General features: G+C 41.1%; 56 protein-coding genes, 1 riboswitch and 1 other annotated feature (2 of these 58 running past the window's edge). Of the genes, 5 read left to right on the top strand and 51 right to left on the bottom strand.

Annotated features, from left to right (window positions below):
- From ACESR9_RS03095 to ACESR9_RS03045, 11 genes are all read right to left on the bottom strand, one after another.
- A protein-coding gene (locus ACESR9_RS03095) for an LCP family protein (protein WP_070465744.1) crosses the window boundary here: on the bottom strand, window positions 1-864 show its 5' portion. 453 nt of this gene lie to the left of the window's left edge; the window shows 864 of its 1317 coding nt (coding positions 1-864); it begins with the start codon at window positions 862-864; the stop codon falls past the left edge of the window.
- On the bottom strand, window positions 861-1715 hold the full coding sequence (gene pheA / locus ACESR9_RS03090) for a prephenate dehydratase (RefSeq protein ID WP_373105508.1): 855 nt from the start codon (window positions 1713-1715) through the stop codon (window positions 861-863). The genes ACESR9_RS03095 and pheA overlap by 4 nt, the downstream gene beginning before the upstream one ends.
- Entirely contained in the window at window positions 1706-2191 is a 486-nt protein-coding gene (locus ACESR9_RS03085) for a shikimate kinase (protein WP_302693020.1), read from the bottom strand. The genes pheA and ACESR9_RS03085 overlap by 10 nt, the downstream gene beginning before the upstream one ends.
- Window positions 2184-3467 carry a 3-phosphoshikimate 1-carboxyvinyltransferase gene (aroA, locus tag ACESR9_RS03080; RefSeq protein ID WP_373105506.1) on the bottom strand — a complete coding sequence of 428 codons (1284 nt, stop codon included), beginning with the start codon at window positions 3465-3467 and terminating at the stop codon, window positions 2184-2186. The genes ACESR9_RS03085 and aroA overlap by 8 nt, the downstream gene beginning before the upstream one ends.
- Before the next feature lie 170 nt (window positions 3468-3637).
- Window positions 3638-3976, bottom strand: a complete 339-nt coding sequence (locus tag ACESR9_RS03075; protein WP_003014453.1) for a YlbF/YmcA family competence regulator — start codon at window positions 3974-3976, stop codon at window positions 3638-3640.
- Window positions 3977-4076: 100 nt separating this feature from the next.
- The gene (locus ACESR9_RS03070) at window positions 4077-5183 is read right to left on the bottom strand and encodes a prephenate dehydrogenase (protein ID WP_373105504.1); all 1107 of its coding nucleotides are present in this window, start codon (window positions 5181-5183) and stop codon (window positions 4077-4079) included.
- Between the two features lie 16 nt (window positions 5184-5199).
- Window positions 5200-6366 carry a chorismate synthase gene (gene aroC / locus ACESR9_RS03065; protein ID WP_277838978.1) on the bottom strand — a complete coding sequence of 389 codons (1167 nt, stop codon included), beginning with the start codon at window positions 6364-6366 and terminating at the stop codon, window positions 5200-5202.
- A gap of 6 nt (window positions 6367-6372) precedes the next feature.
- Complete coding sequence (aroB, locus tag ACESR9_RS03060) at window positions 6373-7446, bottom strand: 3-dehydroquinate synthase (protein WP_373105502.1); 1074 nt, start codon at window positions 7444-7446, stop codon at window positions 6373-6375.
- Between the two features lie 162 nt (window positions 7447-7608).
- Window positions 7609-8481 carry a shikimate dehydrogenase gene (aroE, locus tag ACESR9_RS03055; protein WP_373105499.1) on the bottom strand — a complete coding sequence of 291 codons (873 nt, stop codon included), beginning with the start codon at window positions 8479-8481 and terminating at the stop codon, window positions 7609-7611.
- The gene (aroD, locus tag ACESR9_RS03050; protein ID WP_003014374.1) at window positions 8471-9148 is read right to left on the bottom strand and encodes a type I 3-dehydroquinate dehydratase; all 678 of its coding nucleotides are present in this window, start codon (window positions 9146-9148) and stop codon (window positions 8471-8473) included. Before aroD ends, aroE begins: the two co-directional genes overlap by 11 nt.
- Window positions 9145-10308, bottom strand: coding sequence for a class I SAM-dependent rRNA methyltransferase (locus tag ACESR9_RS03045; RefSeq protein ID WP_003014386.1), 1164 nt, complete (start codon window positions 10306-10308; stop codon window positions 9145-9147). Before ACESR9_RS03045 ends, aroD begins: the two co-directional genes overlap by 4 nt.
- A gap of 230 nt (window positions 10309-10538) precedes the next feature.
- Between ACESR9_RS03045 and ACESR9_RS03040 the strand changes: the two genes are divergently transcribed.
- A complete protein-coding gene (locus ACESR9_RS03040; protein ID WP_049497311.1) occupies window positions 10539-12698 on the top strand; it encodes an LTA synthase family protein in 2160 nt (719 codons plus the stop codon).
- Window positions 12699-12752: 54 nt separating this feature from the next.
- On the opposite strand, the gene pulA is transcribed toward ACESR9_RS03040, so the two are convergent.
- The 4 genes from pulA to ACESR9_RS03020 all read right to left on the bottom strand — a co-directional run bounded on the left by pulA (window position 12753) and on the right by ACESR9_RS03020 (window position 18812).
- Entirely contained in the window at window positions 12753-15050 is a 2298-nt protein-coding gene (gene pulA / locus ACESR9_RS03035; protein ID WP_373105496.1) for a type I pullulanase, read from the bottom strand.
- A gap of 78 nt (window positions 15051-15128) precedes the next feature.
- On the bottom strand, window positions 15129-16091 hold the full coding sequence (locus ACESR9_RS03030) for a diacylglycerol kinase family lipid kinase (RefSeq protein WP_003006748.1): 963 nt from the start codon (window positions 16089-16091) through the stop codon (window positions 15129-15131).
- A 9-nt stretch (window positions 16092-16100) separates the two neighbouring features.
- Window positions 16101-18059, bottom strand: coding sequence for an NAD-dependent DNA ligase LigA (ligA, locus tag ACESR9_RS03025; protein ID WP_373105494.1), 1959 nt, complete (start codon window positions 18057-18059; stop codon window positions 16101-16103).
- Window positions 18060-18302: 243 nt separating this feature from the next.
- Window positions 18303-18812, bottom strand: coding sequence for a QueT transporter family protein (locus tag ACESR9_RS03020; RefSeq protein WP_373105493.1), 510 nt, complete (start codon window positions 18810-18812; stop codon window positions 18303-18305).
- Window positions 18810-18916, bottom strand: a riboswitch (PreQ1 riboswitch). It overlaps the preceding gene by 3 nt.
- Window positions 18917-18944: 28 nt before the next feature.
- Between ACESR9_RS03020 and ACESR9_RS03015 the strand changes: the two genes are divergently transcribed.
- Entirely contained in the window at window positions 18945-19388 is a 444-nt protein-coding gene (locus tag ACESR9_RS03015) for a GtrA family protein (protein WP_023917838.1), read from the top strand.
- Between the two features lie 24 nt (window positions 19389-19412).
- Here ACESR9_RS03015 and ACESR9_RS03010 read toward each other — a convergent pair whose 3' ends face one another.
- The 17 genes from ACESR9_RS03010 to ACESR9_RS02930 form a co-directional block, all read right to left on the bottom strand.
- Window positions 19413-20120 (bottom strand): B3/B4 domain-containing protein, encoded by a 708-nt coding sequence (locus ACESR9_RS03010; protein WP_373105491.1) that lies wholly within the window; start codon window positions 20118-20120, stop codon window positions 19413-19415.
- Entirely contained in the window at window positions 20117-20581 is a 465-nt protein-coding gene (locus ACESR9_RS03005) for a MarR family winged helix-turn-helix transcriptional regulator (protein ID WP_195423049.1), read from the bottom strand. Before ACESR9_RS03005 ends, ACESR9_RS03010 begins: the two co-directional genes overlap by 4 nt.
- A 252-nt stretch (window positions 20582-20833) precedes the next feature.
- A complete protein-coding gene (locus ACESR9_RS03000; RefSeq protein WP_195423047.1) occupies window positions 20834-21805 on the bottom strand; it encodes a YihY/virulence factor BrkB family protein in 972 nt (323 codons plus the stop codon).
- An 82-nt stretch (window positions 21806-21887) separates the two neighbouring features.
- Window positions 21888-22748, bottom strand: a complete 861-nt coding sequence (locus ACESR9_RS02995) for a methionyl aminopeptidase (RefSeq protein ID WP_003003694.1) — start codon at window positions 22746-22748, stop codon at window positions 21888-21890.
- Window positions 22749-22768: 20 nt separating this feature from the next.
- On the bottom strand, window positions 22769-24046 hold the full coding sequence (gene spxR / locus ACESR9_RS02990; RefSeq protein ID WP_373105488.1) for a CBS-HotDog domain-containing transcription factor SpxR: 1278 nt from the start codon (window positions 24044-24046) through the stop codon (window positions 22769-22771).
- The gene (locus ACESR9_RS02985) at window positions 24039-24590 is read right to left on the bottom strand and encodes a GNAT family N-acetyltransferase (RefSeq protein ID WP_195423043.1); all 552 of its coding nucleotides are present in this window, start codon (window positions 24588-24590) and stop codon (window positions 24039-24041) included. The genes spxR and ACESR9_RS02985 overlap by 8 nt, the downstream gene beginning before the upstream one ends.
- Window positions 24591-24646: 56 nt before the next feature.
- Complete coding sequence (gene murA / locus ACESR9_RS02980; protein ID WP_373105486.1) at window positions 24647-25906, bottom strand: UDP-N-acetylglucosamine 1-carboxyvinyltransferase; 1260 nt, start codon at window positions 25904-25906, stop codon at window positions 24647-24649.
- 192 nt (window positions 25907-26098) lie between these two features.
- A complete protein-coding gene (metK, locus tag ACESR9_RS02975; protein WP_061590804.1) occupies window positions 26099-27289 on the bottom strand; it encodes a methionine adenosyltransferase in 1191 nt (396 codons plus the stop codon).
- 400 nt (window positions 27290-27689) lie between these two features.
- A complete protein-coding gene (locus ACESR9_RS02970) occupies window positions 27690-28916 on the bottom strand; it encodes an ABC transporter permease (RefSeq protein WP_373105483.1) in 1227 nt (408 codons plus the stop codon).
- A gap of 139 nt (window positions 28917-29055) precedes the next feature.
- Window positions 29056-29259 carry a hypothetical protein gene (locus ACESR9_RS02965; RefSeq protein ID WP_373105480.1) on the bottom strand — a complete coding sequence of 68 codons (204 nt, stop codon included), beginning with the start codon at window positions 29257-29259 and terminating at the stop codon, window positions 29056-29058.
- Between the two features lie 362 nt (window positions 29260-29621).
- Window positions 29622-30062 carry a hypothetical protein gene (locus ACESR9_RS02960; protein ID WP_373105478.1) on the bottom strand — a complete coding sequence of 147 codons (441 nt, stop codon included), beginning with the start codon at window positions 30060-30062 and terminating at the stop codon, window positions 29622-29624.
- A gap of 171 nt (window positions 30063-30233) precedes the next feature.
- Window positions 30234-30701: a deoxycytidylate deaminase gene (locus ACESR9_RS02955; protein ID WP_049490930.1), complete on the bottom strand. Its 468-nt coding sequence runs from the start codon at window positions 30699-30701 to the stop codon at window positions 30234-30236.
- 329 nt (window positions 30702-31030) lie between these two features.
- Window positions 31031-31390: a 50S ribosomal protein L20 gene (rplT, locus tag ACESR9_RS02950; RefSeq protein ID WP_000124830.1), complete on the bottom strand. Its 360-nt coding sequence runs from the start codon at window positions 31388-31390 to the stop codon at window positions 31031-31033.
- A gap of 49 nt (window positions 31391-31439) precedes the next feature.
- Window positions 31440-31640 (bottom strand): 50S ribosomal protein L35, encoded by a 201-nt coding sequence (rpmI, locus tag ACESR9_RS02945; protein ID WP_001125942.1) that lies wholly within the window; start codon window positions 31638-31640, stop codon window positions 31440-31442.
- A gap of 33 nt (window positions 31641-31673) precedes the next feature.
- Window positions 31674-32204, bottom strand: coding sequence for a translation initiation factor IF-3 (gene infC / locus ACESR9_RS02940; protein WP_003003721.1), 531 nt, complete (start codon window positions 32202-32204; stop codon window positions 31674-31676).
- Between the two features lie 16 nt (window positions 32205-32220).
- Window positions 32221-32349 (bottom strand) — a sequence feature (ribosomal protein L20 leader region).
- Window positions 32350-32372: 23 nt separating this feature from the next.
- Window positions 32373-33053 (bottom strand): (d)CMP kinase, encoded by a 681-nt coding sequence (cmk, locus tag ACESR9_RS02935; protein WP_155169018.1) that lies wholly within the window; start codon window positions 33051-33053, stop codon window positions 32373-32375.
- Window positions 33054-33067: 14 nt separating this feature from the next.
- Window positions 33068-33523, bottom strand: a complete 456-nt coding sequence (locus tag ACESR9_RS02930) for an SAG1386/EF1546 family surface-associated protein (protein WP_003006692.1) — start codon at window positions 33521-33523, stop codon at window positions 33068-33070.
- Between the two features lie 45 nt (window positions 33524-33568).
- Here ACESR9_RS02930 and ACESR9_RS02925 point away from each other — a divergent pair, with 45 nt between their 5' ends.
- Complete coding sequence (locus tag ACESR9_RS02925) at window positions 33569-33769, top strand: ferredoxin (RefSeq protein ID WP_155169015.1); 201 nt, start codon at window positions 33569-33571, stop codon at window positions 33767-33769.
- A gap of 9 nt (window positions 33770-33778) precedes the next feature.
- On the opposite strand, the gene ACESR9_RS02920 is transcribed toward ACESR9_RS02925, so the two are convergent.
- From ACESR9_RS02920 to ACESR9_RS02845, 16 genes are all read right to left on the bottom strand, one after another.
- Complete coding sequence (locus ACESR9_RS02920; protein ID WP_373105473.1) at window positions 33779-34255, bottom strand: EbsA family protein; 477 nt, start codon at window positions 34253-34255, stop codon at window positions 33779-33781.
- 94 nt (window positions 34256-34349) lie between these two features.
- A complete protein-coding gene (locus tag ACESR9_RS02915) occupies window positions 34350-36875 on the bottom strand; it encodes an LTA synthase family protein (protein WP_373105471.1) in 2526 nt (841 codons plus the stop codon).
- Window positions 36875-38623, bottom strand: a complete 1749-nt coding sequence (locus tag ACESR9_RS02910) for a rhamnan synthesis F family protein (RefSeq protein WP_373105469.1) — start codon at window positions 38621-38623, stop codon at window positions 36875-36877. The genes ACESR9_RS02915 and ACESR9_RS02910 overlap by 1 nt, the downstream gene beginning before the upstream one ends.
- Window position 38624: 1 nt before the next feature.
- Window positions 38625-39974: a glycosyltransferase gene (locus tag ACESR9_RS02905; protein ID WP_373105467.1), complete on the bottom strand. Its 1350-nt coding sequence runs from the start codon at window positions 39972-39974 to the stop codon at window positions 38625-38627.
- Window positions 39975-39986: 12 nt separating this feature from the next.
- Window positions 39987-41210, bottom strand: a complete 1224-nt coding sequence (locus ACESR9_RS02900; protein ID WP_049482481.1) for an ABC transporter ATP-binding protein — start codon at window positions 41208-41210, stop codon at window positions 39987-39989.
- Window positions 41210-42016: an ABC transporter permease gene (locus ACESR9_RS02895; RefSeq protein ID WP_003003247.1), complete on the bottom strand. Its 807-nt coding sequence runs from the start codon at window positions 42014-42016 to the stop codon at window positions 41210-41212. Before ACESR9_RS02895 ends, ACESR9_RS02900 begins: the two co-directional genes overlap by 1 nt.
- Window positions 42016-42957 (bottom strand): glycosyltransferase family 2 protein, encoded by a 942-nt coding sequence (locus ACESR9_RS02890; RefSeq protein WP_061590796.1) that lies wholly within the window; start codon window positions 42955-42957, stop codon window positions 42016-42018. The genes ACESR9_RS02895 and ACESR9_RS02890 overlap by 1 nt, the downstream gene beginning before the upstream one ends.
- Window positions 42954-44102, bottom strand: coding sequence for a beta 1-4 rhamnosyltransferase Cps2T (cps2T, locus tag ACESR9_RS02885; RefSeq protein ID WP_373105464.1), 1149 nt, complete (start codon window positions 44100-44102; stop codon window positions 42954-42956). Before cps2T ends, ACESR9_RS02890 begins: the two co-directional genes overlap by 4 nt.
- Window positions 44103-44209: 107 nt before the next feature.
- Window positions 44210-45061 (bottom strand): dTDP-4-dehydrorhamnose reductase, encoded by an 852-nt coding sequence (rfbD, locus tag ACESR9_RS02880; protein ID WP_373105462.1) that lies wholly within the window; start codon window positions 45059-45061, stop codon window positions 44210-44212.
- 77 nt (window positions 45062-45138) lie between these two features.
- On the bottom strand, window positions 45139-47028 hold the full coding sequence (locus ACESR9_RS02875; protein WP_373105460.1) for a putative glycosyltransferase family protein: 1890 nt from the start codon (window positions 47026-47028) through the stop codon (window positions 45139-45141).
- Window positions 47025-47954 (bottom strand): glycosyltransferase family 2 protein, encoded by a 930-nt coding sequence (locus ACESR9_RS02870; protein WP_347111956.1) that lies wholly within the window; start codon window positions 47952-47954, stop codon window positions 47025-47027. Before ACESR9_RS02870 ends, ACESR9_RS02875 begins: the two co-directional genes overlap by 4 nt.
- 82 nt (window positions 47955-48036) lie before the next feature.
- Window positions 48037-49515, bottom strand: coding sequence for a DUF2142 domain-containing protein (locus ACESR9_RS02865; protein WP_373105458.1), 1479 nt, complete (start codon window positions 49513-49515; stop codon window positions 48037-48039).
- A gap of 9 nt (window positions 49516-49524) precedes the next feature.
- The gene (locus ACESR9_RS02860; protein WP_373105544.1) at window positions 49525-50301 is read right to left on the bottom strand and encodes a glycosyltransferase family 2 protein; all 777 of its coding nucleotides are present in this window, start codon (window positions 50299-50301) and stop codon (window positions 49525-49527) included.
- Complete coding sequence (locus ACESR9_RS02855; protein ID WP_049490918.1) at window positions 50297-51580, bottom strand: lipopolysaccharide biosynthesis protein; 1284 nt, start codon at window positions 51578-51580, stop codon at window positions 50297-50299. Before ACESR9_RS02855 ends, ACESR9_RS02860 begins: the two co-directional genes overlap by 5 nt.
- The gene (locus ACESR9_RS02850; protein ID WP_070673901.1) at window positions 51570-51899 is read right to left on the bottom strand and encodes a DUF2304 domain-containing protein; all 330 of its coding nucleotides are present in this window, start codon (window positions 51897-51899) and stop codon (window positions 51570-51572) included. Before ACESR9_RS02850 ends, ACESR9_RS02855 begins: the two co-directional genes overlap by 11 nt.
- Before the next feature lies 1 nt (window position 51900).
- A complete protein-coding gene (locus tag ACESR9_RS02845) occupies window positions 51901-52635 on the bottom strand; it encodes a glycosyltransferase family 2 protein (protein WP_070673900.1) in 735 nt (244 codons plus the stop codon).
- Window positions 52636-52737: 102 nt separating this feature from the next.
- Between ACESR9_RS02845 and ACESR9_RS02840 the strand changes: the two genes are divergently transcribed.
- Both ACESR9_RS02840 and ACESR9_RS02835 read left to right on the top strand, forming a co-directional pair.
- Window positions 52738-53718 (top strand): Gfo/Idh/MocA family protein, encoded by a 981-nt coding sequence (locus ACESR9_RS02840; protein ID WP_373105456.1) that lies wholly within the window; start codon window positions 52738-52740, stop codon window positions 53716-53718.
- The gene (locus tag ACESR9_RS02835) at window positions 53715-54800 is read left to right on the top strand and encodes a DEAD/DEAH box helicase (protein ID WP_373105454.1); all 1086 of its coding nucleotides are present in this window, start codon (window positions 53715-53717) and stop codon (window positions 54798-54800) included. The genes ACESR9_RS02840 and ACESR9_RS02835 overlap by 4 nt, the downstream gene beginning before the upstream one ends.
- A 42-nt stretch (window positions 54801-54842) precedes the next feature.
- Here ACESR9_RS02835 and ACESR9_RS02830 read toward each other — a convergent pair whose 3' ends face one another.
- The 3 genes from ACESR9_RS02830 to ACESR9_RS02820 all read right to left on the bottom strand — a co-directional run.
- Window positions 54843-56225 (bottom strand): polysaccharide deacetylase family protein, encoded by a 1383-nt coding sequence (locus ACESR9_RS02830; RefSeq protein ID WP_373105452.1) that lies wholly within the window; start codon window positions 56223-56225, stop codon window positions 54843-54845.
- Between the two features lie 109 nt (window positions 56226-56334).
- Window positions 56335-56715 carry a lactoylglutathione lyase gene (gene gloA, locus ACESR9_RS02825; RefSeq protein WP_003003384.1) on the bottom strand — a complete coding sequence of 127 codons (381 nt, stop codon included), beginning with the start codon at window positions 56713-56715 and terminating at the stop codon, window positions 56335-56337.
- Between the two features lie 29 nt (window positions 56716-56744).
- On the bottom strand, window positions 56745-57671 hold the 3' portion of the coding sequence (locus tag ACESR9_RS02820) for a sensor histidine kinase (RefSeq protein ID WP_373105449.1). The gene runs 429 nt beyond the window's last position; only the last 927 of its 1356 coding nucleotides appear in the window; its start codon lies beyond the right edge, outside the window; the stop codon is at window positions 56745-56747.

The following is a 57671-nucleotide window of genomic DNA, read 5'->3' as shown; positions in this document are numbered from 1 at the left end:
TTCGCCATCAACCGTTGAAAATTGCGCATTCATCTCGACCCCATTTGGGAAGAGGGTATCAATCGCTGTCGCAAAGGTCTTAAAATCGACCATGGCGTAATATTGGATGTCAATGTCAAAGTTGTCTTTGAGCATCTGACGGACCAATTCTGCCCCTTGGTTGTTATTTTGCTCCCCGATGGTGAAGGCCGTATTGAGCTTCTGGTCGTAGTAGCCATCATACTCTGGAATATTTTGCTGGCTGACACCATCGATATGGACCAATGTATCCCGCATGAAGCTGACCATCTTGATCTTGCCTTCTTTGTTATTGACGTTGACCACCATGATGGAGTCTGTCCGAGTCTCATCTGATTTCTCACCGATCCGACCATCTGTCCCCAAGATCAGGATATTGACCCCATCTCGCGACTTCTTGCCGTTAAATTTCTCGACGACAGCAGGCTTGGCATCTTTCCCAGCTGGTTTACTGTTGAGGCCTTTCACAAACATAAAGACCATGCCACCGATAATGAGCAAGAAAAAGAGAGCTATCCACTTGAGGATCCGCTTGACGCGGATCTTTTTCCGTGGTTTCTTAGGTAGATCGCTCGTCGCAGCGACTGCTTTTTTCTTTGTTTTTCTGCTACGTGATTGGTAAACAGGAAGGTCACCAATCGGTTCAGCAATCTCTCCTTGCACTTCTTCAGTAGCAGCTACTTCAGGCTGTTGAAGGGGTTCTGTTTCCTCATAAACTCCTTGGCTTTTTTTGAGCAAATAATTGTATTCTAGTTGTTCTCGTTCATTCAAATAATGAAAATTTGAGTATAAGTACTCTAATCGCTTTCGCTCATGGTGAGATAGAAAGTTGGATTCGTTACTCATCTTTTCTTCCTTCCGTTTTCTTTTAAGGTATAGACTTGATACTGACCCAAGACTTTTGTCTGAATACCCAGACTGTCTAATTCTTGATAGGCAAAGTGCACAAGATCAGGCGCTTCATTTAGGAGGTCAATAATGAAAAAGTATTCTCCTAAAGCTGTTTTTAGAGGGCGACTTTCAATCTTGGTTAAATTGATTCCCCGCCAAGCAAAGGTGGACAACCCCTTATAGAGGGCTCCAGCCAGGTTACTTGGCAAGGTTAAAGCCAAGCTAACTTTTTGAAGGACCGGACTTAAAGTTTCTGAAATCAAGGGCTCTTTTACCCCTAAAACCCAAAAACGTGTGTAGTTGTCCTCAATTTCTTGGATATCTTTGGCCTGGACTTCCAAACCGTACTCACTGGCTGCTGCCAGAGGGGCAATAGCCGCAATCTCCAATTCTGGATGTTCTGCTACATAGCGGGCTGCATAGGCTGTTGAAGCCGTCATTTCCATGGCCACATCTGGATAATGGGCCCTTAGAAAAGACTTCCCTTGGGCCAAGGCCTGTGGATGCGAATAGACCGTTCGAATAGGCCGATCTTTTCTAGCCACCAAGAGCTGTTGCTTGATGGGATAGACCACTTCTGCAACTGCCTGTATGGTCCCTTGGTGAAAGAGGTAATCGATGGTCTCGTGGACACTGCCTTCGATAGAGTTTTCAACTGGGACGACTGCAAAATCAATTTCTTGATTTTCATAGGCCTTAATAACATCTGTGATCGTTCGATAAGCGATGCGTTCAGAAGTTGGAAAACTATGAGTCACCACATCGTGGGTAAAAGATCCCTTGGGACCTAGATAGCCTACAAGCATCGAATAATCTCCGCAATTTCTTCAGGTGTTTTGTCCTTAACATCCACAATATGGGTAGCAATCGCTTTATAAAAAGGCAAACGGCCATCAAAAATCTTCTTGAATTCTTCTTTGGTATTGTTTAAAAAGAGGGGACGTTGCATAGCTTTGTCATTTTGAATGCGACTGTACAAGGTTTCAAAATCCACGCGCAAATAAATGTTGTATGGATTTTTTTCCAAGAGGGCACGGTTATGAGGATTGACGACAATCCCGCCACCAGGGGAAATAATGGCTGCTTCGTTTTCCAATAAACGTTCCAGCATTTCAGCCTCGCGGCGACGAAAGGCAGCTTCTCCTTTCACTGCGAAATAGTCATTGATTGACATACCAATCTCTTCAACAATTAATTCATCCATATCATGGAATTTTGGATCAAGAATGCGACCAACAGTCGTTTTACCTGTTCCCATAAAACCAAGTAAAATTTTAGCCATGCAGTAAGGTCTCCAAATCTTCAAAAAAGCTAGGGTAACTGGTGTTGATGGCCTCTGCTCGATCCAGCACCACATTTCCATCTCTCACCAATAAGGCAGCAATGGCAGCCATCATCCCAATCCGGTGATCTCCAAAAGTCTCTAGGTCAGCTCCATGTAAGGGAGTTGGACCAGTGATGATCATACCGTCTTCCGTTGGCACAACATTGGCTCCCATAGCATTGAGGCTATCTGCTACGACCTGGATACGGTCCGTTTCTTTCACACGAAGCTCTTCAGCATCCGCAATCACAGTTTGACCATTTGCTTGTGTCGCAAGTAAGGCAATAATCGGCAATTCATCAATTAAGCGTGGAATCAACTCCCCATCAATCCGAATCCCTTTTAAGGACGAAGTCTTGACAGTAAGACTTGCCGAGACAGCTTTTTCATCACGATCCTCAACAGTGAGATCTCCCCCCATTTCCTGGATCACATCAAGAATCCCTGTCCGCGTTTGGTTGATGCCAACATTTTCAATCTTGATCACACTATCTGGAAGGATGAGTCCAGCCACTAACCAAAATGCCGCACTGGAAATATCTCCAGGAACGATGACTGTTTGACCTTGGAACTCTTGTCCACCCTGGATGTGAATAGTTTTTCCGTCTATCTGGATCTCCCCACCAAATTGGCGAATCATATCCTCTGTATGGTCACGGGTCTTTTCCTTCTCGATAATCGTCGATTTACCCTCAGCCTGTATAGCAGCAAAGATGAGAGCCGACTTGACTTGAGCCGATGCGACTGGCAAACGGTAATGAATCGGTTGTAGCTGATGGGTTCCTTTTTCATGCAAAGGCGGGCAATCGCGCTCTCCCTGGCCAGCAATTTCTACTCCCATTTGACGCAGTGGAATCGCTACACGATCCATAGGCCGTTTGGAAAGGCTATCGTCTCCGACCATGGTCACTGAAAAATCCTGGCCCGCTAGGACACCTGATATCAAACGAATAGAAGTCCCTGAATTACCCATATCAAGGGGAGCTGTCGGAACTTGTAGGCCCTGAAAGCCTACCCCTTGAATCCGAATCACATCCCCATCATCCTGGATGGTGACTCCTAAATCTCGAAACACCTGGATTGTAGAGAGCACATCTTCGCCTCGCAAGATATCATAGACCTTGGTTTCACCTGTTGCGAGACTTCCAAAAATAATGGATCGGTGACTGATGGATTTATCACCAGGCACACGAATGATGCCCCTGAGACCCTTGCTATTGGTTCTTAATTTCATTGCCTTCTCCAGATGCTTTTCCTCATATTCTATCATAATTAAGGTATGAATTCAATTTTTGGTCAAAAATTTGGAACAAATAACGAATGTTTCCAAGCTTTTTTTGAGCTTCTTTTGATCTAGTGGCGAACGAAAATACCAGAGTCGAAATTACAACTCTGGTAGTCTTTCTATTTGTATAAATCTTGAATTGGCTCAAAGATGATCTTTTCAAGATCTGCAAGATAAATAGACAATTGCTGTTGTTTAGTGAAAAATTCATTCACAATCGGACTTGCTTGGATTTTTTCCATATAGTCCTTCATTTCTTGTTGCACAGCTTCTGTTGGAAGTTGACCGGATTGCATCAAGCCTTGCAGTTGATTTTGAAAAGCGACGTATTCGTCAAACAAGGTTTTCGCTTCTGGATTTGCCTCGATCGCTTGCTTGCTTTCTACGACAGCCTTGTATTCAGGAAGGTCTCGAAGGGTCCGAGAGAGTTCATTTGCTACATCATAAATATTTGCCATTTTATGGGCTCCTTTACTGATATGATACTTCTATTATACTGCTTTTCCCTCAATATTCCTAAAATGAAGCAAGCATGTTGATGCAAATCCTTCTGTAGACCTAGCGAGCAAGGACGGTATAAGATGTCGCCCGGCTGATCAATGTTTGAGCCCTCTCCTGATCCTCTACATTTTTAAAGGTCAGCTGCAAAATCCCGTGAATATCTTCACGATTCTCTTCATTGATGTGAATATTAACCAAGGAAATCCCTTGTAGGAGTTGTAAGATTTCGAGGATCACACCTTCCTGATCGGGGACATCAATAAAGAGATCATAGGCACTATCACGTCCAGCACGCTGATGGATCTGCATTTCCTTTCGGTGCTTGCGCCCTTCTTTGAAAAAGGACCAAATGGCCTCTTCGTTATCTGCTTGAATGGTCTCGGCCACCTGATCCAAACGCTCTTTGAAATCTGCAATCCGCTCTAATATCGCTTGAGGGTTGGACAAGAGAATAGAAGTCCACATGCCTGGCTCACTTTCTGCAATCCGTGTCATATCCCGAAAGCCACCAGCCGCAAAACGTCGGGTCATTTCATGCTCTTCTCCATAAGCTACGGCCTGCTCGACTAAGGTCGATGCTAAAATATGAGGAAAATGACTGATCTGGGAGGTTACCCGATCGTGTTCCTCAGCATCGATTTCGATAAAGCGGGATCCTAATCCACTCAAGAGATCTTTCAACTCTTCCATGGCACCTCTTCTAGTCAAGCTGGAAGGAGTAAAAATATAATAGGCATTTTCAAATAAGGTGGCATCCGCTGCTGCTGCACCTGTCTTATGACTACCAGCCATGGGATGCCCTCCCACAAAGCGCACAGCCTTGTCTTTAAATACCTTTTCGGCTTGTTCCACAATTGCTGCCTTGGTAGAGCCTGCATCTGTCACTAGTACCTGGTCCTTCAAATTCAGGCCAGCTAAGGTTTCTAAGTAAGACTTGGTTTGCTTAATCGGAAGCGCCAAAATAATGATATCTGCTAAAGGGGCAAAGGCTGCGAAATCATCCGTCACCTGATCCACCATTCCTCTTTCAAGGGCGATGGTTCGAGAGACTTCACTACGATTGTAACCAAGAATGGTCACGTTTGGGTGAGCTCTCTTAATCCCTAGCGCGAGGGAAGCACCAATCAAGCCCAGCCCTGCAATATAGACAACTTTCTTCTCCAAAGGAAAACTCTTTCTTTTAAAAATTCTTAGTAAAGTCCCGGTGCTTAGCAACGGCTTCTTTCAATTCTTCCAAGTTATCGGATGAGAATTTCTCAAGCACTTCTGTAGCAAGGACCGTTGCGACCACTGCTTCCATCACCACTCCTGCAGCCGGTAGAGCCGTTGGATCGCTACGCTCAACTGTTGCCTTATAAGGCTCATGGGTTTTGATATCCACACTCATCAATGGTTTGTAAAGCGTTGGAATAGGCTTCATGACGCCACGAACCAGAATCGGCTCTCCGTTAGTCATGCCCCCTTCAAAACCACCAAGATTATTAGTACGACGGGTATAGCCAGCTTCTTCAGACCAGACGATTTCATCCATGACTTGACTCCCTTTTAGGCGACCTGCTTCAAAACCAAGACCGAACTCAACTCCCTTAAAGGCATTGATAGAGACCACTCCTTGAGCGATTTTAGCATCCAATTTCTTGTCCCATTGCACGTAGGATCCTAGTCCAACAGGCACACCGCCAACCAAGGTTTCCACAATTCCCCCAATGGTATCACCATCTTTTTTCACCTGGTCAATGTAAGCCTTAACGGCTTCTTCTTGTTCTGGGACAACAATCGAAACTTCCGACTTAGATGCCTTTTCCTTGATTTCTGAAACGGTTAGATTCTCGGGAATTGCAATCTCGATTCCCCCGAAATTGACAATGTGGCTGGCCACTTCCACGCCAATCTCTTCTAAAATTCGTTTAGCAACTGCACCAACGGCTACACGCATAGTCGTCTCACGGGCAGAAGAACGTTCGAGCGAATTACGAAGATCGTCAAAACGGTATTTGATTCCTCCGACTAGATCAGCATGGCCAGGACGTGGCTTGGTGATCTTGCGCAGATCTTTCTTTTTCTCTTCGACCGGTGCTACATTCATGATCTCCAGCCATTTTTGGTGATCCAGATTGGTCACGTTCAGAGTAATCGGACCTCCTATGGTCAAGCCATGACGGACACCTGATGTGATCTCAACACGGTCACTCTCAATTTTCATCCGAGCCCCACGACCATATCCACCTTGTCGACGTTTAAGCTCTTTATTAATATCCTCTTCAGATAAAGGAAGGCCTGCCGGGACCCCCTCGATGATGGCTGTTAATCGAGGACCATGGGACTCTCCTGCTGTTAAATATCTCATACGACCTTATTCCTTTCTTTCTAAAAAGTCCTTCATTTCTTGAAGAGGGATTTGATGAATCGCAGCTCGGCCTAATTCTGGCACGATGACTAGTTTCAAGCTTGTCCCACGTGCTTTTTTGTCATGGGTCAAGGCTTGATAAAGGGCTTCTTTATCCCAGTTCTCATAGGCCACCGGAAGTCCAAATTTCCGACACATTTCTTCGATTTTTCGAGTGATTCCCGTTGGCATCAAGCCCTTTTCTTCTGCAACTCGGGAGAGCTGCACCATACCCATACTGACAGCTTCTCCATGCATAACCTGCCCATAACCAGCTGTCGCTTCAATGGCATGCCCAATGGTATGCCCAAAATTGAGATACAGTCGAATGCCATTGTCCAGCTCATCTGCTACAACATGGTCTCGCTTGACCAGGCAAGAATGAGAAATGATGCTCTCTGCATGCTCTAAAATACTCTCAACAGAACCATTCATAGCTTCCAATTCTTCCCAAAGTTCCGTATCTTGGATGAGACCGTACTTGATGACTTCGCCCATCCCCTCGATCAATTCACGTTGCCCCAATGTACTCAACACTTCAGGATCAATAAACACACCGTCTGGTTGAGCAAAGGTCCCTACCATGTTTTTAGCAAGTGCTGTGTTGACTCCCGTCTTTCCCCCGATAGAAGAATCCACCTGTGCGGTCAAGCTAGTCGGGATCTGAACAAAGGAAATTCCCCGCATATAGGTCGAGGCAGCAAAACCAGCCAAATCACCAACTACGCCACCCCCAAGAGCAACGATTCCATCACTGCGGGTCATGCCTTGGGTAGCTAGAAAGTCATAGACTTTTGAAACAGTGGTTAGATTCTTACTGGCTTCGCCTTCAAGAAACTCAAAGCGCACCACTTGAAAACCAGCTTTCTCAAGGCTCTTCTCTACGATTGAGGCATATAGCTTAGCCACGCGGTTATCGGAAATGATAGCGACTTTTTTATCGCCCCAAAGAGTGCGCAACCAGTCTCCAACCTGGTTGAGACCACCTCTTTCAATCACAATATCATAGGAATGTCCTGGAATAGGTACCGATACGTTCATAGGAATCTCCTTCATGTTTTTCTTTGATTCTATCTTATCATGAAATAGGGCACATGTCTCAATCAAAATGAAAAAGAGACTAGAGCAAGACTGTTTTTTTAAAAATCAGGTCTTGTTCTAATCTCATAAAGCTTTTTCAATAGGAAAAGGTAAACCCCTCTCTTAGTCACATACAAATTGGCGATATTCTGTTGTCAATGCTTCCCATACAGACTCTGCAGGAAATACTTTCTCAGTCATTAATTCAAAGGCTGCTTCAGCTTGATAAAAGAGCATTCCCAGCCCATTTACCCTCTGGTTTCCTTGATTCACTGCTAATTGCAGAAAGGGGGTCACTGCCGGATAGTAGGCCATCTCTACGATTAAGGCATGTGGGGGAAAGGTCAAGTGACTCGCTATCGGAAGAGACTGACCATCCATCCCAACACCAGTCGCATTTAAGATGAGATCGGCTTGATTAAAGGAGCTTTGAACGTCTTCATCTTTCTCAATCGCATACAATTCTATCAAGAAATCAAAGCCTTCTTCAATCAACTGAACTATTGAACGATAATGAACCAATCTTTCCTCTCTCACAAAGACAAGGATACGTTTTACACCTAGATGAATCGCCTGTGCAATAATCGCTAAAGCTGCACCACCTGCACCTAAGAGAACCATTGTTTTTCCCTTAATAGAGAAAGCAGGAGGTAAACTACGAAAGAAACCAATCCCATCCGTATTATAGCCTTTAAGTTTACCATCGCGGTGAACGATAGTATTGACAGAACCGATCTTTCGGGCCATCTCATCCACTTCATCTAAGTAAGGAAAGACCTTCTGCTTGTAGGGCATGGAGATATTGGCCCCAATCATATCCAACTTACGAATTTGGCTGATGGTGCTTTCTAAGTCTTCTTCAGCAATATCCCAAGCTAGATAAGCAGCATTGGTCGCTGTTAATTCATAGGCTAGATTATGAATGAAAGGAGAGATACTATGACGAATGGGATGGGCAATGACAGCTGCCATCCGAGTATATCCGTCAATCTTCATTTAATAACTCCCGAATTCTTCTCATATTTTCAAGAGGAATTTGACCTGGGGCACTTTCATCTCCAACTCTAGCATAAGACCAGGAAGAACCTGTCAAATCAGCTGTCAAGCGCGAAATCTTCCCGACCTTGCCCATGGAAATCGTTACATATTCTTGCTCAGGGTTCAGTGTCTTGAAACCACGCGTATAATTCATCAAGTCAAGAACATCTTGTTCATTGTGGGCCATGACAGATACTTTGACTAATTTTGGAGAAAAGCTGGTCAATTCCGATAAGATCTCCATCATATTTTCCGGAGTTTCTTGGAAGTTATGGTAGCTGAGAACAAGATTTGAAAATTCCAACATCTCTTCAAAGACTTCACGGTGACTATAATACTCGAAATCGATATAATCCGGATGATAGATGGATTGAATATCTTTCAGGATTCCAACATATTCCTCGTTGGTCAGCTCCATCTCTCCCCCTTCAGCTCGAGTCCGCAAGGTGAATAAAATCTCGCGTCCAGCAAATTTTTCAAAAACTGCAGGAGCAACAGTTAAGATCTCGCTTTTTTCTAAAAAGTCCGCACGCCACTCAATAACATCTGCATCCTCGTAACGCGAACTATCTAGTTGTTGCGCCTCTTCTAAGGAGCGAGGCATAATCGAAACAACTAACTTCATACATCCACCCTAATCGTAAATACTTTTAAGTAATTACTACTTTCTTCTTTCTTGTTCCATCGAAAATCTCCCGGAAGGCCGTATTCCGCTACATAGCGATGCTTACGTCCTTGAAATCCCTTTTCGATTTGTTTTTTAAATTTATCTTTGGTCACATTTGCCGCATTGGTACTGAGAATCAAGGTCCCACCTGGATTTAAAATCTCGAGGGCCTCGCTCACCAACCGATGATAGTCTTTAGCGACTGAAAAGGTCCGTTTTTTATTTCGCGCAAAGCTAGGCGGATCGAGTACGATCACATCATAGCTTAGGTCATGGCGTTTGGCATATTTGTAATAGTCAAAGACATCCATCACGACAAAACGATGAGCATCCAGCGCCAAGCCATTTGCCACAAAATGCGCTTCTGATAATTCTCTACTTCTCTTAGCCAGATCGACCGAAGTTGTCTCAACTGCTCCACCCATTGCCGCAGCAACAGAAAAGGCCGCCGTATAAGAGAACATATTGAGCAAGGACTGTCCTGCTGCTATGCCATCGACCAAGCTACCTCGGACTTCATGTTGATCCAAAAAGATCCCCGTCATCAAGCCATCATTGAGAAAGACTTGGTAAGAGACCCCATTTTCAAGAATCAAAAATTCTTGCGGAGCTTCTTCTCCATAGACATGAGCCGATTCATAGTCCAAACCTTTAAAGCGAATCTTTTCATAGCCACCTCGGACTTCTGAAAAAGCTTCTTGAAAGGCTGCTAGAATGGTTTCCTTGATCTGAAATACGAAAGAATTGTACCAAGAAAAGACAACAAACTCACCATACAAGTCAACCGTGAAGCCACCAAAACCATCTCCCTCTTGGTTAAAAAGACGAAAGGCTGTCGTCGTTTCATCCGCATAATAAGAACGACGGTATTGCTTGGCTTTGATGAAAAGCTTTTTAAAAAAGTCTTGATCAAAAGCGACCAACTCTTGTGAAACAAACCATCCAATCCCTTTATTTTGTTCAGATAAGTATCCGACCCCGAGGGATTGTCCATCTCCTGAAAGCAATTGAACCGCTTGATCAAAAGCGGGAAGTGAGTCAAAATCTTGCTTTTCAAGAAGAGATTGTCCTTGTTTAATTTTTGTTGCGACTTGGCGACTGACCGTGAGTTTTTTCATACCCTCTATTATAGCAAAAGTCTGTGTTTTTCACAAAGAGAGGCTTTATTTACTGGAACTTTTTTTACCGTTTTATCCTAGCTTTCATCATTTAGCTTCAAATGATATAAAATGCCGGATCTTTCCTATTTCTTTCCTCTCCTTTACAGTCATTTTTTTCTTTCTCCATAAAATTGTGGTATACTTGTATATGAAAATTTTTAGGAAATAAGACAAGGAAGTAACATTTTGTGAAAAAAATTACGAATTCGATACTCAATTTCATGAGTACCAGACTAGGATTTGTCTTGACCCTTCTGTTGCTCTACTGGTTCAAAACCATGTGGGCCTATTCAGTTGATTTTAATTTAGACATTCAGGGACCGTATCAGATTTTTCTAGCAGTGATCAACCCATTGCCGATCAGTCTGCTCTTCATTGGTCTTGCACTTTATATCAAACGAACCAAGCTCTTTTATAGTTTGGCCTTTGGGATCTACCTTCTCTTATTTATTTGGTTGATTTCCAACTCCATCTATTATCGAGAGTTTACAGACTTCGTAACGGTCAATACCATGTTGGCTTCCAGCAAGGTTTCTGCCGGTCTCGGAGCTGCTGCTTTAGAATTGTTCCGCCCTTGGGATGTGATCTACATTCTAGATTTCCCTATTCTAGCTTTCTTCTTCTTTAAGAAATGGATTCGAATGGACAATCGTCCCTTCAATAAACGAGCTAGTTTTGCGGTTACCTCTTTATCGGCTATGCTCTTTTCGGCCAACCTTTTCCTCGCAGAAATTGACCGACCTGAGCTCTTGACTCGTGGGTTCTCAAACTACTATGTCGTTCGTGCCCTAGGCTTACCAGCCTTTCTAGGTTACAGTGCTAATCAGACCTATGCTGCCAACAAAGAACGTTCCAAAGCCTCCGAAGCAGATTTAAAACCGGTGGAAGAATATATCCAACAGCATTATGCCAAGCCTAATCCTGAGTACTTTGGAATGGCCAAAGGCCGTAATGTCATCTACATTCACTTGGAAAGTTTCCAACAATTCTTGATCGATTACAAGTTGAAAGTAGATGATAAAGAATACGAAGTAACACCATTCTTAAATTCACTTTACCACTCGAAGGAAACCTTTGCCTTTTCAAACGTCTTTAACCAAGTCAAGGCAGGAAAAACGTCTGATGCTGAAACCATGATTGAAACAGGCCTCTTCGGACTCAACCAAGGTTCCTTTATGGTGAACTATGGTGGAACCAATACCCAACAGGCTGCACCATTTATTCTTTCAAAAAATGGTTACAACTCGAGCGCTGTTTTCCACGGGAATGCTGGAAGTTTCTGGAACCGGAATACTGCCTATAAACAATGGGGCTACAATTACTTCTTTGATGCTAGCTACTTCACCAAACAAAACAGCAGCAATTCCTTCCAGTATGGTCTTAATGACAAATACATGCTCAAGGATTCCATTAAATACCTTGAAAGATTGCAACAACCTTTCTATACTAAGTTCATTACGGTTTCCAACCACTATCCTTATACGACCAGTTTGTCAGGAGATGATCTTGGCTTCCCTCTAGCTAAGACACAGGACGAAACCATCAATGGCTATTTTGCGACCGCTAACTACCTAGATTCTTCGATCAAGGCCTTCTTTGATTACCTGAAAGAATCTGGTCTTTACAAAAATTCCATCATCGTTCTCTATGGGGACCACTACGGAATTTCAAACTCCCGCAACCCAGCTCTTGCTCCTCTACTTGGTAAGAACTCTGAGACTTGGTCAAGTTATGACAATGCCATGTTGCAACGCGTTCCTTATATGGTAGTTATTCCAGGTATGGATAAGGGTGGCATCATTGATACCTATGGTGGTGAGATCGATATGCTCCCAACCTTAGAACATTTGCTGGGCATTGAGTCCAACAAATTCCTCCAAGTTGGCCAAGATATGCTCTCACCAGAACATGATCAAATCGTCGCCTTCCGCTCTGCTAACTACTTTGTTACTCCAGAGTATACGAGCTATAGTGGCCGGACCTATTACACCAAAACAGGTGAGGAAATCACGAACCCAGACGAAAAAACCAAGGAAGAACTGGACAAGATCAGGGAAGCTGCTAACCTGCAATTGAAGATTAGCGATAGTATCCAGACCGGTGACCTCCTTCGCTTCTTCAAGGGCAATGATCTTGGAAAAGTCAATCCAGAAGATTATTCCTACACCAATTCCTTCAAGGCATTGAAGAAGATTGAAAAGGAAAAAGGTGACAAATCAACCAGCCTTTATAACCAACGTGGCAACCAGTCTACCGTTGATCTCTTCAAAGCACCAACTTATAAAGAATTGCACCCAGAAGACGATAGTTCTTCCTCAACAGAGACCAGTAGCAGTTCTTCTAAATAAAAAGAATCCCTGAGTTTAAAAACTCAGGGATTTTATGATTTCTTTTAAAAAAACTTAGTCTAGGACTTCAAAAACAGAAGCTGTTAAATTCTCCACGTAGAATGGTCGTTTATGACGACTATTCCCAACCATCAATTTCAATTTATTTGAATTTTGGAGGTAATATGGAAGTCCGCTGGCGTTGAAGATGACCAAGTACTTCTTGTCTCCTGTTAGTTCATAGATGACAAGACCGCTGGTATCAGTTGCAGATTGAATAAAGACTTGTTGATAGATTTTATCATAGCTTTCAAATCCTAAGACAGCAAGACTTGTCTTCAAATTGATCAAGCTTCGGATATAGGCAATTGATTCCTTGTTTTGACTGACCAGATCCCAATTGACCTGATTCACAAAATCTGGAGCATTGTAGGAATTCATGGCCCGTTCACGATCCAAAGGAGTGATTTCTCCATCAGGACCTGTCGCTACCAATTTGGTCCTCATGAACTCTTGACCCAATTGCATAAAGGTCATGCCCTGAAAGAGCAGATTCATGGCCGTAGCCAACTCTGAGCGCTTGACCAATCCTGCTACTTTTTCATTCGGATGAAGGGTCTGAAGCAAGTCATAGAGATTATAATTGTCATGAGCCTCCACATAATTCAAGACCTGATTGGGACTTAAATAATTGCCAAGCTCTGCACTACCTAAAACAGCACGCGCAACGATATACTCTGTTGATTTTCTGCTGACGAAGCCACGTTTGATGGAACCATAAACCTCAGCCCCTTTAATGGCATCGCGCTCCGTATCATTAAAGAATCCAATTCGTGGCAATTGCGCTGCATTGTCTTTCTTAGCCTTGTCTTCTGGTGCGAGACCTGTCCCCATGTCCCAGCCTTCTCCGTAAAGAAGAATGCGAGGATCTAGAGCATCCATTGCCTCCCGAATAGCATTCATCGTCCTTACATCATGAATGCCCATCAAATCAAAACGGAAGCCATCGATCTGGTACTCTTTGACCCAATGCGTGAGGGAATCTATCATATACTTGCGGTACATTTCATGCTCACTAGCCGTTTCATTCCCAACACCTGTCCCATTTTGGAAGCGGCCATCTGGCTCCATCCGGTAATAATAATCGGGTACTGTATTTTGGAAAGGACCATGCTCGATCGAGTAGATATGATTGTAGACCACATCCATGACCACAGAAATTCCTGCCTCATGATAAGCCCGGATCATGGTTTTGAGCTCTTTCATGGTTTGTTTCGGATTGGATGGATCCGTTGAAAAGCTAGTTTCTGGTGCAGAATAATTCTGAACGTCGTAACCCCAATTGTAGGTCACCTGGCCTTCTTCGTCGTACTGTTTAAAACGATCAGAGATGGGCTGCAGTTGCACGACATTGACCCCTAACTGACGGATATAATCAAAGGCAGTCACATCGCCATGGCTATTGACAGTTCCTTCTTGGCAAGCCCCCAGATAGGTCCCACGCAAAGACTCGTCCACACCTGATGTCGGTGACTTGGTCAAATCCCGAAGGTGCATCTCATAGATCACTGCTTGACAAGGATTGTCCAGGCGCCAGGGAGTCGCATCGGCGCCTTTTTTAGTGCCCCAATCAAACTGACGATCTACTCTTGAAAGAATGGCTGAGCGCATCCCATCCGCTGTCGTTGCAATGCTATAAGGATCACGCGTCACTTGAGTATGGTGTTCAAAATGCACACGATATTGATAGGCCATGCCACTTAAATTTCCTAAAAAATCTAAAATCCAAACACCATGGGTATTTTCTGGGTGGTAGCTAGACTCTTGTTTGCCACGTGTCATCGGCATACTCTTCCAGATAGGCGCATCCAAGTCTGTAGATTGATAGAGCAACAATTCAACTTTCTTAGCAGTAGGAGCCCATAGTTTAAAGCAATGCTCCCCTTCTTCCTCCCGATGACCGAGCCATCCTTGATACGCCCATTTAGCATCAAACTCTCTAGGGCGCATTGCCATATCGTAGGCATGAGGCTGACGATGGCTGTATGCATGACTCGTCAAAGCAGCTTGCAAAGAATAATAGACTGTATCGTCTCCATCAAGAATCCACACTTCTCGAACATGCCCTTCTGGTAAAAGTTCGATTTCAAAGTCCCGGGTCTTAGTGAGCCAATCCCCTTCTTTAACCAGGACATGGCCCCGGTTCAAGGCATCCTCACTCTCGTATACCAGATTTCCCTCTACTCCAAAATAATCCAACTTGGAGAAAGAGACTGATTTTCCTTCTATTTGATCCTGCCACTGCCACATATCATAGGCAAAATAATTTCCTTTTTGCTTATGAAAATGAAGCTTTACATGGTATTGTCGCATAACATTTTCCTATTTCCAATTTAATACCGAAGGAACCATCCGCTTGTAAAACACGTAACGGACTCCAACTATTTGTTTTTATTCTTCAGATGGGTGAACCAAAGCATCGTTGTTGATTTCATCAATATTTGCAAAGAATTCCAAGTGGTTATGGAAGACTTCCAATTCAACTGGAGTATCTCCTCCGTATTCCCCATCTAGATTGATGCGGAATGGTTGAGCATTTTTCCCTAACATTTCGATCGTCAACTTCTTGGTCTTGAGATATTCTACATTTTCATCGTGCACATGCTTGCCTCCATTAATGGCCTGAATCATCAAGGACAACATGTTAAAGAGCTTAGCAGTTTTTACGATAATCAAGGTAAAGTTCCCATCATCAAGCTTAGCATCTGGCGCAACACTTTCAAAACCAGCAATCGAGTTGGTAAGAGCCACAAAAATCATAGACGCTGGCCCTTCAAAGACACCATTGTCGTGCTCAATCCGCACCTTACGAGCCTTGTTTCGCGGCAACATTTTAGCAGCTTCTGCCACATAGGCAAAGTAACCCAAGCGAGATTTGACACTACTTGGGACACTGAAGGTCAATTCTGTCATGGTCCCTGCTGCAGCAATATTGATAAAATACTTACTGCCATAAGCACGACCAATGTCCATTTGAATGGTTTGATTCTTTTCGATAATGCGGGCAGCTGCCACTGGATCTCCCATCGGGATCTTCAAGGCACGCGCATAGTCATTGGTTGTGCCGGTTGGGATAAAGGCCATCTGCGGACGATTCTCCAGACCTGCAACTCCATTGACCACTTCATTAATCGTGCCATCTCCACCAGCAGCAATGATTAAATCAAAGCCTGCTTTGGCGGCTCTTTCTGCTTCATTTTGAGCAGAAAATGGTTCTGGAGTCGTTTGATAGGCGCTGGTTTCATAGCCCACGTCTTCCAATACGTCTAAGACTTCCGCAATATTTTTCTTGATAATTTCTTGCCCAGAGGTCGGATTATAAATTAAACGGGCTTTTTTGATTCGTTCTACCATAAAGATCCTCTACAAACTTTCAAGCCAGGCCTCATCTTCTACCTGGATTCCTAATTCTTGTGCTTTGGTTAATTTGCTACCAGCGTCACTACCTGCTACGACCAAATCTGTTTTCTTAGAAACAGAACCAGTTACCTTAGCTCCTAGACTTTCTAATTTTGCCTTGGCTTCTGAACGTGTGAGGCGTTCGAGCTTCCCAGTCAAAACAACTGTCATCCCTGATAGGGCCGCATCAGCAGCAACTTTTTCACCAAGATAGGTCAGATTGACTCCAGCTTCTTTCAGTTCTTGCAGGAGACGCTTGGATCCCTCTTGTGCGAAATAACGCTTAAGGCTTTCAGCCACGACCATACCGAGACTATTAATGCTGGCAATCCGTTCTGGATCTGCTGTAGCCAATTGATCGAGGTCATGGAATTCTTGGAGCAAGATTTGACTAACCTTGCTACCGACATGGCGGATCCCCAAACCAAAGAGTAACTTTTCGGCTGAATTCTCTTTTGAAACTTGAATGGCTTCATAGAGTTTTTCAGCAGATTTTTCTTTAAAGCCTTCTAAGGTCAATAGATCCTCGACTGTCAGACGATAGATCCCAGCTACATCCTCTACCAACTGAGCTGCGAAGAGTTTCTCTACAACAGCTGGACCCAAGCCTGTAATATTCATAGCATCCCGACTTGCAAAGTGGTTCAATCCTTCCTTAATCTGAGCTGGACAGAGCGGATTGATACAGCGAAGGGCCACCTCATCCTCGAAATGAAGCAACTCACTCTGGCAGCTCGGACAATGAGTTGGAATGGCTAATGCTTGATCAGATACCCGTTTATCTTTGACGACACGTAAGACCGCTGGAATGATATCACCAGCCTTGTAGACAATGACGGTATCTTCCTGATGAATATCTTTTTCAGCAATATAGTCCACATTGTGCAAGGTTGCGCGACTAACGGTGGTTCCTGCTAGTTGGACTGGAGTTAGATTGGCAGTTGGTGTCACAACACCGGTCCTTCCAACGGTCCAATCCACCGATAGGATTTTCGCTTCTTTTTCTTCAGCTGGAAACTTATAAGCGACAGCCCATTTTGGAGCCTTGACGGTAAAGCCTAGTTCTTCTTGAACAGCTAGGTCATTGACCTTGATGACGATCCCATCGATATCATAGGGAAGATCCTCTCGAAACTGAGCTACTTTTTGGATAAAGTCCCAAATTTGCTCCATATCCTCTGCCAACACTCGCTCTTGGTTCACGACAAACCCTAAGCGAGCTAATTTCTCAAGCACGCCTTCCTGACTGCTTTGATCAGTGGGACTCACTTCTTGATACAAGAAGGTCGCGAGATTTCGCTTGGCCACGATTTTCGTATCCAATTGGCGAAGCGTTCCCGCAGCAGCATTCCGTGGATTGGCAAACTCAGGCTCGCCATTTTCTTGACGGATCTGATTGACCCGATCAAAGGAAGCCCGTGGCATGTAGCACTCGCCTCGAACTGTGATGTTCACTGGCTCTGGTAACACCAAAGGAATGTCCTTGACCCGCTTGAGATTCTCTGTAATATCCTCACCGACAGAACCATCCCCACGTGTTGCTCCTGTTACAAGGACACCATTTTCATAGGTGAGGGAAATGGACAAGCCATCGATCTTCAACTCGCATACATAGCTGATAAAAGGAAATTCCTTACGAACACGCTGATCAAAAGCTTCTAATTCTTCACGTGAAAAAGCATCCTGCAAACTATAAAGGGGATACTGATGCTGGTATTTAGTAAAACCTTTTAAAACCACACCACCTACACGGTGAGTTGGACTCTCTGGTAAGATCTCATCTGGATGAGCTGTTTCTAGTTCCACCAACTCCCGATATAATTGATCGTATTCACTATCTGAAACAGATGGAGCGTCTTTTGTGTAATACTCATAAGCATAGCGATTGAGTAATTCCACTAATTCTTTCATTCTGGTTTTCATGTTCTTATTTTATCATAAAATCTTAATTTAGCCTTGAATTTACTGCATTCTTAGCATGAAAAAAAGAGGCTGGGACAAAAGTCCTAGCCTCTCAATTATTTTTGGATTGTCGAGCAAGACGCAGTGGTTGGGTGGGCTCTACTACGCTGATTTCATCAGCTTTTACAGCCCTACTCAACTGTGCGGAGGTGAGACGACGAAATCGAATTCTAAGGAATTACCGATTTCTGTCCCACTCTCTTCTTATTTTGTAAAATCAATCCGTTTAGAAAGTTGATTGATCACAATCGCTCCAAAAATCAAGGATGCAAATTCACCCACTCCCATGGTCAACCAGTTATAGAAGAATGGTTGGCCTTGAAGGTAATAAAGTTCCAAGGCAATCGTAAACATGGAAATGGAAAAGAAAATCGCAAACAAGAAATGGTCAAACCGAATAAGACCGTCAAACAAGAACTTATTTTTAAAACGACCAAATAGAATGAGTCCAAGTCCTAGGAAGACAAAGGTTGAACCTCCACCAACAAAGACATCGATCCACCCAAAACTAAATAAGTTAGCAATCATACAACCAAGAGTCACTCCAATCAAGTACTTCTTATTGTAGAAGGCTAAGAAATTCATCATCTCCGAAACACGGAATTGATAGCCATAGTAGGCCATCGCATTGAGAGGTGGGGTAATGGTCAATACGATATAAATCGCAGCAACAATGGCAATTTGTGCCATATCACGAGCAGTTAACTGTTTCATCTATTCTCCTTTAGCGGTTTTCCCGCGTGTAATATGCTTGGCGAAAGGATCTTAAGCGCCAAGGGTTGAAGGTTTGATTTCTTCAACCTTTCAAGTATAGCATATTTTGAGGTTTTATGGTAGACTGAATTTATGAAAACACTAATTAAAAAATTTTTTGATAATGAAATTTTATCCTATCTCTTCTTTGGTGTGGCAACAACCCTTGTTTCCGTCGGAACCCGCCTCTTCATCTATCATATGTCTCGTGATGAACGATTGGCGACAGCGATTGGAAACATTGCTGGGATCCTCTTTGCCTTTGCGACCAACGATACCATCGTCTTTAAGCAAGAAAGAAAGGGCTGGTTTCAGCGCTTGATCCGATTTGCGATTGCGCGCTCTGGGACCTTTATACTAGACATGGCCTTGACCGAGATTTTTGTCAAGCAATTCCCAGGAATTATCGGGCAATTTGTCCACAACAACAAGAGTCAAATCAATCTAATTGAAACTCTCTTTGCGCAAGTTGCTATAGTGGTCCTCAATTATGTCTTTAGTAAACTCTTTGTCTTTAAAAATAAAAACAAGGCTTGAAACAATTGTTTCAGCCTTATTCTTTTAAACTTCTATACTTGTATGCTCTGCACTTAATTGATAGATCGTTCCTTCGACCCCAAAATAATCCTTGGCTAGCTCTTTCAATTCTTGCATAGCTGTTTGTGCACGTTTGGCCTGCTCCTCATTGATAGCTTCAATCACCAAAATAGCGTCCTTCGTATCTTCAGTTAGCATGGTTCTTTGAGCCTCACGCCAATTCAAACAACGACAAACAGCTCCTTCTTGGTCATAGTAGATGATCTCCCCTTCCAAAGCTGGCGCATCTTCTTCAGCTCCTAATGGAAAGAACGGTTCGCCTCCTTTCGCTTGTCCTAGAGAAAGTCCACCCACTAATTTATCCATGTCTTCTCCTCCACAAGGAAGGGCATAAGCCATAGACACACTATTGTATAAATCAACCAAGGGATTAATCGGATAAAATTCACGACCTTGGTGAACCCGTTTTAAGAGTGCTTCGATGGAAGATCGGGCTCCTTTTTTTGTTTTAAACTTGCTAAAAGCTTGGCGCCACTCTTGAACGAACTCACTCTGGGTATAGTTTTCTTCATCGATAAATTCCCATGCTCTCTTGGCACCCTTGTCCAACAATTCTTTGAAATAAGGATCCTTGGCTTCATCTACTGTGTTATCAATGCCATACAAGGACATCACTGTAATTCTAGCTGTTGGGAACAACTCCCAAAATTCTTGATCGACTGTTACTTTCATTGCTTTACCTCACTATAATTTCTTTTTTTACCTTTTTTAACTAGTTCCCAATCCAAGGTGATATTCTCACGAACTCGGATGAGGTACTCTTCTAACTGTGCGACTTCTTTTTTGGAAAATCCTTTTAAAGCAGTTCTCTCAGAGTAAAGATGCTCCCCTAAAATGAAGGGGTAAATCTGCTTACCTTTTTCAGTTAATTCCCATTCCTTGATTTTAAGGTTTTCACCCCTTGGACGCTGTTGAATCAAGCCTCGTTCTTCTAGTTTTTTTACAGACCTTGCAACGGTGGATCGATCTACTTTCAGGACTTCAGAGAGTTCTTCCTGAATCATTCCAGGTTGCTCGGCAATTCGCACCAAGTAAAGATATTGACCACGCGCCAGGTCCAAATCTCGAAATTCAATATTTGCTATAGAATCCAGTGCTCGCGCAATGATGCCAATCTCACGCAAAATACTCATCTCACTCCTCCTTTCCTATTGACAATAGCATAACACATTTTTGTTGCAAATACAACAAAATAGATAAGAAAAAAAGAGGCTGGGACAAAAGTTCTAGCCTCTCCATTATTTTTGAATTGTCGAGCAAGACGCAGTGGTTGAGTGGGCTCTACTACGCTGATTTCATCAGCTTTTACAGCCCTACTCAACTGTGCAGAGGTGGGACGACGAAATCGAATTCTAACGAATTACCGATTTCTGTCCCACTATCCCTTATTCTATTTTATCTTTTTTTCTCAAGCGTAACCGTCGCTTTAATGTTTGTGAAGCTTCTTTATGCCGAAAAGCTACTTCTTCCGTTTTTAATTTGGAGACAATTTCTCCATTGCGCGTTTGGAACTTGGCTTCTCTAGCAAACTGGATACTGGCGTTTAAAATACAACCAATAATCATGATTTTAGCTACCAAGATGAACCAGAACATAATGACCGCTAGGACGACAGAACCGAAGAAACGAGCATCTAAGAAATGACTCACATAACGATCCACATATTTCCAAAAGATATTCAAGATCGCATACAGGACAGCAACAACAAAGGTCGCCCCTGGCAATACATATCTAAATTTTGGAATTTTGACATTTGGAAGGGTGTAATAGAGCAAGACCAGACTGACAAAAAGTAAGAGGTAGATGGTCGGCTCTGTCAAATTCAGTAAACGTACATAAATCGTCCGATCAAATGAAAAGGTCCGATAGAGATAGCGAACGATCATTTTCCCAAACATGGAAAGGATCAGCGAGAGTCCAAACAAACCCTGCAAGGCAAAACTGATCAGAAAGCTAAAGAGTCGCCCCCAGATAATACCACGCTCCTTTTCCACCCCATAACTCTTGTTATAGGCTTTTTGGAGGTAGGCAATGCTCTGAGAGAAGATCCACAAAGCAGAAATAATCGAGAAACTCAGTAATCCTGTCGAAGGTTTGGTCAAGACACTCGAAATCATCTGTGCCACTATTCGATATAAGGAGGCTGGCAAAACCTTCTGTAAGCTCAAAAGAATCTGGGTAGGACGAATATGAAAATAGGGTAAAATATTGGCTGCAATCAGCATCAATGGAAAAATGGAGATCAGCAAATAATAAGCCACCGCAATACTGGTGATATCAGACTCTGCACTCTGATAAAACCGCACGAAGCCCTTTATAAATGGCTGTCCCAGTATTTTTTGTAGGACCTTTTTCATTCGTCACCTCCCCATTTTACTAAAAAAGAGCAAAGAGCGAAACCAGACACTTGCCTTCAGCTCCATTCTTTCCTCTCTAGTTTTAGTATGTTCCTTCTTCACCTTGACTAGTCAAGATCACTGGACCATCTTTTGTAATCACAAATTGATGCTCGTATTGACAAGAAAGGCCACCGTCGAGGGTCTTATGGGCCCAACCAGTTTCCATATCTGTATCAATCTCCCAAGTACCGGTATTAATCATTGGCTCAATCGTCAAGACCATCCCTTCACGTAAGCGAAGACCGCGTCCAGCACGACCATAATGTGGGACCATTGGTTCTTCATGCATGGTAGGCCCGACACCGTGTCCGACCAAATCACGCACCACGCCATAGCCTTTGCTTTCTGCATACTCTTGAATTGCTGCGCCAATATCTCCCAAGCGATTGCCTACGACTGCTTTCTCAATTCCTTTGTAAAGACATTCTTTGGTCACGTCCATCAAATCTTTGACTTCTTGCGAAACATTTCCAACCGCATAAGCCCAGCAAGAGTCCGCCAAGCCACCACTATAAGACTCCGTGTATTTCTTGACTTGCGCTACATTATCAAAATCTAATTTCGATACATCCAAAACAGACTTATCAAGCGGTTCTGACAAGACCATGTCTACCTTGAGGAGATCACCATCTTTGAGAATGACATGACGTGGAAAAGCATGGGCTACCTCGTCATTCAAACCACAGCAAGTCGCATAAGGATAATCCATGAGACTACCTTCTACACCGATCTGAAGCGGCAAGACATTGGCTTCTTTACAGCGACGACGGACATATTCTTCAACTTCCCATAGGTCAAGCCCTGGCTTGATCAAGTCACGTAATCCAATATGGATGCTGGCAAGGAAATCTCCTGCACGATCCATGGCTTCAATTTCACGTTGTGATTTTAATGTAATCATTGTCTCCTCATTTCTTTTGTTTAATTAATCTTAATCGTAATGGTTGCTTTCGCGACTAGCTGCAGATCTAAATATAAGCTAAAATCAACCAAAGCCGAACGTCTGGTTCGCCGAACAAGCTGTGGTTCAATGCGGATCACATCATCCACCTGTACAGCCTGTAAAAAATTGATGATTAACTGTTCGACAATTAAGCTACGCCCACTGTGTTGCATCATCTTGCGAATAACCTTCATCAGCACTTCGATCATGACCCCATTGGCCAAAACACCGCTTTTCTCCAGCATACTTGGCTCCACTGTGAATTGGTAATGGTCGTTCTCTGTTTGAATCTTTTGGCCAATCTGCTCACTAAAAGTTGGTAAGCTCGAAAACTGCACCTTGCTAATCCGATCCATGACATCCCGACGCGTAATGACACCCAGCAAGGTCTGGTTATTACGAACAACAGGAATCATCTCATAATCTTCAGCGATCATCCGTTGGCTAATCGTCGCAATGCTGGTGGACAAATTAGTGGTAAAGATGGTCCGTGACATCACCTTATCAAGGGTCGTCTGAGGCGCCTTATCTCCAGCATCTCTCATGGTTACGACGCCCACTACCATCTGGTGCTGATTGACAACCGGAAAACGACTAAAACGATTCTTTCGAACCAAATCTAAATAATCCCGGACCGTATCCGTCTCAGAAAGATAGCCGTACTCATGGAAGGGCCGATAGACCTGCTCGACTGTCAAGATATCCGTCTTGATCTGCATATTAGACAAGGCCTTATTGATCATAGTCGCGACGGTATAGGTATCGTGTGAAGTTCGTATGACTGGGATTTTTACCTGATTAGCCAGATCAATCACATCCTCACTGACCTCAAAGCCACCTGTCACTAAGACCGCATTGTCATGCTTAAGAGCCAATCGTTGGATGCTAGTACGGTCTCCCACGATCAAAAGGCCTCCTTCAGACACATAGTCTAGGACGTGCTTCTCCGTCATAGCACCGATGTAAAATTTATTAAATTCTTTTTCGAGACCTTCCTCACCTGCTAATATTTCAGAGCCAGTGATTTCTAAAATTTCCCGATAGGTCAAATGCTCTAGTACAGCTTTTTGCGATTTGACACGAATGGTCCCACTTCTAGGACGCGTTTCTACAATTCCTTGATTTTCAGCTTCTTTAATGGCACGGTAAGCTGTCCCATCACTGACATTCAAAAAATTGGAAATACTGCGGACACTGACCCGTTTTCCAATCGGTAATTTTTCGAGATAGTCTAAAATCTCTTGGTGTTTACTCATAGAAGTCCCCTCTACCTAGGCGGAAATCATAATAATCGCGCATTTTACGCGTATAGCGGTCACTCCCTTTGAATTGACGAAAGAGACGAAAGCCAGCCTTTAAAGCGACCTTTTGACTCCCGGCATTTTCAACATGGGTGACAATCTTAAGCTCCTTCAGTTGAAATTTCTCAAATGATAGATAAACCAACTCTTTGACCGCTTCTGTCATCAGGCCCTTTCCCCAAAAATCTTTGCGTAAAAAGTAGCCTAACTCAGCCTCACCCTTGATTTCATCCAACTTTTCAAACTTGATCGAACCGATCATCTGATTGGTTTCCTGATCACAGATCGCCCAAACCCCCAAGGGATTTTTCATGAAATAGTTGGCTAGTACATATTGAGTTTCAGCAAGATCGGCTTGTGCAGGAAAGATAAATTGCAGGTTATCAGGATTCGAAGCAATCTTATAAAAATCTTCCGCATCCTCAAAGAGAAAAGGTCGTAAATACAACCTTTGTGTTTCAATTAGTGAATAGGCAGCTAAGTGCGTCCAAATATTCATTTCAAACTCCATTGTTCGTGTATCCAGCCGCCACTATCAGATCCCAAGTTCTGTCACTATTCCTCTACCAACTGGATGTCTGCTCCAAGTTGGGTCAATTTATGAATAATATCTGAATACCCGCGAAGGATGTATTCCACATTTGTAATTTCTGTTGTTCCAGAAGCCATGAGACCGGCGATCACTAAAGCCGCACCAGCTCGAAGATCCGTCGCTTTCACACTGGATCCTGTCAATTGATTTGGCCCTTCATAGATAATGTGGTCATTCAAGGTCGAAATGGTGGCCCCCATTTTAGCTAATTCTGGTACATGGTTGACCCGTTTTTCATAAATCGTATCAACAATGCGTCCACGTCCTGCTGCTGTTAAGAGCAAAGGTGTGATCGGTTGTTGCAAATCAGTCGCAAAACCAGGATAAGGAGACGTTTTGATCTGGATGGCCTTCAAGCCCGTCTGCTTTTCTACAAAGATACTATCTTCAGAAATGGTCATGCGCACACCCATTTCCTCTAACTTGGCAATATAGCTCTCTAAATGCTCATACAGGACATTATTGATCTGGATACCTTCTCCAATAGCAGCTGCAAGGGCAATATAGGTTCCTGCTTCTATGCGATCTGGAATCACCTGATGTCTCGTTCCATGCAATTCTGGAACACCATCAATGATTATGATATCCGTACCTGCTCCCCGAATATGGGCTCCCATGTTGTTGAGCAAGGTTACCACATCGATAATCTCAGGTTCCCGCGCAGCATTTTCGATCACTGTCCGACCTTCAGCCTTGACCGCTGCCAAAATCGTATTGATCGTTGCACCGACACTAACAGTATCCATGTAGATGTTTGCTCCTTGAAGAGGCTTGCCATCAGTCGCAAGTTTCATACTAGAGCCATCCATGGTCATAGCGGCTCCCATCGCTTCAAAGGCCTTCAAATGCAAATCGATCGGACGTGGGCCAAGATCACACCCACCAGGTAGTCCAACCGTTGCTTGACCATAGCGTCCTAGTAAGCTGCCATAGAAATAATAGGAAGCTCGTAAACTGTTGATCTTTCCAAATGGCATGGGCATATTCTTCACCCCACGTGGATCAATGACCAAACTGTCTTCTTTGCGCTCGATCTTAGCCCCCATGATGGTCATGATTTCAATCAGACTCGCCACGTCGGAGATATCCGGTACCCCATCAAGGGTCACGATATCATCCGCCAGAATGGTCGCCGGAATCAGGGCTACTACACTATTTTTTGCACCACTAATGGTCACCTCTCCTTTTAGAGGGCGACCACCATTTATTACAATTTTTTTCATCTTAATAATTTATTAGCTCTTTCAAGTCTTTTTCCTTTTACTATCGTTTTTTGTAACGGAAATAAAAGGGACAACGTATTCAAAATACTGCATCTATTATACCACAGATCGACCTATTTTTCCATCTGTAGGAATTTTCAAAACGAAAAAAAGCTAGGATCAACTTGACCCTAACTTTTCCATTTCAACTAATTATTTTACAGCTTCTTTCAAGGCTTCTACCTTGTCCAAACGTTCCCATGGAAGGTCAATATCTGTCCGTCCCATATGGCCATAAGCCGCTGTTTGACGATAGATTGGACGTTTCAAATCCAGCATTTGAATAATCCCTGCAGGACGAAGATCAAAGAGCTCACGTGCTGCTTTTTCAAGCTTACTTTCAGCGACTGTTCCAGTACCAAAGGTATCGATCCGAACAGAGACAGGTTGAGCTACCCCAATGGCATAAGCCAATTGCACTTCTGCTTTCTTAGCAAGACCTGCCGCTACGATATTTTTGGCAATGTAACGAGCTGCATAAGAAGCAGAACGGTCTACCTTAGTGGCATCTTTACCAGAGAAGGCACCACCCCCGTGACGGGAATAACCACCATAGGTATCCACGATGATTTTACGACCAGTCAAACCAGAATCTCCTTGAGGCCCACCAATAACAAAGCGACCCGTTGGGTTGATGAAGAATTTGGTCTCAGCATCTAGATAAGAAGCTGGAATCACCTCTTTGATGACCTTGTTAATTACATCTTCATGGATTTGTTCATTGCTGACATCTGGATCGTGTTGAGTTGAAATAACCACCGTATCCACGCGCACTGGCTGGTCATTTTCATCGTACTCGACAGTGACCTGTGATTTGGCATCTGGACGAAGATAGCTGATTTCCCCAGACTTACGAAGTTCAGCCAAACGACGAACCAACTTGTGGCTGAGTGAAATCGGTAATGGCATGAGTTCTTCTGTTTCATCCACTGCAAAACCAAACATGAGACCTTGGTCTCCTGCTCCGATCAAATCAAGTGGGTCTTGATCTGCATTTCCACGAACTTCCAAGGCTTCATTAACCCCTTGGGCAATATCAGGAGATTGTTCCACCAAAGATGGGTGTACTCCTACAGTTTCAGCTGAGAATCCATATTCCGTATTAGTATAACCAATCTCTGCAATGGTATCACGAACCACACGGTTAATATCCACATAAGCAGTCGTTGAAATCTCACCAAAGACATGCACGGAACCAGTATAAACAGCTGTTTCGGCAGCCACGTGAGCTTCTGGATCTTGCTCTAAAATAGCATCTAAAATAGCATCTGAAATTTGGTCTGCAATCTTATCTGGATGCCCCTCAGATACTGATTCAGACGTGAAAAGTTTACGTTCTGACATAAAAATGTCCCCCCTTAAAAAAATATTGTTATAGAGTTACAAAGTACTGATAGAAGATTTCTACCACCTTATCGGGACCATATAACACTTCATTATAACACATTACATATGATATGGAAAATGATTTTTCAAAAAGCCCATTAAATCAGCTTTTTCGGTCTATGCACTACCCAGTTAAACTGACTTAAACAGTCCTCAAAGTTCCTAAAAAGTTCACAAAAAATACCCACTAGGGTATCTATCAATTGACGAGTTCAGCAGGCAAGATCTAGCACCCTCACACGGTGCTTTTTTTATCTTCAAAAATGGTAGGCGTCCGCGTACCAATGGGTACTCGAAAACCTACCATCTACTTAAATGATAACAGTTCTTTAAAAATTTTCAACCCTATCTACTTTACTCAGTCTCCATTTTTAAATAATATACCTCCAATAAATACCAGGACTCCTAAAACCAAGGATAAAATATTTGGACCTGTCCAATAAGGATCTAGCGTACCTATGATGGAAACAATAAATAAGACGGCTGATGTATTTAAGAGACCCACATTTCCATTCCTCATAGCTATGAAAAGGATGAAAGTCGCAATCATAAAACAAATATAATGGAGGGCACCAATAAATAAGATCAGTAGATACATGGGGTTTCCTAAAAATAAAGGAAAAATCATAATACCAAGATGACAGACTGCTATTATAAGGGCGCTCCATAACCAAGACGACTGAAGAATAATTCTTTTTGGCAAATTTTCTTTATCATTGTTTAATTGTATATCAGCATTCAACTGATCGTTTACATCTATCTCTCCTTCTACTTGAGAGTCCGCCATTTCTGGTTTAGTTTCAATAGATGATAGATCTTGTACTTTCACCTTAGACTCCCAGCTAGCTGCAACTTTCTCAAGTAAACCAAAAACACGACAAACAATATAAATCGATAGGAGAAGATAAAAGAGACCGTAAAAACTTATACGAGAGATGAAAGAGTATACTATACCTATCTCAACAAGGGAAGATAAAATGAGCAAAAGAGAAAAGACTTTCTGAAGTTTCTCACTTGTACTTGTAATCATAACATTAATCAGAAATAAAAACATTAACTCCATTACACTGTATCGAAGTGTAAAAGCGTAAATATCACTCGTTCTATCCATACCAATCAATATAAATAGTGGAGAAATATTTGTAGAGGCAACAAATAGTACTAAATAAGCTATCGATGATTTCCAACCATCTTTACTTTTCCAATTGTTTAAAAGCTCCCTCATTTCTACATTCTTTATAAGCAGGCAAATCCATATTAAACAAATGATATTTAGCACAAAGGAAATGTTCATCAGATTTGTTAGGGAAAAAGGTGGCAAAAAATACATCAGTAGTTGGGTAATCGAGAGGAGAAGAACAGCTATCAATCCTTCAACATTTAAACGTTGCTTCATAATTCTCCAAATTACCCAGCAAATAATCATTCCATTCCATATAGAAAAAATACTAGAGGTAGTGATCAGTGGTGTATTCCCATTTAAATTTTGGGAACTATAGTTCACTACTATACTACTACCATAAGAAACAAGATAAAGAATTGCTTCAAGAATTAGCAGTATACCATACCATTTTTTTCTAGACATAGATTCTCCTCCACTTTCTAAGAAAAGTATGTAACGATTCATTTATTTAAATTATAACACAATTTGTAATCGTTTTCTTAGTGCGTTATCAGTACTAAATAAATAAAAAAGATAGGATTGAACATCCTACCCGCTATCATCACTCTTCATTTTTTAACAATACAGTTCCAATCAATACCAGCACTCCTACCACAAACGGTGGTATATGATTAATCACCCAATCCGGATCACCCGCAGCAATAAATGAAAAAACATAAATAGCTACTGCTATATAAAGAGTTGCTTTATTGGCATTCACTATTCCATTCCAAAGCAGGATGGTTGCAATCACAAAGCTAATCATATGGATTCCCAAAAAGTACAAAAAGCCACCAGCCCACGCTCCCATTGAAAAGAGACCTAATAAAAGTAAAACTATATAAACAATGGCCAAGAACAAAGCAATAGAAAGGATTACAGAATTTCAAATTCTCTTCTCTGGCTTCATTTCATTGTTCGGAAAAAGACTTTCATCTGAAGCATATGCCTCATTTTCTTTATCTACTTCAGGATTTTTTGTTGATCTGCCATAACTTTCTCCAAACATTTTTAGTTATTCTTTCAAATAATAGCGCTTAAAAATAGAGCGGAAGAACTGATTTAACTATCTCTTTGGTCGACCCGAATACTTTTTATTGAGTAGAGTTGACCATACCCATTTTTTGATTAAGAGCTTTTCTCTTCTTTAACCAGGAGTGTTCCGATTAAATCCAAAATACCTAAACATAAGGGAGCAATTCGAAATATTTCCCAGTCCGGATCAAAAGCCAAGATGATAGACAGCAGATAGAGTCCAACACTCGCATAGAGAATGCTTTTATTCCCCTTCTTCATCCCTAGTCGAATTAGAGAGGCTCCAATCGCAAGACTTAATAAGTTTGGACCAAGGAAAATCAAAACGACAAATCCCCAACCATCACCCCAAGGTGCAAAGTAAAAGAAAAACAATACAAGATAGATAATGGATAAGTAAAATGTCACTGAAAGAAGAATAGAATGTAAGCTATTTTCTTTTGGAGGATTCTGAACAAATATAGAATTGGGATAATCTTCACTGATCTTACTATGTTCTTTATTTTCCTCAAGATGTTTCTCTTGGTTTGTCATCACTTTCTCCTTCCTTTCTTATATTTTTATGTTTTTCCTTTAACACCATTATTCTTGATTCCATCATTCTTTTCATGATAGCCATCTATTCAATGCTATCTCTTAAACATTAATTTGGACTGGTTTCCAATTAGATTGCTAACATATCATGAAATAGGCTGGAAATCTTCCCTAAATAAAATCAGCCTCTGCAATAGCTCTTTTCACTTCTTCAATTGGTAAATTGACCAGTTCTACTTCTTTTTCACGGTAGAGGTATTCGGCATATTCATCGATGCGGTATTGATGAATATATACTACCCGCTTGCAACCGACTTGAAGCAACTGCTTGGTGCAATTGAGGCAAGGAAAATGCGTCACATAAGCTGTAAAGCCTTTTGGAATTCCACGTTCAGCTCCTTGCAAAATAGCATTGACTTCCGCATGAATCGTCCGGACACAATGTCCCTCGACCATGAGGCAGCCATCCTCCAAGCAATGATCTGTACCAGAAACGGATCCATTATAACCTGTTGCAATGACCTTATTATCCTTAACCAATACAGCACCTACTTTTGCCCGATTACAGGTCGCTCGATTCGAAATCAGTAAGGCCTGTGCTGCAAAATATTCATCCCATGCTAGTCGATTGTGTGTCACCTTTATATCCTCCATCTCTCCTCATATCTGTTACGATTATTTTCATTATAGCATGAAATCAACAAGAAAAAAAGGGAGTGGGAAAGAACTCCTAATATAAAAAAGGTTGAAAAGGTTCCCCAAACCTTTTCAATCTTCCCACCCCCGCACAGCTTCAACAGTCTGGGAGACTGTTGAAGGTTGCAGATAAAGGAAACATAGTTTCCGTCAACATAGGTCATCTTTAGAGCTTAAAAAGCGAATAAAGATACCAATCAACCACTGCGTCATACAGTTATTTCTATCATACATCAAAGGCTGGACAACTTTTGCCCAGCCTATTATAAACATTATTTACCTAGTTTTGCTTTAGCTGCATCTGCAAGAGCTGTGAAAGCTGCTGCATCGTTAACAGCCAAGTCAGCAAGCATTTTACGGTTAACTTCGATCTCAGCCAATTTCAAACCATGCATCAATTGTGAGTATGAAAGTCCGTTCAAACGAGCTGCCGCATTGATACGTGTGATCCATAATTTACGGAAGTCACGTTTCTTTTGACGACGGTCACGGTATGCATAGTAGTAAGAGTTCATTACTTGTTCTTTTGCAGTACGGAACAAGATATGTTTAGCTCCATAGTAACCTTTAGCTAATTTAAGAATACGTTTACGACGTTTGCGTGATACAACGCCACCTTTAACACGTGCCATTTATATTTCCTCCAATATTTCCTAGAATTCTTTACTTACGAATACGCGATTATTTCAAGCGAGTAAGCATTGCTTTGATACGTTTGAAATCTCCTGAATGCACCATAGATGCTTTACGAAGATGACGACGTTGTTTCTTAGTTTTTCCGTGGAAACGGTGAGAAGTGTAAGCACGGAAACGTTTAAGTCCACCAGAACCTGTACGTTTGAAACGTTTAGCTGATGCGCGGTGTGTTTTTTGTTTTGGCATGATATTTTCTCCTTTTTTTAACTTTCTGACAGATTATTTCTTGTCAGTTGCTGGCGCCAATTGCATGAACATTTGACGTCCATCCATCTTAGCTCGTTGTTCGATGATTGCCACATCTTGTGTCGCTTCAGCGAAGTCGGCTAAAACTTTAGCACCAATCTCTTTGTGGGTAATCATACGACCCTTAAAGCGAATGGATACCTTCACTTTATTTCCTTTTTCAAGGAATTTGCGAGCATTGCGAAGTTTTGTATCGAAATCACCCTTGTCAATCACTGGGCTCAAACGAACTTCTTTCACGGTCACAACGCTTTGTTTTTTGCGTTGTTCTTTTTGCTTCTTCTGGTACTCAAATTTGAACTTACCGTAGTCCATAATTTTCGCAACAGGAGGTTTAGCTTGAGGTTGAATGAGAACCAAGTCAACATTAGCGTCGTCCGCAAGTGCTTGCGCTTCGCTAAGTGGTTTGATACCCAATTGCTCACCTTCAAGACCGATTAAGCGAACTTCACGTACACGAATTTCATCATTGATGAATAAGTCTTGCTTTGCTATGGTTTTCACCTCTTTTTTATTATTCGAGAAAAACAAAGAACGGACCTGCAAAACAGGCCCGAACTACATGATGTATTTCATTACTGAAACTTGATCCGTAGGGGCCAGGCAACTTGCGTCACAAGGCGAGAAGTTCTCACTTCTGCTTTTCTCAACTTTTATATGATATCAAGTTTTTTATTCTTTGTCAAGAATTTTTTTTGCTTTTTCTTCAATAAATGCAACAACGTCTGCAATTCCAACACCCGTTGTGTCAAAATGAATGGCATCAGCTGCAGGTTTCAAAGGAGAAACGGCACGGTGGCTGTCCTTATAGTCCCGCTCGGCGATTTCTTTTTTCAACAATTCAAGATCCGCTGTAATGCCCTTTTCAACATTTTCCTTATAACGACGTTCTGCCCGCTCCTCAACAGAAGCGACCAAAAAGATCTTCAACTCTGCATGTGGAAGGACGACCGTCCCAATATCGCGTCCATCCATAACGATGCCCCCCTCTGCTGCAATTTCTTGCTGTAGAGCGACAAGTTTTTCACGGACTGGCGCAAGCGCTGCAACCCATGAAACATTGTTGGTCACTTGGTTATCGCGAATTGGGTGGGTAATATCCACGTCTGCTACAAAGACAAGTTGCTCTCCTTCTTCCGATCGACCGAAACTAATTGGATACTGATCTAAAAGGGCTAAGAGGTCATCAACCTGTTCAGCTGTCAGATTATTTTGCAAAGCTAGATAAGTCGCCGCACGGTACATAGCTCCTGTGTCTAGATACGTATAGTCTAGATCCTTGGCAATGATCTTTGCAACTGTGGATTTTCCACTAGAAGCCGGTCCATCAATGGCAATTTGAATTTGTTTCATGTTGTCCTCAACTCCTACTGAATCTTAACGACATCACCAGGATTGGCATACCAAGATCCTGTAGACATGTGAGATGGATTTAACTGTTCCAATTGGGCAATGGAAATACCAGCACGCGCAGCAATCGCTGCTTCCCCTTCACCTGCTTGAACAGTGATCGTACCTTCTTCAGAGTTCTCATCTTTTGAACTATCGTCTTTAGCCGCTTGGTCAGTTTGTGCTGCAGGGGCTGATGATTTCTGTTCAACCTTAGTCTCTCCATTGTAGAAGCCAGACATTTGTTTTGATTTATTGCTGCCACCTGTTGAAAGGAAAATCAACAAGCAGACCATCGCTACTACTACTACAAAGAAAATAATGGCTAAAATCGTCAATAGACGATCTGCCTTGATTCCGTTTAACTTACTCGTTCTTTTCAATGTTTCTTCTCCATCATCGTAAATATCTTCTTCCCATGGTTCTTTTGCCATGACTTCCTCCTTGTTTTTTCTCGTAAAAATCATTACAATAGAAGTATGAAAGTTACGTTAATACCAGATCGTTGCATCGCTTGCGGTCTCTGTCAGACCTATTCTGAATTATTTGATTACCATGACAATGGCATCGTTAAATTTGCTACTGAAGACGACGACCTCCTTGAAAAGGAAGTCCCTGTCACAAACGATGTTCTCGAGGCTATTAAAGAATGCCCCACTCATGCTCTCTTAAAAGATTAAGAGGGCTTTTTATTTGTCTGCATAATACATCTCATAGTAATCCACATGGATGAAATTGTCCGTCAGGATTACTTCTCCCTTAAAATAAGGATTTAAAGCAAGTGCATTGATAAAGTATTTTTTCGGCCATTTACGCATACAGAATGTTCGACTGCGCGATCCATCATTAAATATGAGCTTGATCGATTTCTTATTAACTTCGACCTTTTCGATCGAGTCAATCTGCACCTTGATTGGAGTAAAAGGATTGGCTGTAATAATCCGTAAGATCCCATCCTCATAGATCGTGAAGTAACGATGGACCCCAATCGCGAGCAAGGCCATAAATAAAAAGAACGAAAACAAAACTAGCGTTGGCACACTAGAGCTCTCATACATCAAGGCCAGTCCAATAAAGACCGGAATCACTGCAATGGACCAATAAGTCACAAGAATAGATAAGTCCGGTTGCCAATGATAATGGACCTTTCCAAATATCTTAATCATGAGCGTACCCCCATCTAATAGTTTAGCATAAAAAACAAAAAAAAGGGAGCCAGACAGCCAAAATCACAAAGATTTTTACCTGCTAGCACTCCTTTTAATTGGATTTGTTGGTTGGGACTTTAAAGAAGTCTTTAGAAAGGTAACCTTTCCCACTAATCAGGTCGTATTCAACCATTTTCAAATCCTCTGCAATTTCTTGCGCTTCCCCTTCTAAGGCCTTTTTATCGACACTTGCTTTTTTCAGCACTTCCGTCAACAAAGCATAGTAAGGCGAAACTTTTGAATTGGTCTGTTCAAAGACCATAGCAGAGAAATCACTTGAATTGACCAAAGGATAGTTCAATTTCGGTGCATCAAAATTACTCCAAATGAAGTAGTCTGTCTGATACTGACTCTCTGGATTATTCTTAAAAGCGGACTCTGGATAAAGTCCTGGCAAGTGATCTCCATAGAATACCACTGTAATCTTCTTATCTATTTTAGAAAGACTTTCTAGGAAGGATTGGGTGGCGGTGTCAGTTTGTGAAAGTAAACGACTGTAGAAAGTTAGTTTTGAATTTTCTTCATCACTAAAACCTTTACCTTTGGCATCCAAGGTTTCTGGATTTGCTTCTAACCATGGAGTATGATTTTGCATGGTCATCACAGAAAAGAATTGTCCTGTTTTGTCGTTTAAATTATCCAAAACAATATTATAGGTGGATTCATCACTCGGACTAATTCCTTCTTTTCTGTACTTGATTCCCTTTGTATCCGTCGTAATAAAATCTTTGAAATCCAATCTCGAATACACAATATCCCGAGAATAATTTGATTTACCTGCCAAGTGAACAGCAATCTTATTCTGTTTTGAGTATGCATTACTGATAGACGGCACATCATGGATCTTAGGAAGAACTTCCGTATACAAGACAGATAAAGTTTGTGATAAATTATAGAATGGTAAACCTGTCAGAGTCTGGAACTCCATATTTGCAGTTCCGCCGCCATATCCATCCGATTGCATTTGCCCACTCGTGTGGGTCTTCATGATGTTCTCAATATTTGGAATCGGATTTTGCGTAAGCTCTACTCCCTCGACCTTTCTAGGATCAGAAAAACTTTCACTCAGAATATAGATGACCGTTTGATCGTTTAAGTAGTTACTTCTCTCCTTATTGATCTCATTCGACAAGTTGGTATATTTTTGGGCTATTTTCTCAAGACGTTCTTTGGAATAACCATCCGGTTTTGGAACAACCTCCGTCGTCAATTGATTCATCCAAACATAAGACAATCCTTTATAACGAGCATTGGTCGTATTCCCTAGCCAATTAATATCTTGGTAATTGTTCAGGGTGCTAATAATTGGTACATTAGCCTTGATCTTCCCGTTTTCTTTATCACTGAATATCCCATTGACACTCTTAAAACATAAGAGCATCACTGCAATAGCTCCGATTTGTATTTTCCATGAAGAAATAATTCTTCCATTAAAGAGGTACTTTTTCCCGACAATCAGTAGACAAACCAGGAAGACCACCAATAAAAAGATGTAAAATATTTGCGCTTTGTCCATAAAGCTCAAAAGCGTCATTGGTTTGGTTAACCAAGTTAAATCACTCGGTAAAACCGGCTCATTCCTCATGCCAAACTTGATGGAATTTGCAACTACAAAAGCAATGGAAACAATGGAAATGAGACAGGTAGCAATCCAATATTGATTGATACAAATGTAAACAAAGATAAGGATCGCTGTCAGAATGAGAATTTGAAATAAGATGGCATCTGGAATCGTGTAATGAACGCCTAAGAAGGGTTCTGTTCGACCTAAACTAAATTGTATAAAATAATTCAATACAATTGCGATGGTGGTACTAGAGAAGAACACTAAAGAGAAACTCGGTTTGTTCTTGACGAAATCTCGCTGCCCTTTTGTGTATAAAAATCCAAGCAAGGAAATCAAAGGAAATAGAAAATATAAAAACTCATTTGTCAACCAGAATTGTTGAGCTGAGTATTTGCCAATTTCAAAGGCCTTATACAAAAAATTATCTGTCCTGTAAATAAGGGTCGAAAAATTTTTGTCTGTTACGATGAAGGTGATCAAGAGTTGTGACAAGACCAAATACTGGTAGTTCTCGCCTATCTCTTCTCCTCCTTTTTTCCGACTTGGCAGCTTATCATAATGCTGTCGTAATAGAACCAAACCACCTGTAGAAGCAAACAGAAGGAAAATGACAAGGAAGGAGTCCGTTCTAAAGAATGGATTCTGATCAAAATTCCAAACCTTGTATTTTGGATTATTCAAATAAATCGTGATTTCTGTCAAATAAGAAAGGGTATTGTAGACCAAATAACTGACAATCAGCTTTAAAGGAAACCATTTTTTAAAATTGAACTGGGATAATATTGGAATTAACAATAGGAAACTAATTCCAAATAGAATTCCTAAAAAATTGACATATTGTAGGACAGTCCCCGTTGCTTTGTTATGTACTGCAAGATTGTTCTGAGCTAGGTAAAAATTAAAAAAAGAAAATAGAACGAAAGTAACCCCATAATACCACTGAGTTCTTGAGACTTTCGATAATGCTGAGAGGATAAATTCTTTAACATTAAACTCTTTTTTCCGTTTCATTATTTCACTTTCTTTATCATTCTTTTTAGTATATATTTCACAGCTCTTGCTGGTCCAATCACAATATACTTCAAGGCCCCTTTAATCCCTCCTATTTGATTAAAGTCCACAAAGGTATGCGGTTGGAGATCCTCACGATTGTTCAACTGCTTATTATCGATAAATGGTGTCAGAACATGTGGGTTTTGAGAGATTCTAAAGTCATACTTTTGATCCCAAGCAATATAGACCAACAAACGCTCGATCGCATGAAGGATCGAATTTTGAGGAAGAGGTTCAGCCGGGACATCTGCTGCTGTCAAATTCAAATCAAAGAGTGGTTTCAAAGCATCATATTTAAACCAAACAAAGGTCCCATAACTCATGACAAAGGTATTGAGATTTTTGAAGTCAATCGTCTTGGTCGCTCCCATCCGTTGCCAGAGCTTGTTCATCTCTGGTGAAATAAGAGCCTCATTCCAAGCAACCACTATGCGATTGTAACGGAAGAAGGTTGGAATATCTGCTATAGTGATTCCGACTTTTGGATTGGCCTCCATATTGGCCAGGATTTGATCAGCCGGGTTAACTAGCATCTCGATCAATTCTTTCCGCCAAGATTCACCTGCCCAAAAATCTGCTTCTTTGGATTTCTTAGTATGGAAATGACCAACATAATCGTATTTTGAGAGTTGCTCTTTTAAGAGCAGCATTGGTAACACATCTCGTCCAATGTTTCCAGTCACTACAACCGTGGCATCTTGTGCTCGTTTAGAAAGAATTTGCTCAATAGCCTGCTTCTTCTCTTCTACATCTGTCGTGATCCATAAGTCATAAGCAAAATGAAAGGCTTGGAAAGCATCTAGAAATTCTTCCAGGAGGTCCACATAAAAGACATGAAGATGAACCGCAACTTTTTTACCAAACTCTCCAGCTAATTCCTGGTTTTTCAAGTACTTACGAGACAAGAGATAAGGATAGTCTGGACGATCAATCATAGACATGTGGTTAAGAATCAAATCTAATGGATAGTTCGATACACGCTCCAACTCATCAAAAATATAAGGCATAATTCCTTCATTGTTTGCAATGGTTTTGACTTTGATGAAAGGAACCTTATGTTTGAGAATCGCTGTAGGATTGTAGTAAGAAAAGTCTGGATAGAGCATCCCTGTGGTGTCTTCATGAATGGTATTAAAGACAGTTTTATAGCGAAAACCAGCATCCAAGAAATTCGTTGTGACCTTGGTTTCATAGTTATCAATCACATCTTGAACATTAGTGAAGTCCTGAACACCTTGCCAAAATTCATGGAAGGCACTTGATGTCAGAACTTGTTTTTTAAAGCTAAGATAATAACTCTGAATATGCTCGTTAAAATCCTTGTCTTTCCGGTAATTGGTCATTCCCCAGAAATCCACTTCCTCATCATGTTCAAACTGCTGATAGATTGGTTCTAGATCCCAAAGAGGTCCAAAACAGGTATCATTCATGAGGGTAACCGAATCAAAATGAGCCAGTTGGCCAAAGCCAACTGTCTTCATTCCATCCCTCCAAGCAGCGAAGTCAAAGCCACTATTCTGACGTTCAAGGATATCATCCACCAAGTGGTGAGTGGACAAATGGTCCTTAACATCTTCTGGTAGCTGACTATTGGAGATAAAGACCACCCGTGAATACAAGGGGCGAATCTTTTCTAATTGATAGAGTACATGTCCACTAATAAAATTGAACTTATTGTAGTGAACATATAAAAGTAAACGTTGCATATTATTTCCTTATTCTTAAGAATTTCAAGATCTTTGTTGGAATGGTCCAACGTTTGGATGTGATAACGGCGTTATATGCTACTTTCGTAGCTTCCAAATCAGCCTCAAGTTTTTTTATTCTATTCTGACTATCCAAGAACTCAGCTGCAAAAACTTTTCCTATATAATCGGGTGCAGCGATATCATCGACAGGAATCATCTTATAACTTAATCTATATTCTCCTTCTTCCTTAACATCATAGATCAGTTGTGGATCCGGTTCGCTAAAGAAAAAGTAACCATCAACAATGACTCCGTTAGTATAAACTGGTGAGCAAATATTTCCTGTTGCATCTAGTAATTCAACATCAGAATAGTAACAAGGACGTTCCGAAAGATCCACTCGAATAACAGAGGTTCCCTTCGGAATTTTGATCGTCAGGATATCCTCTTTTTGAAGGAGTTTGGTCATGGTACGATCTTCCGAATAGGTATTCTCTTCATCACCGAAATAAATGGTAACAGACTCCATTCCAATGTGTGACAGAGAATCCATCGGTTTGGAAAGGCGAATCTCATAAGTATTATTTCGATCTAAAAGAATCCTCGTCATCTCTTTAAAATCAGCATTTGGATACTTATCAAGATAGTCCAGTTGTGTTTGTAGCAACTTATTAAAACGACGTTCTAATCTTTTAAAATCAGTAGGACGAGAATCCGATCCTTGATTAATGGTATAAGCAACTGTCGCTTCATCCAGATAGGCTAAAGAAGTCCGTTGAAAGAGTTCCAATTGAAGGTTGAAAGTATCATCTGATGTTGTTAAGTCTAACTCTTGATTGACTTCTAACATCAGATCTCTATCAACTAGCCATGTAGAGGCCATGGTAAACCCTCTTGTTGCAAGCATCTTTTCATAGGTATCTGCTAATGGAATCGTATGTTTGGCAAAGCCGGCCTTAGAAACGAGGGTTCCTTGTTCATCATAAATATCAAAATCTGTATTGGACCATTTGCAATCAGGTTCACTTTCTAATAAATCAACCTGTTTCTGAAGTTTTAAAGGGTCTAACCAAAAATCATCTCCATCACAGCGGGCAATATACTTTCCACGTGCTTCTTTACAGATAGAGACCCAGGTTTTAGAAATTCCCTGATTCTCATCCTGATAAAAGGCACGAATCAGATCAGGGTAGTTGGCTTGATAATCATGAATGATAGAACGAGATCCATCGCTTGAAGCATCATCCACTAAGATAATCTCATAATCAAACTCTGTTTGTTGGGCTAAGAAGCTATCAATCGTCTTCTTTAGCCAGGGCTCTTTATTAAAAACCGTACAAATAATCGAAACAAAAGGCGTCGTTTCCATATTTCCCTCAGTCTAGTCAGTCATTGACCATGTTCCATTGCGTTGGATTAAGCCACTTGCCGAATCCATTGCTGATTTATCATCCAAAGCAATATCATCTCGATTGATAAAGATCAGTGGAGTCTGGGTGGCATCTGAAAAGGCCAACATCTGCCCTTCCTCATCCCTTACTGTCACTTCCAATTTCATTTTTAAGTCATTTACAGTTGGCAGTGAACAAGTATAATGAACTGTTTTATGTCCAGCTCCACTCATCAGTTGATTCATAGAATTATCATTGTAGATCCAAATGTTCCGATCAATATCCGTTAAAGACAGAGCGATATAGGTCCTGATATCTTCACGAACATCAAAATCAATCTGGAACTGAATAGGATCTTGAGGACGTAATTTGTTTGAGCTTAACAACTGAAGCTGAAAATTTTCTACCAAGACTTTTTCTTCCTGGTTGGAATTGCCTGCTCCATTAGCTTCTCCTCCCTGTTGCAAAGGAGCTGTATTATCAAAACTGTACTGATTGGCAACATTTTCTGGACTCCCTAAAGCCTTCACCAATCCATTTTCAATCAAAACAGCTTTGTTACAATATTTCTTGACGGCTCCCATATCGTGGGTAACCAGAATCGTGGTTTTCCCTGATTTCTTACGTTCTTGGAAGTAATCGTTACACTTGCGCTGGAAGGCCTCATCTCCTACTGCGAGGACCTCGTCCAAAATCAAGATATCGCCTTGGGCCTTAATGGCAACCGAAAAGGCCAGACGCACCTGCATCCCTGATGAGTAGTTCTTGAGCTTCTGGTTCATGAATTCATGCAACTCGGCAAAGTCTACGATATCATCATACATGGCATCAATTTCAGCTGTCGAGAAGCCCAGCATAGCCCCATTCATGTAGACATTTTCCCGACCTGTCAGTTCTGGGTTAAAGCCCACTCCAAGCTCAATAAAGGACACCAGTTTCCCATCGATGGTGACGGTTCCTTTTTCTGGCACATAGATTTCAGAAATAATTTTCAAGAGAGTCGATTTTCCAGAACCATTTCTTCCGAGGATCCCGAAAAAGTCTCCTTTTTCTACTTCAAAAGAAATATCCTTAAGAACATGTTGTTCTTTGTATCCTTTGATTCCTTTGAAGCGATTGACCAGGGCAGTTCGAAGGCTATTGGTTGCCTCTGTTGGCAACTTAAAGTACTTGCTGACATGGTCTACTTTTACTGCAATTTGTTTATCTGTCATTAGAGAATCTCCGCAAATTTCTTAGCATGTTTGTTAAAGTAAGCAAAGCCAGCAACAAAAATAAGAATTGGTAAAACATAAGGAATCAAAACCAAGAACTTATTTTCCACCAAAAGCCAGACAGGGGTATTGGCCTTATCAATCAAGAAATAACGCATATCTTGAATAATTTGAGCCAAAGGATTCATCATGACCAACTTAGCAGCCCATGGATTGCGGTCTGCAATAAAGGTAATCGGATAGATAATTGGCGTCGCATACAGGCCGGCTTGCAGGAGTACTTCCCAGACTTGACCTAGGTCACGGAAACGAACAAAAAATGTCGCTAAGATCAATGCACACCCTGTCGCCATCAAGAACAACTCAAAGAATAGCGGAATCACCATCAAAGCTGTCCAAGAGAATGTCACCCCATTAAAGAATGAAAAAATTAAGACAACAACCAGGTTAATGACAAAGTTGATGGCTGCTCCTGAAATCGCAGACAAGACGATGATATGTTTGGAGAAATTCAACTTCCGCAATAGGTCGCCTCGACTAACGATCGACACCATCCCCATAGATGTGGCTTCTGAGAAGAAGCCCCAGATTACATTGGCCAACAAGAGGGCAACTGGGAAATGGGGCACATCTCCACCCAAGCGTAAGAATCGGATGAAGACAATATACATGATCGTAAAGGTCATCAGGGGCTTTAAAATCGACCAAAGATAACCGATTGCTGATCCTTGGTAACGTAATTTAAAGTCTGTTTTGATTAATTCTCTTAATAAAATTCGATTTTTCTGACTAAAAACGTCAAACATTATTTTTTACCTCGATATGCAAACTTTGTCAGAATCAAGCTGGTAAACACAACCGTATGAAAAGCCCGGTTCTTCCGGTAACCGTACTGACGAATCCGTCTCAAACGTTCTTTTAGTGAAACATCCATAATGGTGACAAAGTTTTCAATGATTTCTTTAGTTTGGGAACTGACAGGCAGATCCAATAGATTTTTTGCTTGTTCTTGACTGGACTCAATGAGATTCCAATATTTAGCAAAAAGAATATGAGGGCGAACCCAATTTTTAACCCGTTTTCTAAGGGTACGAGCCCCCAGAACATTGCTACTGTGCTGACGGTACAATTCTGTTGGCCGATCGATATAGATGAGCTTCCCAAATGCAGTTGCCAACAAGGCCAAATACCAATCATGCATAAGAAGTGCATGTTTTTCTTGACCCGTCCATAAGTCAGCCAGCGCGTGGTTAATCATGGCTACACCGCCAGTTACCGTATTTTCCGTCAACTCTTGAATCAATTCTGTATTGGCATGATCAGACTGGGTGCGAATCATACTCTCATGCTGAACATTCAAGTTTTCATCGACTACTTTTAAATCGGTGTAGACCAGCAAAGGCATTTCTTGAGGATGCTTCTCGGCTTCTGCTACTTGAAGAGCAATTTTTTCAGGAAGCCAGACATCATCTTGGTCACTGAAGCAATAAAGATCTGCTTTCTCGTATTTCAGAAGCGCATGGAAGCTCTTGATAACACCGAGATTTTCGATAGCTCCTTGATTGATAAAACGAATGCGCTCATCCTGGGCCACCAACTCTTGAATAATCTTCACCGTACCATCTGTCGACCCATCATCTCGGATCAAGAGTTGCCAGTCTTGATAAGTCTGGTCTTGGATACTTTTGACCTGCTCTTTTAGATACTGTTCACCATTATAGGTGGACAACAAGATATTTACTTTCATGATAAGAATAATTCCTCGTACTCACCTACAATTTTTTCCCAGGTAAAGTTTTGCTTCATATTGGCCTTGGCACGTTGACCCCATTCAGATACATCTTCTAAAGGATCGACCTGATCAATCAAATGCGCCAAATTTCCAGTTTCTTTAGTCCAATAGTGAGCTGTGTCCTTGGCAACCGTTTGGTTAAAGGAGACTCCTAAAACTAAATTCAGATCCGTGTGAGCAAGAGCCTCTAAGAGACCCGGATTGGTTCCGCCCACTTCATGACCATGGATATAGGCAAAGGCTTCTTTACGGATATACTTCAACAGGTCTTGGTCATAGACCGTTCCTACAAACTTGACGCGTGGATCCTGATCAAATCCAGTACAATCTCGGAGCTCCTCAAAATAAGGATTGCCTTCCTGGTTACAAATGATCACCAAATCCCTTTTGGTGGAAGAGGCCATAAATTCACGAATGGCGGTCTCGTAATTATTTTCTGGGACAAAACGGCCCAAAATTAGGTAATAGTTTTTCTCCTGAGTCTGCCACTTGTGATAGAATTCTCGGACCTTATTATCCTGACTACTTAGGCTGGTTGGAGACAAGTCCGTCCCATAGGCAATATAGGTCGTCTTGGACCAAGGATAGGCTTCCTTGATATAAGACTCAATACCCGGGTTGTCAGAAATCACCAAGTCAGCATGGCGCGTCATGATCTTTTCAGAATACTTGAGATAGGCTTGGATCGGCTTGGCCCACTTGGCCCGCTTCCACTCCAGTCCATCTGGATTGATATAAAATCGTCCGCCTATCTTATGGATCTTGCGCGCAAAAGGCGCCACAAAGGCTCCGATTGTATTGCCCAAGACGTAAAAAATCGGCTGTTCAATTCCTTGTTTCTTAATGAGCTTCAAGGCATAGTTAATAGCCATCATATCATAGGAAATGACACGCGCAGGCCCAAGCTTAGGGGCTTTAATGGTAAAACAATCGACACCCTTGTAGTCAAAATGTTGATAAGCTTGATCATTAGAAAGGCAGGCAACATGGTACTGGATATCTGAAGACACTTGATGGGAGACCAATTGGTCCACAAAAGTCTCAAAACCGCCATATTGAGCCGGAAGCCCACGACTTCCGATAATAAAAACATGTTGCATAGAGTTCCCTTTCAAATCATTTACAGTCTATTCAATTATACCATTTTCTAGGCTTTTTGCCTAATCCAAACAGAAAAGCGACCCTCAAGGGCCGCTTCAAATTTCTCTTATTTCACTTCTTGTTTATAAAATTCTTTCAAGGCATCTTGCCAAGTTGGAATAACGAATCCTGTAGCTTTCGCTTTTGCCAAACTCATTGTTGAGTTCAGTGGACGTTTCGCTTTAGCTGGGAATTGGCTAGAATCCACTGGTTTCACTTCTACATCCGTATCTTTGAGGATTTCAACTGCAAAGTCATACCAAGTTGTATCTTCTTTCGCATCGTTAGACAAGTGGTAATAACCATATTCTTTACGATTTTCAGCCAAATAAGTCATGAACTCAGCAAGAGTACGTGTCCAGGTTGGACGACCATGTTGGTCGTTGACGACTGTAAGTGTTTTGTGAGTCTTCGCAAGATTTTGCATGGTGAAGACAAAGTTCTTACCGTAGTTCCCGAAGACCCAAGCTGTACGGATGATATAGAAGTTCGAAACATGCTTCTCAACCAATTCTTCTCCCATACGTTTGGTACGACCGTACTCTGTTTGAGGATCTGGTTGATCGTCTACTTCCCATTCTTGTCCTACCGGCTTATTCCCATCAAACACGTAGTCTGTTGAGATATATACCAAGGTTGCTTTATGATTTTCAGATGCTTTTGCTACATTTTCCGTACCAGTCACGTTGATGGCGTAGTCCAATTCTTTCCCTTCATCTTCTGCCGCATCGACAGCTGTATAAGCAGCACAGTGATAAACCAAGGTTGGTTTTACTTCCGCAAATACCTCGTCTACTTTTTCTGCATTTGTGATGTCCATTTCAGCTACATCAACAGCTACATATTCTTCATTTCGTTCATCCAACAAATGGCGAAGCTCTGTCCCAAGTTGTCCATTTGCTCCTGTAATTAAAATCATGTTAATTTCCTTTCAAATGCTTTTTCCCTATCATTATAGCAAAAAAAGCAGAAGTTTTCTGCTTTTTAGGATGGGAATTACTCCTTATTTTTTGAATACTTCTGTTTAAAAATGAAGAACACTAGTATCCAAGAGATCCATTCTATCATGAAACCAAGATACTGTATAAATGTCTTGTGATAAGAAACTTTTACATGACCAGAATTTCGAATAGATAAATAAATTTTACCATCATTTAAAACTTTTTCTGAGACAGTTGGTTTCCGATCTTTTTTATTTTCTTTTAATTCTGATTCGGTAAAAGCACGCTGTTTCAACACAGGTTGAGAACCTTCTGCACCCTTAGAATATTCTGCGCGATATCCTTTGTACCATATCATTGGTATAGAAATAGTTGTTTCTTTTTTATCATCAGGAACCTCTATATCGAATTCTAAAAGATTGTACCTCTTTTTAATAGTTGATATTTTTACATCCTTACCTGTTTGAAATTCAGTAAATTGAGGCAAGCGTACATCTCGATTGTTAATATCAAGATTATAATATTCATCACCTACAGGATCAATATATTTTGATTTGTCCCCTCTATATACTGATTTCAGTAATTTTTCATTCTTTTTATTATCATCCCGCATCTGTTTATAGTTTTTTGAAGAGCTATCAAATTGAGGGACCACATGATTGAAATAGAAAGTTATACTCAAGATGCATAAGACAATAGAGAAAAATCCATTTCTATTTGTAACAGCAAGAAAGAACAGGAACAAGAGGGGAATGAAAAACAATAGACGCCCTGAATACTGCATACTCCCTAAAAAACTGTATTTCAATATGGAATTCCATGGCAGAAGACTCGTTGCAGAGAAATATAAGATCCAACAAGTCCAAAATATGGTTTTACTTAAACTTCCTAGACGGCGATAGAATAAGATTACCATCATACTCGCATAGAATAGGCCATCTCGTACGAATTGATGGATCGGCCACTCTAATGGGGTGAAAGGTTTATAAAAACCATATCGATCTGCTTGAAATGGAAAAGGAACCAAAAAGGTATCTTTCACATTGACAGGAAAATTTCTCGCTGTCCATGTGAAGAAAAATTTTTGTGATGAAACCTGTTCCAGATATTGAAAAATGTATCCTGCCGACAAACATAAGGCAAACAAGATAGAAAATATAAAAGAGATAATCTTTTCCAGTGTGATCCTTTTATAATTTAAACATAAAAATACCGCAGAAAAAATTGCTAATATGATCGTTGATAAAATATGGGTTTGAATTAAAAGCGCTACTACAATCCCTAAATAGAGAGGATTCTTTTTGTTTAAGTAGAGCACTCGATAAATAGAATAAATAAGAATTGGGACAAGTGGCACTACCATGGTCATTCCAAAACCAAATAAGGTGTAATAACAAGGAATGGTCAAGGCCACTACTATACCAGTCACCTTATTTTTTACTATTTTTGAAATAACAATATAACTTGTTAGGCTTGTACCAAGAGTGATCAAAAATGCAAATATAGAATAAGCAAGATTTCCATCGTTGGTCATCATATAAACGATGGCTGACGGATAGAACTGCCAATTTCCATAAAACATAGGAGAAGCGTATCCCGTACCGAATGCAAATAAAAAATTCAGATTGGGGAGTAAATCCCAATGCTCAATGGACTCTGCTAAGCCGACAATGCGGGATAAATGGAAGACATAGTCATATGAGCGACTTTGAAAATTGATCAGATTGAAAGATACAAATGTAAAAATGAGCGCATAGGAAGTTAGTAATAGAAAGACCAACTTATTGCTGATTTGGTTGAAAACATCTATAAGCCGGTCAATATGACTGCGGATCCCTTTTACCATATCCAACTGATTGATCTTATCGAGGAGCCGATCCATTCCCTCGTAAAATCTATCTATCTTTTGCTTAGCAGCAAGACTCATACTTAGGATATTCTTCATTCTTCACTTTTCTCTTTGATAACATAGATTGGACGTTTCTTGGTTTCCATGAAGATCTTACCGATATATTTCCCTAAAATCCCAATGGTCAATAATTGGAACCCTCCCAGGAAAAGAATCACTGTCATAAGGGATGGCCAACCTGAAGTAGGATCCCCAAAGACCAAGGTGCGGATTACAATCAAAATCATCATGATAAAAGCCAAAATCCAAGATAACAGTCCACCAATAAAGGCAATGTTTAATGGGGCATCCGAGAAATTGACAATCCCTTCAATCGAGTACTTAAAGAGAGACCAAAAATTCCAAGACGTCTCTCCTGCTACGCGCTCTACATTTTTATATTCAAGGTATTCTGTCTCGAATCCTACCCAAGCAAAAATTCCTTTTGAGAAACGATTGTACTCAGATAACTCCATGATAGCATCGACCATAGGGCGACGCATCAAACGGAAATCCCGCGCTCCGTCCACCATTTCCACTTGACTAATATGATTGATCAATTTATAAAACATCCGTGCAAAGAAAGAGCGAATCGGTGGTTCCCCATCACGGGTTACGCGTCTCGTTCCGACACAGTCTAGATCTGGTTGTTCCTCCAACTTCTGCTTCATTTCGATCAATAATTCCGGAGGATCCTGCAGATCCACATCCATGACGGTTACAAATTCACCACTAGCACGCTCAAGTCCAGCATACAGCGCCGCCTCTTTCCCGAAATTTCGAGAAAAAGAAAGGTAGTGCACACTTGAATCTGTAACATGTAGCTTTCGAAGAACAGATAGTGTACCATCTGAAGAGCCATCATTTATAAAAATATATTCAAACTTTTCTCCCATCTTCATCCGAACGCGTTCCATCTCTCTATAAAACAATGGAATCGATTCTTCTTCGTTAAAACATGGGACTACAACTGATATGGTCATCTCTTACTCCTTGACTTATTCACTTTCTATTGTAACAAAAAACTAGGGTTTCCCCTAGTAATAACTTATTTTAGTCTTTTAATTAAACTGCAGCATATAAAACAGAGATGGTTTGTAGTAATGTTAGAGATAAAATAATGAGACTACTTTGTACTACAAAATGATCAGAGAACTTTTGTTCATCTGGAACTCTTTGCTTAAATAAACTACAAATAACTGGTAGACAAAGAGCAACAACACCCAAATAATATCGGCCTTGAACTCCTAAAACTTCAAAATTTCCAACTGGTGTCCAGGTCAGATACAAGGTCAAAGAAATTAAACCAATAATTGCAAGAGAAACCAAACTTGCCCCTACTACTGATACTTTTGGAAGTTTGATCTTCCCAAAATTTGAAAAAGTAATCAAGCTATAAAGAGCATAAATTGGAATAAGGACTTCTGACATCGACAAATCTAACCAACCAAAGGTGTAGAGTTGATTCAAATGACTGACTGATAATAGCATCTCCTTCAAAATCACTGGAAGATACCAATGAGGTTTCGAAATGATACTAATCACCTGAGACTTCACATCCGCTCCATCTAGTTTAAAGTTCTCAATTCGAACTTGCTGGGTAAGAACATACCAAAAAATCGTAAATAGAAAGACTGCAGCAATCAAAGCGAGAGAAACGAGATAGTAGTTTTTACATTGCGTTTTCTTTTTCGGTATAAATAGCAATAATCCTACAAGCAAGACATAAGGAAGCTTCATTGTTACAAGGATCACGCAAAGGAAATCATAAAGCAATAAATCCTTAATTTTAACCACTTTTTCATCATCCGTTACATAGTTCAAAAATAATCCAATAATGATGTAGGTTAAACCTAAGGCTACACTATCTTGATTATAAGAAGCAGCTAGAACCAGATTCATTGGAAACATCGCTACCATTGTCATCAACTGCTTCGCTTTCCCACTTAATTTAATAGCAATAAGAGCTAAAATACAGTAAGCAATGACATTAAAAATTCGACCAAGATAATAGGAGACTCCTACACTCAAATTCAAAAACTTTCCAATCCCAAATCCAAGAGCCTGAGGGATATAACCAATAAACCAATATGAGTTGGTTGCCCTGTAATCCGTTTCTTTCCCAAACTTCACTTGTTTGGTCGTCTGCCCTTCTTCAAATAAAGAAGATTTGGTAAATGGTTTTTTGAAATTCTTATAAACATCAAAGTAATCTTCCGTAATATGGATGTTTTTATTTCCCATATTGACGTTGCCTTCCACAATATGAATCGTTCTTGAAAGGTGAACTTGTTCATCGGGCGTATTCAAAACGGGTGTAATAAAAGCAAAGGACAGACCACCAATGAGCATCGCAAGGAAGGTCCCAACATTCTTCTTCGGTAAAAGAAAAATGAAAAAAGCCAATACAACAAATAACGCTACACCAATTTTAGGAAAATCTACTAAGCGCTTTGTATAAATCACTGCAATACAAAAGGCCAAAACTGCGAAAGCTACTAAATACTTTTTATTTCGCTCATAACTATCAAGAAAATATCCCATCAGTTTCTCCTACTTATTCGAATTTTGACTCTTCACATATTGTCTCATCAACAACTTGGCCATCCATTTAGGCCAGAAGAGTTGGTACATGTATAGATCTTCTTTACTACGCGTATTGTCTGCAATGGTTTTTGATGTTTCAGACTCTCCATGGATACGGTGGCACATGAGTTTGTCAGATACATAAGCAAAACGACCTTTGTACTCGCTGATCTTATACCATGCGTACCAATCCAAACTCACTCTCATTCCTTCATCAAAATAGAAATTCTTCAAATTTTCACGATTATAGGTGACAGCTGGACAACAAATCGGATTCCCAAAAGCCATTACACGGTTTCGCCAAAAGTGACTAGCAGGAAAAAGATTCATGGTTTTTAACATCAAGGTTTTGATCTTCAGATTTGTATTCGCAGGAATCTTATGGCCATCTTTTTCTTCAAAATAATCAGAATACCCAATCAACACATCTTGATTTTTTTCCATCTTAGCCAAAACTTTCTCAGCATAGTCCGGCTCATAATAATCATCCTGATGGGCGATGGTAGCATACTTCGTCTCTGCAAAAGACATGGCATTGTTCCAATCCTTACCAATCCCACCACCTTGCTTGGTGTAAAATGGAATAGCATAACGCTGACAAAGTTCCTTGATCGAATCCAGTGGTGTTGAACTGTAACAGATAATCTGTGATTGGAGAGTTTGATTCTTCAAGGATTGAATACAAGCTTCCAAGTATTCGCTCTCACCATAAGCACAAATCACCCACGTATGTTGTTGATTAATGAGCATAGTCCTTCCTTTCTATTTTTCTTGCAATAAAATAAGCAAGTAAACTTCCACTAAAATAAACAGACATCACGATGAAAAAGCTTAAAGACGCACCTAGAAGTCCCATTTTTTGTACCAAATCATTATTTGTCAATTTGGAAGCTATAAACATGAATAAATACACAGGCAATAGATACGTTTGTTTTCGAATAACCGTCATGATATCCCCAAAAACAATCCCAATAGAATACAGAATTCCAGAAAAAACAAGGATGGCTAGGGTAGTACTATGCTGGTTTAAAGGTAAACCAAAAACAAGACTTAATATCGGCGTCCCGATCAAATAAGCTAGCACAGTTAATACCAAGCCGACACCCAAAACAATGACAAACATCTTCGCAATGATGGCATCAAATTTTTTCAATTCTTTATTCTTCCATAAGATCGCTAATTGCGTTGTTAAGGGTCTAAGAATTAAAATAAAGAGACTCATAAAAAACACAGGCATAAACAAAATATTAAAGTCCCGTTGTGTCCCTGCAATAAAGTGTCCCAGTCTAATTTCAGAGTCAATCGCGATTCTAGGCTCATTGAAAATATAAGCTAGTAAAAATCCACTAATGAAGAGAGGAATACAATTCTTTAAAATAGTGATCGCATCAAATAGGTCTCTTTTGAGATTTTTTACTGAGAAATCAATTGTTTCAAATTCTTTTGATTTTACATAATCATAACAAAATACAAAGATAAAGTTTAAAACAACTAAGTAAAGCAATGATTGTGTTAATGACTTTGTAATAAGCAAAAATGCCAACAAAAGAATCGTGCTGAAAGAATACCGAATGGTCATTGATTTGCCAGCGATATCTAATCGTTCGTGACGTTGAAACAATCCTTGGAAAAGATCTGAAATTGCCTCACACATACGAAATAGAACGTACAAGCCAATAATCGCAATTTTTGAACTCTCATGTAGATCAATTCCTGAAACAAAAAGGTAAGGAAAAAAGATCGCCATCATGAGTAGGAGAGAGAGACATCTGGCAATACTGTAACTGGTAAAGGAGTGTCTAAAGAGAACATCTGTCCCTTGGTAGCTTCGAACTTGAAACATGCCTACTACTACTAGAATCGCAGCAATCCCATAGGCAAGACTAAAAGAATCTGCTTCCATTGGCGAGGTCATGCGTGTAACGATCAATGTAAATAGTACAGATGATCCAGCAAATGCCAAATTCCCTAACAGATTCCAAAAATACACCTTCTCCGTTGAAACAGGTTGATTATTCTTCATGCTCTTTTACCTGTAATGCAATCTTCTGAGACAATTGTCGAATTTGAACGGATTGTTTTGAGGTAATCCGAGTTAAAGAGAAGTTTAAATAGACAAGTAAACAGAATCCTAAGAAAAAGATTAGATTGCTTGGAACTTGAATTCCTAACATTTTTGATACCTGTCCAATCAAATTAGGAAACCAAATGACTGGCAACGAGACGATACAAAGAATAAGCCAAGAGATGACATTTCTCATTTCAACAAGCTTCTTTGCAACTAGGCGTAGAATATAAAGCATAAAAACAATTACAATAATGGTCAACCAAATATTTAGCATTTTATTTCTTATATCCTCCACCAATTCTAGCCAATAACATTGCCATAGTCACTTTAATCATATAGTAAACAGATTTGCTTAATGTGATAGATGATTCCCCGTGCTCTCGTTCGTTCATTAATACAGGCACTTCTGCAACTGAATAGCCTGAGGTTAACAGGGACACAATCGTCTCTGGTTCTGGATAATCACTTGGATATTGCTTGGCGAATTCCTCAATTACTTTTCGGTCAGCAACTCGTAAACCAGAAGTTGGATCTGTTACCTTTTGACCCGTCAAAACCTTGATTAATTTTTCAAAAAATGAAATTCCAATCCGTCGCGCGAAGGAGGATTGGAAACCTTGATTTTCAATGAAACGAGAGCCAATCACCATGTTCACATTCTTCTCTTGAAGGACTTGAAGCATCTTTCTGATAAATTCAGGATTATGCTGACCATCTCCATCCACTTGAACAGCATATTGATAGCCATTTTTAACTGCATATTGATAACCAGTCTGAACAGCACCACCAATTCCTAAATTAATCGGTAAATCGATAACGTTAAAGTTGTTATTGCGACAAATTTCAAGTGTATGATCTGTAGAACAATCATTGATAATGACATAATCAAATTCAGGTGTATGTTCTTCAATCATCTTGATTGTTTTTTCAATATTTCCACTCTCATTATAAGCAGGAATAATGATCAGTAATTCTGAATTTCTCAATCCTATGTTTTCCCTTCTAAGCATATCACTTCATTATACAATAATCAGTGCATATTTTCTACTTTATACTGTCCCCTCCCCCTTTTCATGGTATAATAGAGTGAATCGATGACGGAAGGACACCTTATGTTAAAGCTGGGAATTATTGGTACGAGTTGGATTTCACATGAATTTATTACAGCTGCTCATCAGACAGGCCACTATCACTTGCAGGCTGTGTATTCGAGAAAGATGAAGACTGCTCAAGAGTTTTGTGAGCCTTATGGAGCGATCTCTTGCTACACGGATTTCATCGACTTTTTAGACAGTGAGCTGGATGTGGTCTACATTGCCAGCCCCAATTCTCTTCATTTCGCTCAGGCCAAGCTTGCTATTTTAGCAAAAAAGCATGTCATCATTGAAAAACCGGCTGTGACCAAGCCTTCTGAATGGAAGGAACTGGTCAAGCTTGCTAATGAGCACCAGGTCTATCTCTTTGAAGCTGCCAGAAATTACCAAGAAGCAGCCTTTCAAGTAGTTAAAAACTTCCTCTCTAACCAGGAAATACTGGGCGCCAACTTCACCTTTGCCAAATATTCTTCTAAATTGCCGGCCCTTCTTGCAGGTGAGATGCCCAATATTTTCTCAGATATCTATGCAGGTGGAGCTTTGATGGATCTGGGTGTCTACTGCCTCTACTTGGCGATTGGCTTCTTTGGAGAACCGATCTCCAGTCACTACACCGCTCAGCAATTACCCAATTCGGTTGATCTTTATGGTCAAGGTGTCTTGATTTACCCAGATTTTCAGGTTGCTATTCAGGCAGGGAAAAATATCACCAGCCATCTACCTGCTGAAATCTACACCAAGACTGGAACACTAACTCTCAATGCTGTAGCAGCCATCAACCAAGCCCGCTTCGTCAGCTATTCCGGAGAGGTCATCGACCTTCCGATCCAGCCCTGCCCACACCAAATGCAAGAAGAGGCGGAAGCCTTTGCCCTTGCCATCGCTCATCAAAAGCCGTCTGCTTATCTTGAGTGGTTACAAACGGCTGAGCAGGTCCATGAAACCCTCTACCAGATGCGTCAAAGCGCTGGAATACAATTTAAGGATGAAAAAGAATGAAAGAACAATTTCCACAAAGCTGGAAAGACCAGTTAGAAACACTCGGATTTGATACATTCACTGAAATTCAGGAACAGATCTTCTCCCCAATTTATGAAGGAGAAAATGTCCTCGGGATCAGTCCTACTGGAACGGGTAAGACACTCGCCTACCTCTTTCCGAGCTTGCTCAAACTCAAACCGAAGAAGGCCCAACAACTCTTGATTTTAGCTCCTAATACAGAGTTAGCAGGACAAATTTTTGATGTCACCAAACAATGGGCAGAGCCTCTCGGTCTCCAGACACAACTCTTCCTTTCAGGATCTAGTCAAAAACGGCAAATCGAACGCCTCAAAAAAGGACCCGAAATCCTGGTTGGGACGCCTGGTCGGATCTTTGAACTGATCAAGCTGAAAAAGATCAAAATGATGAATGTGGAAACTATCATTTTAGATGAATTCGACCAATTACTGAGCGATTCTCAGTACCACTTCGTCGACAAGATCAGCCACTATGCTCCCCGTGACCACCAATATATCTACATGAGCGCTACAGCCAAGGTCGATCCAGACCAGCTAGAGGAAAATACTCTTCGTGTTACGGTTGATGGAGTTTCTTTGGACAATATCCAACATTTTTATATGCAAGTGGATAAGCGGGACAAGGTCGAATTGCTCCGCAAACTCGCCTACGTCGAAGATTTTCGTGGTCTGGCTTTTTTCAATAGCCTGTCTGATCTGGGTAGTGCTGAAGAAAAACTACAATACCGTGGTGTTGAGGCCGTATCGCTCGCAAGCGATGTCAATGTAAAATACCGCAAGGTCATTCTGGAACGCTTCAAAGACCATCAGCTGACCCTCTTACTTGCCACCGATTTAGTCGCTCGTGGAATCGATATTGAACATCTTGAGTGTGTGATTAACTACGATATTCCTCGTGATGTGGAGACCTATACCCACCGTGCCGGTCGAACAGGACGAATGGGGCGTGAGGGCTATGTAATCACCTTTATCACCCACCCAGAAGAACTCAAATCCTTAAAAAAATACGCTTCTGTACGTGAACTGGTTTTAAAAAATTCAGAACTCTTTTTAAACGAATAAGAAAATCCTCTGCTAGTGAATGAACTGCAGAGGATTTTTACGTTAATTTCCATTGTAATAAATGCGATGACTTTCAAGTTGATAATCCAACAATTCATCCACCGTTACAAAGGTATAGCCTTGTGATTTGAGGTAGTCAAGGACGGTCGGTAGAGCGTCAATCGTGGTTTGATGGATATCATGCATGAGGATAATCGAACCCGGTTTGACTTCTTTTTTCACTTCATTGAGAATAGCCGTCGTATTATGCGTCTTCCAATCTAGGCTATCCACATCCCACATGATGAAGGATTGGTCGACACCGTATTGGATAGCGTTATTGATAGCTCCATACGGAGGACGGGTAATCTTGGTCTGCACACCTGTCGCTTTTTGAATAGCTTCTTGGGTATCCAAGATTTCTTTTTTAGCATTATCCAAGCTCAATTTTGGCAATTGAGGGTGATCCCAGGTATGGTTCCCGATTTGATGACCTTCTTTGCGGACTTGCTTAGCAATATCCGGATTCGCACTGACATTTTTTCCGACCATAAAGAAGGTAGCTTTGGCATTGTATTTCTTTAAGATGGCCAGCGCCTGAGGAGTCGTGGTTGGATCTGGTCCATCATCAAAGGTCAGGGCAATCATCTTACGGTGGCGTTCTTCTATATAGGATTCGTAAGAAGCTAGATCATCAGGAAGCAAGCGCTCTGTATCAATCACGTCATAGAATTTAGACAAGGGAACAGTGAAGGTATCGTCTCCTTTAACCTTGGTTGGAAATGGAATGGTGAAATTTCCTTTTTCATATTGGAATTCCCATTGGCTCAAATCCAACTCTGAGAAGTGGGCAACCATTTGATCAATGCTTTCCTCGTCCAGCTGACGAAAGGCTAGATTTCCCTGTAATTCCTCCAAAAAGATCTGCTTGGCTCCATCTGGATCCGCAAAGACCTGGCTGAGGGTCAGACGGTTACTGTCATCATCCAAGTAAAAGAGGGGCAACTTCACCGTCTCATCTTTGATGAATTTCCCTTTTTTGTATTGGTATTCAGACCGTTTAATCTGGATAGGGTGATAGCCGACAAAAGGCGCTTCTGCTTCTTCACTATGGTAGAAGGTCAAATGCTTTGGCTCTTTGGTTTTCTCATCGGATCCTAGACGCTGAAGGTCTTCTTGGATCTTCTCTTTCACAATCTCAACAGGCTGTCCATCTTTAGTAGGATAATAAGCTGTCACATAAGAAGTTCCTAAAATCCCTTCCTGAACTTGAACATCTTTCCCTTTTTCAGAGCTTTTCTCGAGTTGTGTGACCTTATCAAACTGATCTTGATAGGCCTTTTGTTCACGAACCCTTTGAATCTTTTGATAGCCGATATACAAAAGACTCAGTAAAAGGAGATTTGTAATGATTAATAAAATAGTTTTCGTGTGTTTGAATCTCATAACTTTATTATAGCAAATTTCTCTCGAAAAAACATTCCTTTTTTGTAAATGGTTTCATAAAAAGAGGGCGACTGTCGTCGCCGACAGCGGCCCTTATTTTTAATCCCTCTTATTTTTCGCGAATGACTTCTACTTTATATCCATCCGGATCTACAACGAAATAGTAATTCGGTTTCGTTCCTGGAAGACCTTTTGGTTCCGTCACTTCATAGCCTTTAGCCTTGTGTTCCGCATTCAAACCTTCTAGATCAGGAGTACTCAAGGCGACATGAGCATAGCCATCTCCGATGACATATGGACCATGATCATAATTGTAAGTCAATTCCAACTCATAGTCATCTCCAGGCAAGGCCAAATAAACAATCGTGAACTTGTAGTCTGGAAAATCTTTCCGACGTTTTTCTTCAAAACCAAAAGCATCTTGGTAAAAAGCGATTGATTTTTCTAAGTTTTCCACACGAAGGCAAGTGTGCAACATTTTTGAACTCATAGGTTTTCCTCTTTTCTATTTTTTAAAGATTATGAACGATTTTTTTTACGACTTTCCGTCTTAATGGATAATTTCACTTCAAAGATGGTCCCTTTTGGTTTATTATCTTTGACTTGAATGGTCCCTTTAAAGGCTTCTACAATCTGCTTAGCGAGGGATAACCCCAAACCAAAACCACCTTTCTGACGGGTTCTGGCCTTGTCGACCCGGTAAAAACGATCAAATATCCGTTTCTTATCCTCATCTCGAATCCCTGGACCATTATCCAGTACCCTCAAAAGAAGATTTTTGTCCTTCAACTGGACTTCAAACTGGATCTCACCATCTTCATCGGTGTACTTCAAGGCATTGTCATAAAGAATGGTCATCAATTGCTTGAGGAGCGTTCTATCAGAACAAATGACTCTGTCCACCTGATTGTCTCCTTGGAAGAGTTTGCCATTTTCTTCCGCAATGATCTCAAAATTGGAGAAGGTCTGATCAAAAAAGCTTGGTTCGATCTCTTCCATCTCTGGCTTCAAGCCATCATCTCTTCGGGCGATATTGAGAAGGTTGGTGGTCAAGAGCTTCATATTTCGAACTTCATCCAAGCTAGATGCAATGCTCTCGCTTGACTCCATAATAGTCGCTTCGGGCTTTCTAAAAAGCGTTTCGAGGCGATTTTGAAGGACTGCTAGAGGCGTCCGTAACTCATGGGAAGCATTTTCCACGAATGCCTTTTGCTTTTGCATACTCTCAAGTAGGGGCTTAACACTGAGACGTGCTAGGAAGAGACTAGCGAATAAGGAGATTCCCCAGAAGCAAATCATGACGAGTGCGATCTGGCTCTCGTGCTCCTCACTGGTCTGTTCTAGCTGACTGATATTGGTCATGACAACCGCATACTTGACGTCGCTATCTCCGTCATCAGACAAGCCCAAATCCGTCATGTAAGCCCGGTAACTTTCTTTTTTCCC

The organism is Streptococcus parasanguinis (assembly GCF_964238605.1).
Lineage (GTDB): Bacteria > Bacillota > Bacilli > Lactobacillales > Streptococcaceae > Streptococcus > Streptococcus parasanguinis_AJ.
This window is presented reverse-complemented; position numbering and strand designations above follow the sequence as displayed.

Excerpts from the sequence above, each read along its gene's own strand:
- pheA (WP_373105508.1), bottom strand. The coding sequence starts at position 1,715 with ATGCTTGTAGGCTATCTAGGTCCCAAGGGATCTTTTACCCACGATGTG.
- ACESR9_RS03085 (WP_302693020.1), bottom strand. The coding sequence starts at position 2,191 with ATGGCTAAAATTTTACTTGGTTTTATGGGAACAGGTAAAACGACTGTT.
- aroA (WP_373105506.1), bottom strand. The coding sequence starts at position 3,467 with ATGAAATTAAGAACCAATAGCAAGGGTCTCAGGGGCATCATTCGTGTG.
- ACESR9_RS03075 (WP_003014453.1), bottom strand. The coding sequence starts at position 3,976 with ATGGCAAATATTTATGATGTAGCAAATGAACTCTCTCGGACCCTTCGA.
- aroC (WP_277838978.1), bottom strand. The coding sequence starts at position 6,366 with ATGAGATATTTAACAGCAGGAGAGTCCCATGGTCCTCGATTAACAGCC.
- aroB (WP_373105502.1), bottom strand. The coding sequence starts at position 7,446 with ATGAACGTATCGGTACCTATTCCAGGACATTCCTATGATATTGTGATT.
- aroE (WP_373105499.1), bottom strand. The coding sequence starts at position 8,481 with ATGAAGATTGACGGATATACTCGGATGGCAGCTGTCATTGCCCATCCC.
- aroD (WP_003014374.1), bottom strand. The coding sequence starts at position 9,148 with ATGAAGTTAGTTGTTTCGATTATGCCTCGCTCCTTAGAAGAGGCGCAA.
- ACESR9_RS03045 (WP_003014386.1), bottom strand. The coding sequence starts at position 10,308 with ATGAAAAAACTCACGGTCAGTCGCCAAGTCGCAACAAAAATTAAACAA.
- pulA (WP_373105496.1), bottom strand. The coding sequence starts at position 15,050 with ATGCGACAATACCATGTAAAGCTTCATTTTCATAAGCAAAAAGGAAAT.
- ACESR9_RS03030 (WP_003006748.1), bottom strand. The coding sequence starts at position 16,091 with ATGGTAGAACGAATCAAAAAAGCCCGTTTAATTTATAATCCGACCTCT.
- ligA (WP_373105494.1), bottom strand. The coding sequence starts at position 18,059 with ATGAAAACCAGAATGAAAGAATTAGTGGAATTACTCAATCGCTATGCT.
- ACESR9_RS03020 (WP_373105493.1), bottom strand. The coding sequence starts at position 18,812 with ATGAAACAGTTAACTGCTCGTGATATGGCACAAATTGCCATTGTTGCT.
- ACESR9_RS03015 (WP_023917838.1), top strand. The coding sequence starts at position 18,945 with ATGAAAACACTAATTAAAAAATTTTTTGATAATGAAATTTTATCCTAT.
- ACESR9_RS03010 (WP_373105491.1), bottom strand. The coding sequence starts at position 20,120 with ATGAAAGTAACAGTCGATCAAGAATTTTGGGAGTTGTTCCCAACAGCT.
- ACESR9_RS03005 (WP_195423049.1), bottom strand. The coding sequence starts at position 20,581 with ATGAGTATTTTGCGTGAGATTGGCATCATTGCGCGAGCACTGGATTCT.
- ACESR9_RS03000 (WP_195423047.1), bottom strand. The coding sequence starts at position 21,805 with ATGAAAAAGGTCCTACAAAAAATACTGGGACAGCCATTTATAAAGGGC.
- ACESR9_RS02995 (WP_003003694.1), bottom strand. The coding sequence starts at position 22,748 with ATGATTACATTAAAATCACAACGTGAAATTGAAGCCATGGATCGTGCA.
- spxR (WP_373105488.1), bottom strand. The coding sequence starts at position 24,046 with ATGAGTAAACACCAAGAGATTTTAGACTATCTCGAAAAATTACCGATT.
- ACESR9_RS02985 (WP_195423043.1), bottom strand. The coding sequence starts at position 24,590 with ATGAATATTTGGACGCACTTAGCTGCCTATTCACTAATTGAAACACAA.
- murA (WP_373105486.1), bottom strand. The coding sequence starts at position 25,906 with ATGAAAAAAATTGTAATAAATGGTGGTCGCCCTCTAAAAGGAGAGGTG.
- metK (WP_061590804.1), bottom strand. The coding sequence starts at position 27,289 with ATGTCAGAACGTAAACTTTTCACGTCTGAATCAGTATCTGAGGGGCAT.
- ACESR9_RS02970 (WP_373105483.1), bottom strand. The coding sequence starts at position 28,916 with ATGTCTAGAAAAAAATGGTATGGTATACTGCTAATTCTTGAAGCAATT.
- ACESR9_RS02965 (WP_373105480.1), bottom strand. The coding sequence starts at position 29,259 with ATGATTAGCTTTGTGATTGCAACCATCCTGCTTTGGAATGGAATAGTG.
- ACESR9_RS02960 (WP_373105478.1), bottom strand. The coding sequence starts at position 30,062 with ATGACAAACCAAGAGAAACATCTTGAGGAAAATAAAGAACATAGTAAG.
- rplT (WP_000124830.1), bottom strand. The coding sequence starts at position 31,390 with ATGGCACGTGTTAAAGGTGGCGTTGTATCACGCAAACGTCGTAAACGT.
- rpmI (WP_001125942.1), bottom strand. The coding sequence starts at position 31,640 with ATGCCAAAACAAAAAACACACCGCGCATCAGCTAAACGTTTCAAACGT.
- cmk (WP_155169018.1), bottom strand. The coding sequence starts at position 33,053 with ATGAAACAAATTCAAATTGCCATTGATGGACCGGCTTCTAGTGGAAAA.
- ACESR9_RS02930 (WP_003006692.1), bottom strand. The coding sequence starts at position 33,523 with ATGGCAAAAGAACCATGGGAAGAAGATATTTACGATGATGGAGAAGAA.
- ACESR9_RS02925 (WP_155169015.1), top strand. The coding sequence starts at position 33,569 with ATGAAAGTTACGTTAATACCAGATCGTTGCATCGCTTGCGGTCTCTGT.
- ACESR9_RS02920 (WP_373105473.1), bottom strand. The coding sequence starts at position 34,255 with ATGATTAAGATATTTGGAAAGGTCCATTATCATTGGCAACCGGACTTA.
- ACESR9_RS02915 (WP_373105471.1), bottom strand. The coding sequence starts at position 36,875 with ATGAAACGGAAAAAAGAGTTTAATGTTAAAGAATTTATCCTCTCAGCA.
- ACESR9_RS02910 (WP_373105469.1), bottom strand. The coding sequence starts at position 38,623 with ATGCAACGTTTACTTTTATATGTTCACTACAATAAGTTCAATTTTATT.
- ACESR9_RS02905 (WP_373105467.1), bottom strand. The coding sequence starts at position 39,974 with ATGGAAACGACGCCTTTTGTTTCGATTATTTGTACGGTTTTTAATAAA.
- ACESR9_RS02900 (WP_049482481.1), bottom strand. The coding sequence starts at position 41,210 with ATGACAGATAAACAAATTGCAGTAAAAGTAGACCATGTCAGCAAGTAC.
- ACESR9_RS02895 (WP_003003247.1), bottom strand. The coding sequence starts at position 42,016 with ATGTTTGACGTTTTTAGTCAGAAAAATCGAATTTTATTAAGAGAATTA.
- ACESR9_RS02890 (WP_061590796.1), bottom strand. The coding sequence starts at position 42,957 with ATGAAAGTAAATATCTTGTTGTCCACCTATAATGGTGAACAGTATCTA.
- cps2T (WP_373105464.1), bottom strand. The coding sequence starts at position 44,102 with ATGCAACATGTTTTTATTATCGGAAGTCGTGGGCTTCCGGCTCAATAT.
- rfbD (WP_373105462.1), bottom strand. The coding sequence starts at position 45,061 with ATGATTTTAATTACAGGAGCAAATGGACAACTTGGGACAGAGCTTCGC.
- ACESR9_RS02875 (WP_373105460.1), bottom strand. The coding sequence starts at position 47,028 with ATGAAGAATATCCTAAGTATGAGTCTTGCTGCTAAGCAAAAGATAGAT.
- ACESR9_RS02870 (WP_347111956.1), bottom strand. The coding sequence starts at position 47,954 with ATGACCATATCAGTTGTAGTCCCATGTTTTAACGAAGAAGAATCGATT.
- ACESR9_RS02865 (WP_373105458.1), bottom strand. The coding sequence starts at position 49,515 with ATGGGATATTTTCTTGATAGTTATGAGCGAAATAAAAAGTATTTAGTA.
- ACESR9_RS02855 (WP_049490918.1), bottom strand. The coding sequence starts at position 51,580 with ATGAAGAATAATCAACCTGTTTCAACGGAGAAGGTGTATTTTTGGAAT.
- ACESR9_RS02850 (WP_070673901.1), bottom strand. The coding sequence starts at position 51,899 with ATGCTAAATATTTGGTTGACCATTATTGTAATTGTTTTTATGCTTTAT.
- ACESR9_RS02845 (WP_070673900.1), bottom strand. The coding sequence starts at position 52,635 with ATGCTTAGAAGGGAAAACATAGGATTGAGAAATTCAGAATTACTGATC.
- ACESR9_RS02840 (WP_373105456.1), top strand. The coding sequence starts at position 52,738 with ATGTTAAAGCTGGGAATTATTGGTACGAGTTGGATTTCACATGAATTT.
- ACESR9_RS02835 (WP_373105454.1), top strand. The coding sequence starts at position 53,715 with ATGAAAGAACAATTTCCACAAAGCTGGAAAGACCAGTTAGAAACACTC.
- ACESR9_RS02830 (WP_373105452.1), bottom strand. The coding sequence starts at position 56,225 with ATGAGATTCAAACACACGAAAACTATTTTATTAATCATTACAAATCTC.
- gloA (WP_003003384.1), bottom strand. The coding sequence starts at position 56,715 with ATGAGTTCAAAAATGTTGCACACTTGCCTTCGTGTGGAAAACTTAGAA.